This window comes from Methylocystis sp. H62 (assembly GCF_015709515.1).
Classification (GTDB): Bacteria; Pseudomonadota; Alphaproteobacteria; order Rhizobiales; family Beijerinckiaceae; genus Methylocystis.
Map to the genome: position 1 here is coordinate 1 of NZ_JADNQZ010000046.1, position 57,671 is coordinate 57,671.

The 57,671-nt window shown below is 59.4% G+C and carries 49 protein-coding genes, 10 pseudogenes and 1 riboswitch (1 of these 60 running past the window's edge); of the genes and pseudogenes, 29 read left to right on the forward strand and 30 right to left on the reverse strand.

Annotated features, from left to right (window positions below; translation table 11 throughout):
- The first annotated feature begins 119 nt into the window (after window positions 1–119).
- On the forward strand, window positions 120–1,619 hold the full coding sequence (gene istA / locus IYY11_RS05475) for an IS21 family transposase (protein ID WP_196402996.1): 1,500 nt from the start codon (window positions 120–122) through the stop codon (window positions 1,617–1,619).
- Window positions 1,616–2,455, forward strand: a complete 840-nt coding sequence (gene istB / locus IYY11_RS05480; RefSeq protein ID WP_196402997.1) for an IS21-like element helper ATPase IstB — start codon at window positions 1,616–1,618, stop codon at window positions 2,453–2,455. The genes istA and istB overlap by 4 nt, the downstream gene beginning before the upstream one ends.
- Before the next feature lie 495 nt (window positions 2,456–2,950).
- On the opposite strand, the gene IYY11_RS05485 is transcribed toward istB, so the two are convergent.
- Window positions 2,951–3,472: a hypothetical protein gene (locus tag IYY11_RS05485; protein WP_196402998.1), complete on the reverse strand. Its 522-nt coding sequence runs from the start codon at window positions 3,470–3,472 to the stop codon at window positions 2,951–2,953.
- Here IYY11_RS05485 and IYY11_RS05490 point away from each other — a divergent pair, their 5' ends adjacent.
- Both IYY11_RS05490 and IYY11_RS22885 read left to right on the forward strand, forming a co-directional pair.
- Window positions 3,473–4,009 (forward strand): hypothetical protein, encoded by a 537-nt coding sequence (locus IYY11_RS05490; protein ID WP_196402999.1) that lies wholly within the window; start codon window positions 3,473–3,475, stop codon window positions 4,007–4,009.
- A 21-nt stretch (window positions 4,010–4,030) separates the two neighbouring features.
- Window positions 4,031–4,237, forward strand: a pseudogene (locus IYY11_RS22885) (hypothetical protein); the annotation flags it as partial.
- Here the strand turns inward: IYY11_RS22885 and IYY11_RS05495 are convergent.
- From IYY11_RS05495 to IYY11_RS22890, 3 genes and pseudogenes are all read right to left on the reverse strand, one after another.
- Window positions 4,148–4,951: a transposase gene (locus IYY11_RS05495; RefSeq protein ID WP_409455228.1), complete on the reverse strand. Its 804-nt coding sequence runs from the start codon at window positions 4,949–4,951 to the stop codon at window positions 4,148–4,150. The pseudogene IYY11_RS22885 and the gene IYY11_RS05495 overlap by 90 nt on opposite strands.
- Before the next feature lie 24 nt (window positions 4,952–4,975).
- Window positions 4,976–5,284, reverse strand: a complete 309-nt coding sequence (locus tag IYY11_RS05500; protein WP_196403001.1) for a hypothetical protein — start codon at window positions 5,282–5,284, stop codon at window positions 4,976–4,978.
- 506 nt (window positions 5,285–5,790) lie between these two features.
- A pseudogene (locus IYY11_RS22890) lies at window positions 5,791–5,987 on the reverse strand (hypothetical protein); the annotation flags it as partial.
- Here IYY11_RS22890 and IYY11_RS05505 point away from each other — a divergent pair.
- Window positions 5,935–6,162 (forward strand): PepSY domain-containing protein, encoded by a 228-nt coding sequence (locus IYY11_RS05505; protein WP_196403002.1) that lies wholly within the window; start codon window positions 5,935–5,937, stop codon window positions 6,160–6,162. The pseudogene IYY11_RS22890 and the gene IYY11_RS05505 overlap by 53 nt on opposite strands.
- A 39-nt stretch (window positions 6,163–6,201) precedes the next feature.
- Here the strand turns inward: IYY11_RS05505 and IYY11_RS05510 are convergent, their stop codons facing one another.
- The 6 genes and pseudogenes from IYY11_RS05510 to IYY11_RS23255 form a co-directional block, all read right to left on the reverse strand.
- Window positions 6,202–6,762 carry a hypothetical protein gene (locus tag IYY11_RS05510; protein ID WP_196403003.1) on the reverse strand — a complete coding sequence of 187 codons (561 nt, stop codon included), beginning with the start codon at window positions 6,760–6,762 and terminating at the stop codon, window positions 6,202–6,204.
- A 131-nt stretch (window positions 6,763–6,893) separates the two neighbouring features.
- A complete protein-coding gene (locus IYY11_RS05515; protein WP_196403004.1) occupies window positions 6,894–7,481 on the reverse strand; it encodes a hypothetical protein in 588 nt (195 codons plus the stop codon).
- Between the two features lie 45 nt (window positions 7,482–7,526).
- Window positions 7,527–8,828 (reverse strand): PepSY-associated TM helix domain-containing protein, encoded by a 1,302-nt coding sequence (locus tag IYY11_RS05520; RefSeq protein WP_196403005.1) that lies wholly within the window; start codon window positions 8,826–8,828, stop codon window positions 7,527–7,529.
- A gap of 85 nt (window positions 8,829–8,913) precedes the next feature.
- Window positions 8,914–10,701 carry a TonB-dependent receptor gene (locus IYY11_RS22895; protein ID WP_312029703.1) on the reverse strand — a complete coding sequence of 596 codons (1,788 nt, stop codon included), beginning with the start codon at window positions 10,699–10,701 and terminating at the stop codon, window positions 8,914–8,916.
- Between the two features lie 12 nt (window positions 10,702–10,713).
- A pseudogene (locus IYY11_RS23755) lies at window positions 10,714–11,292 on the reverse strand (TonB-dependent receptor plug domain-containing protein); the annotation flags it as partial.
- A 31-nt stretch (window positions 11,293–11,323) separates the two neighbouring features.
- Window positions 11,324–11,458: a hypothetical protein gene (locus IYY11_RS23255; RefSeq protein WP_281431679.1), complete on the reverse strand. Its 135-nt coding sequence runs from the start codon at window positions 11,456–11,458 to the stop codon at window positions 11,324–11,326.
- A riboswitch (cobalamin riboswitch) is annotated at window positions 11,415–11,620 on the reverse strand. It overlaps the preceding gene by 44 nt.
- Before the next feature lie 29 nt (window positions 11,621–11,649).
- Here IYY11_RS23255 and IYY11_RS05530 point away from each other — a divergent pair.
- Complete coding sequence (locus IYY11_RS05530) at window positions 11,650–12,027, forward strand: hypothetical protein (RefSeq protein ID WP_196403007.1); 378 nt, start codon at window positions 11,650–11,652, stop codon at window positions 12,025–12,027.
- Here the strand turns inward: IYY11_RS05530 and IYY11_RS05535 are convergent.
- The 3 genes from IYY11_RS05535 to IYY11_RS05545 all read right to left on the reverse strand — a co-directional run bounded on the left by IYY11_RS05535 (window position 12,002) and on the right by IYY11_RS05545 (window position 14,160).
- A complete protein-coding gene (locus IYY11_RS05535; protein WP_196403008.1) occupies window positions 12,002–12,409 on the reverse strand; it encodes a hypothetical protein in 408 nt (135 codons plus the stop codon). The two genes, IYY11_RS05530 and IYY11_RS05535, sit on opposite strands and share 26 nt — an antisense overlap.
- 356 nt (window positions 12,410–12,765) lie before the next feature.
- Window positions 12,766–13,338 carry a superoxide dismutase gene (locus IYY11_RS05540; RefSeq protein ID WP_246719661.1) on the reverse strand — a complete coding sequence of 191 codons (573 nt, stop codon included), beginning with the start codon at window positions 13,336–13,338 and terminating at the stop codon, window positions 12,766–12,768.
- A 282-nt stretch (window positions 13,339–13,620) separates the two neighbouring features.
- On the reverse strand, window positions 13,621–14,160 hold the full coding sequence (locus tag IYY11_RS05545; protein ID WP_196403009.1) for a c-type cytochrome: 540 nt from the start codon (window positions 14,158–14,160) through the stop codon (window positions 13,621–13,623).
- Between the two features lie 70 nt (window positions 14,161–14,230).
- Here IYY11_RS05545 and IYY11_RS05550 point away from each other — a divergent pair, with 70 nt between their 5' ends.
- The 6 genes from IYY11_RS05550 to IYY11_RS05575 all read left to right on the forward strand — a co-directional run bounded on the left by IYY11_RS05550 (window position 14,231) and on the right by IYY11_RS05575 (window position 24,606).
- The gene (locus tag IYY11_RS05550) at window positions 14,231–14,965 is read left to right on the forward strand and encodes a PepSY-associated TM helix domain-containing protein (protein ID WP_196403039.1); all 735 of its coding nucleotides are present in this window, start codon (window positions 14,231–14,233) and stop codon (window positions 14,963–14,965) included.
- A 1,710-nt stretch (window positions 14,966–16,675) separates the two neighbouring features.
- Entirely contained in the window at window positions 16,676–17,017 is a 342-nt protein-coding gene (locus IYY11_RS05555; RefSeq protein ID WP_246719663.1) for an STAS domain-containing protein, read from the forward strand.
- Between the two features lies 1 nt (window position 17,018).
- Window positions 17,019–17,441, forward strand: a complete 423-nt coding sequence (locus tag IYY11_RS05560; protein WP_196403010.1) for an ATP-binding protein — start codon at window positions 17,019–17,021, stop codon at window positions 17,439–17,441.
- A gap of 77 nt (window positions 17,442–17,518) precedes the next feature.
- Window positions 17,519–20,854, forward strand: a complete 3,336-nt coding sequence (locus IYY11_RS05565) for an NAD-glutamate dehydrogenase domain-containing protein (RefSeq protein WP_196403011.1) — start codon at window positions 17,519–17,521, stop codon at window positions 20,852–20,854.
- A gap of 59 nt (window positions 20,855–20,913) precedes the next feature.
- Entirely contained in the window at window positions 20,914–23,529 is a 2,616-nt protein-coding gene (locus tag IYY11_RS05570; protein WP_312029704.1) for a PAS domain S-box protein, read from the forward strand.
- Window positions 23,530–23,634: 105 nt separating this feature from the next.
- Entirely contained in the window at window positions 23,635–24,606 is a 972-nt protein-coding gene (locus IYY11_RS05575; protein WP_196403012.1) for a patatin-like phospholipase family protein, read from the forward strand.
- A gap of 144 nt (window positions 24,607–24,750) precedes the next feature.
- On the opposite strand, the pseudogene IYY11_RS05580 reads toward IYY11_RS05575, so the two are convergent.
- Window positions 24,751–25,058 (reverse strand): annotated as a pseudogene (locus tag IYY11_RS05580) (PLP-dependent transferase); the annotation flags it as partial.
- Window positions 25,059–25,078: 20 nt separating this feature from the next.
- On the opposite strand from IYY11_RS05580, the gene IYY11_RS05585 reads away from it, so the two are divergent.
- A complete protein-coding gene (locus IYY11_RS05585) occupies window positions 25,079–25,225 on the forward strand; it encodes a hypothetical protein (protein WP_196403013.1) in 147 nt (48 codons plus the stop codon).
- Window positions 25,226–25,513: 288 nt separating this feature from the next.
- On the opposite strand, the gene IYY11_RS05590 is transcribed toward IYY11_RS05585, so the two are convergent.
- Window positions 25,514–27,514: an aconitate hydratase gene (locus tag IYY11_RS05590; protein WP_196403014.1), complete on the reverse strand. Its 2,001-nt coding sequence runs from the start codon at window positions 27,512–27,514 to the stop codon at window positions 25,514–25,516.
- A 412-nt stretch (window positions 27,515–27,926) separates the two neighbouring features.
- On the opposite strand from IYY11_RS05590, the gene IYY11_RS05595 reads away from it, so the two are divergent.
- On the forward strand, window positions 27,927–28,427 hold the full coding sequence (locus IYY11_RS05595; protein ID WP_196403015.1) for a DUF892 family protein: 501 nt from the start codon (window positions 27,927–27,929) through the stop codon (window positions 28,425–28,427).
- Window positions 28,428–28,605: 178 nt separating this feature from the next.
- Here IYY11_RS05595 and IYY11_RS05600 read toward each other — a convergent pair whose 3' ends face one another.
- Together IYY11_RS05600 and IYY11_RS05605 are read right to left on the reverse strand one after the other, a co-directional pair.
- Window positions 28,606–28,947, reverse strand: a complete 342-nt coding sequence (locus tag IYY11_RS05600) for a DUF6522 family protein (protein WP_196403016.1) — start codon at window positions 28,945–28,947, stop codon at window positions 28,606–28,608.
- Between the two features lie 243 nt (window positions 28,948–29,190).
- Window positions 29,191–29,568 (reverse strand): PRC-barrel domain-containing protein, encoded by a 378-nt coding sequence (locus tag IYY11_RS05605; protein ID WP_196403017.1) that lies wholly within the window; start codon window positions 29,566–29,568, stop codon window positions 29,191–29,193.
- Window positions 29,569–29,913: 345 nt separating this feature from the next.
- Here IYY11_RS05605 and IYY11_RS05610 point away from each other — a divergent pair, with 345 nt between their 5' ends.
- Window positions 29,914–31,104 (forward strand): NADH-quinone oxidoreductase subunit D, encoded by a 1,191-nt coding sequence (locus IYY11_RS05610; RefSeq protein ID WP_196403018.1) that lies wholly within the window; start codon window positions 29,914–29,916, stop codon window positions 31,102–31,104.
- Between the two features lie 226 nt (window positions 31,105–31,330).
- A complete protein-coding gene (locus IYY11_RS05615) occupies window positions 31,331–31,984 on the forward strand; it encodes an HAD hydrolase-like protein (protein WP_196403019.1) in 654 nt (217 codons plus the stop codon).
- A gap of 834 nt (window positions 31,985–32,818) precedes the next feature.
- Here the strand turns inward: IYY11_RS05615 and IYY11_RS05620 are convergent.
- Complete coding sequence (locus IYY11_RS05620) at window positions 32,819–33,187, reverse strand: VOC family protein (protein ID WP_196403020.1); 369 nt, start codon at window positions 33,185–33,187, stop codon at window positions 32,819–32,821.
- Window positions 33,188–33,760: 573 nt separating this feature from the next.
- Here IYY11_RS05620 and IYY11_RS05625 point away from each other — a divergent pair.
- The 8 genes and pseudogenes from IYY11_RS05625 to IYY11_RS23260 all read left to right on the forward strand — a co-directional run.
- Window positions 33,761–34,462, forward strand: coding sequence for a cytochrome c oxidase assembly protein (locus tag IYY11_RS05625; protein WP_312029705.1), 702 nt, complete (start codon window positions 33,761–33,763; stop codon window positions 34,460–34,462).
- Window positions 34,463–34,469: 7 nt separating this feature from the next.
- A complete protein-coding gene (locus IYY11_RS05630) occupies window positions 34,470–35,630 on the forward strand; it encodes a c-type cytochrome (RefSeq protein WP_196403022.1) in 1,161 nt (386 codons plus the stop codon).
- A 10-nt stretch (window positions 35,631–35,640) separates the two neighbouring features.
- Entirely contained in the window at window positions 35,641–36,645 is a 1,005-nt protein-coding gene (locus IYY11_RS05635) for a c-type cytochrome (RefSeq protein WP_196403023.1), read from the forward strand.
- A 9-nt stretch (window positions 36,646–36,654) separates the two neighbouring features.
- Entirely contained in the window at window positions 36,655–39,201 is a 2,547-nt protein-coding gene (gene ctaD / locus IYY11_RS05640; RefSeq protein WP_196403024.1) for a cytochrome c oxidase subunit I, read from the forward strand.
- A gap of 31 nt (window positions 39,202–39,232) precedes the next feature.
- Window positions 39,233–39,595, forward strand: coding sequence for a hypothetical protein (locus tag IYY11_RS05645; protein WP_196403025.1), 363 nt, complete (start codon window positions 39,233–39,235; stop codon window positions 39,593–39,595).
- Window positions 39,596–39,864: 269 nt separating this feature from the next.
- The gene (locus tag IYY11_RS05650) at window positions 39,865–40,842 is read left to right on the forward strand and encodes a complex I NDUFA9 subunit family protein (RefSeq protein ID WP_409455229.1); all 978 of its coding nucleotides are present in this window, start codon (window positions 39,865–39,867) and stop codon (window positions 40,840–40,842) included.
- Window positions 40,843–41,028: 186 nt separating this feature from the next.
- Complete coding sequence (locus tag IYY11_RS05655) at window positions 41,029–42,705, forward strand: ABC1 kinase family protein (protein ID WP_196403026.1); 1,677 nt, start codon at window positions 41,029–41,031, stop codon at window positions 42,703–42,705.
- A gap of 222 nt (window positions 42,706–42,927) precedes the next feature.
- Window positions 42,928–43,140: pseudogene (locus IYY11_RS23260) on the forward strand (transposase family protein); the annotation flags it as partial.
- Here IYY11_RS23260 and IYY11_RS23265 read toward each other — a convergent pair.
- The 4 genes and pseudogenes from IYY11_RS23265 to IYY11_RS05680 form a co-directional block, all read right to left on the reverse strand.
- Window positions 43,133–43,600 (reverse strand): acyl carrier protein, encoded by a 468-nt coding sequence (locus tag IYY11_RS23265; protein ID WP_312029706.1) that lies wholly within the window; start codon window positions 43,598–43,600, stop codon window positions 43,133–43,135. The pseudogene IYY11_RS23260 and the gene IYY11_RS23265 overlap by 8 nt on opposite strands.
- Window positions 43,545–43,793, reverse strand: a complete 249-nt coding sequence (locus IYY11_RS05670) for a hypothetical protein (protein WP_196403027.1) — start codon at window positions 43,791–43,793, stop codon at window positions 43,545–43,547. The genes IYY11_RS23265 and IYY11_RS05670 overlap by 56 nt, the downstream gene beginning before the upstream one ends.
- Window positions 43,794–43,883: 90 nt before the next feature.
- A complete protein-coding gene (locus IYY11_RS05675) occupies window positions 43,884–45,086 on the reverse strand; it encodes an NAD-dependent formate dehydrogenase (protein WP_196403028.1) in 1,203 nt (400 codons plus the stop codon).
- A 649-nt stretch (window positions 45,087–45,735) separates the two neighbouring features.
- Window positions 45,736–46,146 (reverse strand): annotated as a pseudogene (locus IYY11_RS05680) (recombinase family protein); the annotation flags it as partial.
- Between IYY11_RS05680 and IYY11_RS05685 the strand changes: the two are divergent.
- A pseudogene (locus IYY11_RS05685) lies at window positions 46,143–46,631 on the forward strand (TSUP family transporter); the annotation flags it as partial. The pseudogenes IYY11_RS05680 and IYY11_RS05685 sit on opposite strands and share 4 nt — an antisense overlap.
- Before the next feature lie 79 nt (window positions 46,632–46,710).
- Here the strand turns inward: IYY11_RS05685 and IYY11_RS05690 are convergent.
- Together IYY11_RS05690 and katG are read right to left on the reverse strand one after the other, a co-directional pair.
- Window positions 46,711–47,349 carry a DUF3280 domain-containing protein gene (locus IYY11_RS05690; protein WP_196403030.1) on the reverse strand — a complete coding sequence of 213 codons (639 nt, stop codon included), beginning with the start codon at window positions 47,347–47,349 and terminating at the stop codon, window positions 46,711–46,713.
- Between the two features lie 913 nt (window positions 47,350–48,262).
- Entirely contained in the window at window positions 48,263–50,470 is a 2,208-nt protein-coding gene (gene katG / locus IYY11_RS05695) for a catalase/peroxidase HPI (protein ID WP_196403031.1), read from the reverse strand.
- Window positions 50,471–51,149: 679 nt separating this feature from the next.
- On the opposite strand from katG, the gene IYY11_RS05700 reads away from it, so the two are divergent.
- Both IYY11_RS05700 and IYY11_RS05705 read left to right on the forward strand, forming a co-directional pair.
- Complete coding sequence (locus IYY11_RS05700) at window positions 51,150–51,410, forward strand: hypothetical protein (protein WP_246719669.1); 261 nt, start codon at window positions 51,150–51,152, stop codon at window positions 51,408–51,410.
- Window positions 51,389–51,544, forward strand: a pseudogene (locus IYY11_RS05705) (NAD-dependent formate dehydrogenase); the annotation flags it as partial. The gene IYY11_RS05700 and the pseudogene IYY11_RS05705, both read left to right, overlap by 22 nt.
- Before the next feature lie 74 nt (window positions 51,545–51,618).
- On the opposite strand, the pseudogene IYY11_RS05710 reads toward IYY11_RS05705, so the two are convergent.
- A pseudogene (locus IYY11_RS05710) lies at window positions 51,619–52,787 on the reverse strand (IS4 family transposase).
- Between the two features lie 336 nt (window positions 52,788–53,123).
- Window positions 53,124–53,303 (reverse strand): hypothetical protein, encoded by a 180-nt coding sequence (locus IYY11_RS05715; protein ID WP_196403032.1) that lies wholly within the window; start codon window positions 53,301–53,303, stop codon window positions 53,124–53,126.
- Window positions 53,304–53,355: 52 nt separating this feature from the next.
- Between IYY11_RS05715 and IYY11_RS05720 the strand changes: the two genes are divergently transcribed.
- Window positions 53,356–53,898, forward strand: a complete 543-nt coding sequence (locus tag IYY11_RS05720; RefSeq protein WP_246719671.1) for a hypothetical protein — start codon at window positions 53,356–53,358, stop codon at window positions 53,896–53,898.
- A gap of 303 nt (window positions 53,899–54,201) precedes the next feature.
- On the opposite strand, the gene IYY11_RS05725 is transcribed toward IYY11_RS05720, so the two are convergent.
- The 3 genes and pseudogenes from IYY11_RS05725 to opgC form a co-directional block, all read right to left on the reverse strand.
- Entirely contained in the window at window positions 54,202–54,684 is a 483-nt protein-coding gene (locus IYY11_RS05725) for a bacterioferritin (RefSeq protein WP_196403034.1), read from the reverse strand.
- A 137-nt stretch (window positions 54,685–54,821) separates the two neighbouring features.
- A complete protein-coding gene (locus IYY11_RS05730; protein WP_196403035.1) occupies window positions 54,822–55,661 on the reverse strand; it encodes a uroporphyrinogen-III synthase in 840 nt (279 codons plus the stop codon).
- A gap of 380 nt (window positions 55,662–56,041) precedes the next feature.
- Window positions 56,042–56,140 (reverse strand): annotated as a pseudogene (gene opgC / locus IYY11_RS05735) (OpgC domain-containing protein); the annotation flags it as partial.
- Window positions 56,141–56,324: 184 nt separating this feature from the next.
- Between opgC and IYY11_RS05740 the strand changes: the two are divergent.
- Window positions 56,325–57,125 (forward strand): sulfite exporter TauE/SafE family protein, encoded by an 801-nt coding sequence (locus IYY11_RS05740; RefSeq protein ID WP_196403043.1) that lies wholly within the window; start codon window positions 56,325–56,327, stop codon window positions 57,123–57,125.
- Between the two features lie 31 nt (window positions 57,126–57,156).
- Here IYY11_RS05740 and IYY11_RS05745 read toward each other — a convergent pair whose 3' ends face one another.
- Window positions 57,157–57,671 carry the final stretch of a hypothetical protein gene (locus IYY11_RS05745; RefSeq protein WP_312029707.1) on the reverse strand. Its footprint extends 562 nt past the window's final position, so 515 of the gene's 1,077 nt are visible here — the last part of the coding sequence; its start codon lies off the right edge, out of view — the gene reads right to left on this strand; the stop codon is at window positions 57,157–57,159.

Here is a 57,671-nt window from a genome sequence, read left to right on the forward strand (position 1 = left end):
TGTACGCGGCGGCGCAATAATCGGCCATTGAGCGGCGCATATTGCGGCCGCGTGGCGGCGTAAAACCCGGCCAGTTTTAGGCTGACTTCCCGAACATTGATTCGGGAGGGCGGCCGGGGATGTTTGCGATGGAGATTTACGCGGCGGTTCGACGCTTTGTTTTCATTGAGGGCAATGGCCGGCGTGAAGCGGCGCGCGTGTTTGGACTGAGCCGGGACACGATCGCGAAGATGTGCCGCTATTCGGCGCCGCCGGGTTACGTGCGCACAAAGGCGCCGAAGCGGCCGAAGCTGGGGCCGCTGCTCCCGGTGATTGACTCGATCCTGGAGACGGACAAGACGGCGCCGCCGAAGCAGCGGCATACGGCGAAGCGGATTTTCGAACGGCTGCGGGATGAGCACGGCTTTGCCGGCGGCTACACAGTGGTGAAGGATTATGTGCGGCTGGCGCGCACGCGCTCGCGCGAGGTCTTCGTGCCGCTCGCTCATCCGCCGGGTCACGCGCAGGTGGATTTTGGCGAATGCGTCGGCGTCATCGGCGGCGTGCGGATGAAGCTGCATGTGTTCTGCTTCGACCTGCCGCATTCGGACGCCTGCTTCATCAAGGCTTACGCGGCGGAGACGACGGAGGCCTTTCTTGATGGCCATGTCTCGGCCTTCGCGTTCTTTGGCGGCGTTCCGCTGTCGATTCTCTACGACAATCTCAAGATCGCCGTGGCGAAGATACTGGGCGGCGGCGAACGGCGGCGCACGCAAGCCTTTACCGAACTCGTCAGCCACTTTTTGTTCGACGATCGCTTTGGTCGTCCGGGCAAGGGCAACGACAAGGGGAAAGTAGAAGGGCTGGTAAAATATTCGCGGGCCAATTTTCTGACGCCCGTTCCGCATGCGCCGTCCATCGAAGCGCTCAACGCCAGGCTCGCGGAGCGCTGCCGCGCTCGCCAGAACGAGCGCGCCGGCCGGCATGAGCAGACGATCGGCGAGAGGCTCGTCGCCGACATGGCCGCCTTTCGAGAACTTCCCGCCACGCCGTTCGAGGCTTGCCACAAGGTCGCGACAAAGGTCTCGTCCCTGTCGCTCGTCCGCTATCGCACGAACGATTATTCGGTTCCCACAAAGTATGGCTTTCGCGACGTGCTGGCGAAAGGCTTCGTCGACGAGGTCGCCATTTTCTGCGACGGCGCCCTGATCGCCCGTCATGCGCGCAGCTACGCCCGCGACGATTTTATTTTTGAGCCGCGTCATTATCTGGCGCTGCTCGAACAAAAGCCCGGCGCGCTCGATCAGGCGGCGCCCTTGCAGGGCTGGACGCTGCCGGAGACGCTCGCGCATCTGCGCCGACTTCTGGAAACGCGCATGGGCAAGCGCGGCAAACGCGAGTTCATTCAGGTGCTGCGGCTGACGGAAGTGTTTCCCGAAGCCGTCGTCATAGGCGCGGCGCTCGACGCCATAAGGCTGGGCGCCATCGGTTTCGACGCAGTCAAACAACTCGTCATCGCAAGAACTGAGAACAGGCCCGCGCGTCTCGATCTTTCCGCCTATCCCTACCTGCCGTCACTGAACGTCAAGACGACATCGCCCGCCGATTATCTCGCGCTCGTTTCCAGGGAGGCGGCATGACCACGTCCGCCTCTGCCGATATCCCTGCGCCGCCGCGGGTTTTGCTCGGCCATCATCTGCGGCAGCTCAAATTGCCGACGATCCTGCGGGAATACGAGAAGGTCGCCGCCGAGGCGGCGCGCGAAGGTCAGGATCACGTCCGATACCTTCTACGCCTCGTCGAACTTGAACTCATCGACCGCGAACGACGCATGGTCGAGCGGCGTATCCGCGCCGCGCGCTTCCCGGCGGTGAAAAGCTTCGACACATTCGACTTTACCGCCATCCCCTCGCTCAACAAACCGCTCGTGCTGGATCTCGCCCGTTGCGAATATGTCGTCGCCCGCGACAACATCATCGCCCTCGGCAACAGCGGCACGGGCAAGACGCATGTCTGCCTGGCGCTCGGCCTCGCCGCTTGCCAGCGCGGGCTGTCCGTCGCCTTCACAACGGCGGCGGGGCTCGTGCATCAATTGATGGAGGCGCGCGACGAAAAGCGTCTGCTCAGGCTCCAGGCGCAACTCGCCGCCGTCAAGCTGCTCGTCGTCGACGAACTCGGCTATGTGCCACTGTCGCAAACCGGCGCCGAACTGCTCTTCGAGGTGTTCAGCCAGCGTCACGAACGTGGATCGACGATCGTCACATCCAATCTGCCATTCGACGAATGGACCGGCGTCTTCGGCAATCAGCGGCTCACCGGCGCGCTGCTCGATCGCCTGACCCACCACGTCCACATCCTAGAAATGAACGGCGAGAGCTATCGCCTCAAGCAATCGAGGGCCCGGCGTCGTAAGCAGCCGCAGCCCACCGCCGAGCAGACCATAGATCCCGATACCGGCGAAATCTCGCGGACGTAGCCCGAAATCTTTTTCCGCCGCCGACATGCAAAGGGGCCCGATCGGGCCCCTTTGCATGTCGGCAATCGCGGCCAACTGGCCTGGTTTTACTCCGCCCCAATGGCAGGAAATCTTTCCGCCGTTGACACCCATCTGCCCCGCCCCCTGAAACCGCGCGGCCGACGAGCCCGCGAATTCCCCTTGAATTCGAGCGTCGGCCCACATCGCGCGCACGTCAACGTCTCGCGGGCTTAAGTGCTGACATAAGCCGCAAATTTTCGTCGTGTGTATCGCAAAAGACACGATCGCGTACCATGGCGCGCTCCGCTGCCCTGCGAATTTCGAGAAAACTCGTCTGCTCGGTTTCGGCACCCCGCTCAATACCCTTGAGACCGGAAAGAAGTTGGGGGGTCGATTAAGAAAGGATGAATATCGTTCGGGGAATTCCTGCCGGAGGGGTTCTCAATGATATGGACGGTGAAGCTCGAGCGCATTGACGAGGCTGGCATTTTGCATTCAACAACAGTCGGCTACATCGAGCGGCCCGAGCTGACGTCTGAAGCCGACCTTGGACTCTCCCATGATGATGGCAAGTACTTGATCCGGCGGATACAGGCGGAAATTGCCCAAGATCAGGTTCGCGCCCTCATCTCGAAAGTTCGTCCCTGTCCTTGCTGTGGGCGTCTCCGTTCCATCAAAGAACATCGGTGCCGGCGGCTCGACACGGTGTTTGGACATCTGCGCATTCATGCGCCTCGCTTCGAGGCCTGCGTTTGCGGGCGGCCTGCCGGCTCGTCTCCCATGGCCGTCGGCTTTCCGCGTCGCGCCACTCCCGAATTGAGGCATTTGCAGGTGAAGCTCGGGTGCAAGTTTTCCTACCAGCAAGCCGCCGACATCTTGAACGAATTTCTCCCCGATCTCTCTTGTTTCAACCACGCAACGACACGCAATCGCGTCCTGGCCGTGGGAAAGGCGATCGAAGCGGAAACGAGGGCCGAGATCGCTGAGAAGCCAAGCGTCGAGAAGCCCGTCGACCACATGATCGTCGGCATCGATGGGGCGTTTGTCAATGCCACGCGCTCAAAAAATCAACGCAAAAATTTCGAGATCGGGATCGGCGGCGAGCGTAGCGTGCGATGGAATGTCTGGCATTATGGCAAATCGCATCATGCGCGATGGATGATAGCGTTGTCGCGCTTGGGCGCGCAGCTTCTTTCTCATCGCAAGGAAATTGACGCGGCTGGCGGCGACCTTTCGAAAATCGAAGCCGCTTACAAGCGCTTCGACGAACTCCAACGCTATCTCTATTCGAACATCGGCTCGCTGACGGACTATGGAAGGGCTCGGCGCCAAGGCGAACGGATCGCAACCGCCAATATCGAATCCACGGTGAACCAATTGATCAATCAATGCATGTGCAAAAAGCGTCAGATGCGATGGTCTCGGCTTGGCGCTCAGCTGATGCTCCATGTCCGGACGGCTCATCTCAATGGAATCCTGGCACGCTACTGCGGTCTGCTACAGCCAGTTGAATGGACATGGCCCAACGATACCGCGTTGAGGCAAGCCGCCTGACCCCCAACTTCTTTCTGGTCTCTCGTCTACACCACGTTCCATCACCCGACCACTCAGGCCAACGTGGTTACGACCGATAATTCGGACTGGGCCACCAATTGTCCCGAATACAAGGTGACGGCGGTGCAGGTGTCGACCTCAAACGGCCCGAGCAAATGGCAGGAGCAATATCGCGAATTGTCGGAGCAAAGCCGACGTATCGCGACGCCCATCGACGCAGCGGAATGAACGTCGAGCTGCATCGTACTCGACTCTGATTTCTACAGCCAATGATTTCAGTTGGTTAACAGGAAGTTTCGGCGATATGAGCTGTTGGAGGAAGACCATTATTTGAGCGTGATTTTTGGAGGCGGCGATTTTTCTTAGCGCGGCGAGGCCGAGCGCGAAGAGTGACCATGCGCGGTGCCCATGCTTTTTGATTGGGATGGGACGCAGCCGAGCGAGCGCGACGCCGGTCTTCACGCACAGTGTCACGGTCAACGCCAGCACGGCCAACAAGGTCGATAGCTTGCCTGGATCGGTGATGTGCGTGTCCTCCAAATTGAAGCCCTTGGTCTTCAAATTTGCGAAGAGGGTTTCGATCGTCCACCTTTGGCGGTAGCCGGCCAGAGCGCGACGCGGATTGCCACTACAGGACAACGCCAGAAGTTCATTCGTTGGCAAACGCATCACCACGATCCGCACAAGCGGCGAGCGAGATCCGGCGCCTTGCCCCAATCGACACCAGCCCTTGAGGATCATTTTATCTCCCTTGCCGAGGCATCGCGCAATGTCGGCGATCGTCCACGTATCATAGCCCTCGCGCACGACATGCTGGTTCTCGCGAAGCCGAAGAATGAAAGGGATTTTTCTGTCCCGCAAATAGGCCATCCAGGCGTCGCCGATGAACTCGCGATCGCCTGTCGACGAAGCGATTTTTAGATCGGGAAACGCCGCATGCAAACGATCGAGGGGGTCGGTCCGCGCTTACGTGTTGGAGTTCCCCGCCGATGGCAGCAGCGTCCAAATCAACGGAACGCCAACGCCGTTCCAGATCACGGCGATCATCAAGATGTTGATGGTGGACTTGCCTAACTCCCAGTTAGTGCGATCCATCGCCAAAACCCATGGTTTCCCGTGTATCCCCAGCAGGTCGACGACAACGCGCGCCGTCATGGCGCCGTCTAATGGCACGTGTTGGAAGAAGCGATAAAACCGCCGCCGAACCGAATCCGTCGTTGCCGACGTGACGACATGGGCGGCGAGCCGCCACAAACAAATCGTGCCTTGCTGCATGATCAGCAACGCCAGCCACCATTCGCCATCTTATGACACAGTAAAACTAGAGGCACATTGAGTATGTGCGCTGCACAAAAAAATCAAGAAACATATTGCCTTGCAGCATGGCCGAGCCGAGCGCCGTCTCGTTCGACGTGCCCAAAAACGCGTCTTTTGGCCGAGCGGTCGCGACTGAATTTTCCTCGACACAGATCAAGCAGGCGGCGATATTGCTTAAGCGCTGCAATATTAATGGCCGTGGGCTCGGCTTTCGGGCGTCCAGCCAGGTAGGTAGCTTCCCGACAGCCGTCGACGTAAACTCTGTCGCGCGGTCGCCCCTCCTCTGAGTTGCTTCACGAACAGCGCCGCCAGCGGCCTCGCCGCGACGCTGAGCGGGACGCCACGCAGCGTTAGCAAGCCCAACGTCATGGGAGGCGGCAAGGGTTGGACCAGGAATGTATGCAACCCAACGCAGTACAGCGGGTCCTCGAACATGACGCGCGGGCCGAACCTTCGCGCGCGGCGATGAGATCAAGCAGGTCGCCGTCGTATTCTCCGGTCGCGCCATCCGCCCATTTCCCGCGCGCGCCTTGCCGGAGAGCGGGCCTTTGAGCCGCACGTAAAGGCTGCGGCCGGCGTGATTGTTCACATCGCCGACGATCCAGTAATTGCCGGACCTGCTGCCGTTGGAGAGGTGGCTTGGGCTGACCGCCGGCACCATCCTCACGCTGATTGGTCTCACTGGTAGCTTCAACATGTTCTATCGTGTGTTCGACGCTGCTTTGAACCCGGCTCTCTACGCGCCAACGGGTCTGCAGCGCAGAGTCACTGACGTCGATGCGATGCAGGCTGTCAAATCGCGCCACCTGGACCGGCGCAATGGGCGCCGGTCCTAGTCAACCCGGCGCTCAACGCCGTGTGTGTCGCTCTCAGATTCAAACGTGACGCGGAACGAGCGCAACCGCTTCTTCATTGCGGCGCCCTGCGGACCCCAACGCGTACAGCGCCCCGAGGCCGGCAAAAACGCAGGCGTTTATGAGGAAGATTCGCGGGAGCGTCGCAAGTAGCGAGTCGAAATGGCCAACGCTCGAGCCCATCGCCACGCCAAAGCCGAAGATCAAGCCCTTATAGACGACGAAGGCGGCCACGAAGGCCGCGGCCACGCTCACAAGCCCCTTCATGCGGCGCGCGGTTAGCCCGGCGGCTTCGCAAGAAAGCAAAGCGATGACGCCCGTCGCGACGCTCCAAGCCAGGGCGACGTCGGTCATGTGGTGATGCAGGGACGCGAAGGCGATGGTCTGGCTCGCCAGCCAAACGCTGCCACTCAGAAGGAGGGCGTCACGCCGACCGAGGGTCAAAGCGGCAACGGCCGCGAACGCCGCCAACGGAAAGCCGCAATGGAACGCAGGACTCAAGAGGACGCTGGCGACGATCAGCGAGCCAATCCATAGCGAACGAGGCCAGGGCGATGAAGCGAAGAAAGATGCGGTTGTCATGACAAGTCTCCTCTATGTGAAGCCAGCGAGAAGCGGCGCTTGCCTGCTGGTTTTTTCGCCTTCGTGTTGCGCACGAAGACGAAAGGGGATTGGCGATCGTCTCCGCGACCGCCGGGTTGAACGTGCGGCGGTCAGGACGGACGGCCCCAGTCCGCTGAGCGATCGACGGGATCGGGGTCGTGGAGATCGAGCCATCGCGCTCGCAATTTGTCCCACAACGCGAGACGCGACCAGTCCGGCTCCTTGACGCGCCTGTCGCTTTCGGGATGGAGGAAGGGATTGGGCAGCAGCACGGTGATCTGCTGATCGCCCGCGCCATTGAACAAGCGCAGCCCCCAGGACATCGGAACGCATGTGCGGCCGAAGCGGCGGTAAAGTTCGGCCCGCGCGGTGCGCCGATGGCGGACGAGTTCCAGCGGCGTCGGCGCGCGCGGCGGACCCTTGTGCTCGCCGATGCAGATATGAAAATGCGGAACGCCGAAAGCGATCGTCAGATAACCGTCGAACATGGAAATACGCGTCGGCGGCCCGTCGGCCTTGAATTCGAAGGCGGCCCCCTGGATGAGAGGGCCGAAAGTAATTTCCCGCCAGTGATTTTCGAACAGATGGCGGAAAAGCTCCTCAAGGCTCCTCTCGTCCACCGGCAAGGGAAATGTGTCGAGCGGCGCTCCGTCTGCGTCCAGGATTCGTCGTGGCCGCGTTTCAGTGATGACTGACATATTTTTCTCCATTGCAGGCCTCGCGTCTTTCACCTTGTGACCTTCTTACGCCGAGCGCGGTCGGCGCGTCGTTGTGCAGTTCGGCGAAGAACGTTCGTCACGAAAAAGGAGCGAAGAGCTGCTGGTTGTGACGGCCGCGCCGATCCGATTTTCTTCAATCGTCGCCCGCGATGACGTAGCGCGGCACCGCGTCGCGTGTTTCTTCCACCAGATATAGACGCCAGTGATTGACAGCATCACGATGACGAGGCCGAGCGCGCAAACGAAAATGCGATAGGGCAGGCCGAACACATTGGCCATGCGCAGTTCCACGAGCCAGGTCGTGATCGTATTGCCGGCGTGCCGGCCAGTTGGCAGACGAACCGCGCGCAATTCGCCGGAATAGGCGTCGAATGCGATCGACGTGCGGTCAGAATTGTCGCCGATGTCGCGGCTCGAGCGTACGCCGTAGAAATAGAGATCGCTTTTTCGCTGGATGCTAAGCCTCATCGGTCGCTCGACCGAAAAGCCATGTGCGAGCGCTTGCTCCCCCATGAGTCTTTCGCCAATGGCCTGCGCTTCCTCCCAACCAACCGGCGCTCGACCCCCGGCTGGGTTGCCGCCCTTTGTGGTCCCAGAGTGAGGCGGCTCATAATCGAAGACGAGCTGCATCGTGCGCGTGTAGAAGCCGTTCAAATTAAAATGGACGCTGGACCAGGCGAAGAGCAGCAATATTGCAAAGAGCCAAAGTCCGAAGGCGCGATGCAGATCGAAGTTGACGCGATAGAATGAGCTCCAAAACTTGATCAGCCAAGCGGGTCGCCATCGCGAAAAATAGCCGCGCCTATTCGGCGGACTGGGAAGAGGCAGCGTGAGATAGAAGCCAACGAAGCAATCGATCGTCCATACGAGCGCGACGATTCCAAGAATCCACGCGCCTACTTCGCCCATGGCGAGGGAATAATGCAGGCGGTCGATAAAGGGCATAACATTCGCCAGCGTCGTCGGCAGCCCGTCTCGATCAAAGCGCCCCAATTCCTGGCCGGTGACGGGGTCGAGCAGGAGTCGATTGAAATCGAACGCGGGCGCGCCGGGTCGCGCCTCCATGCGGATTATCGCCGTGCCGTCAACGCTCAGATCGACAGAGGTGGCGAGGGCATCTGGAACCAGAGCCTCGGCGCTCCGCAGGAGTGCCGCAGGGGCGATTTGTATCCCTGCATGTGGACCCGGGTAGAGATTTGGCGTCAGCCAATGATTCAACTCGTGACCAAAAGCGAGCAGGCTACCGGTTAGTCCGACGAGGATCAGAAACCCCGCCATGCTCAGACCAGCCCACCGATGCAGCGACACCCAGAAGCTTCGGGTCATCGTGTTCTCTCCATACTCTTCAGCATCGAAGAAGGACCTTCCGGGGATTTCCCGTTATGGAGGCCGCGTCGGGCATCTACTGCGCTCAATAGTCGTACCGCAGCTCGGCGAAGAAGGTCCGCTGCGGATAAGGGGAAAAGAGCCATTGTTTGTAACGGCCGATGTTGTTGATGCCGACGACTCCGGTCCAATTCGGCGCGAATTTGTAGGTGACTCGGGCGTCGAGGATGAGATATCGGCTCGCACCGCCCCAGGTTTCATGATTGACGTCGAAATTATCGAGCTGAAAATAGGATGACGATCGGTACCTCAGCCCTGCCGATAAGGTCAGCGTGTCGGTCGGATGATAGGTTCCGACGATCTTGGCCCGCCATCTCGGCATCAGCGGAACATCTTTGTTTACAGACAAAGGGAACTTGGAATTCGCCACGATCTGCGTATCGATGTATGTCGCGTTTGCGTCGATGTCGAAGCCATCGAACAGCACGTCCTTCAAACCGATAGCGCCTTCGACGCCATTGAAGCGCATTTTCTGTACGTTCTGAGAGCTGGAGACATTGGGCACAACTGTGACATCGGTCTGGAAAGTGATCGCGTCCCACCTGTCCTCGTGGAACAAGGCGAGATGCGCAGCGTGCTTGCCAAAGTTGTATTCGGCCGAGAGTTCGTAGGAATCGACTTGCTCGAGCTTTAGGTCTGGATTGTTGATGAGAATGCCAGTCGGGCTGGTGATCCGCTGAAACAGTTCGGTCACGCCCGGAAAACGATGGGCCTTGCCGTAGGAGGCGCGCAAAAGTAATTCGCGCGTTGCCTGATAGGCCAGTGAGGCCTTGGGTGAAAAGGCGGAAGCCACCCGTTCGTCATAATTCTTGGTTGTGCCGAGCTTGTTTTCGTTGGCGCCCTCGAAGGCGCGCCAAAACTCCTGGCGCCCCCCGACGGTGAGTTTCCAATCTGGAAACAATGACCAGACATCCTGAACATAGAGGCCCTCGGTTTGTGTCTTGCCGACTGATCTTGAGGCCTGCTCGTATGACCATGACGACCACCACACGGGAGTATTTTGCTGATATTGCTTTAAAGCATACTGATCGAAGTGCCCCCCGAACGAGATTTCATGGAGACCAAGGACATTCTGTTCCGGACGCCAAATCGCCCGCATATCCATTGTTTTCCAGCCGGTCCCACTGATCTCCCGCGTCTGGCCTGACGTGTTGACCCCGAACCTCTGCGCGGTGACGCCCACGTCTCTGAGAATGTCATAAGAGCTTCCGACAATATCGAAGTCGAAAACGCCGCCGGTCTCGGTCTTCAGCTCGGCTCCTTGCATCAGGTGCAAATACTCAACGCTGCCTGGATTGAGGCCTGAAAGAGGGTAGTTGATCCCATGAAAATTGATCACGCCATTGCGCGAATTGAAGACGGGCACTCCCGCAACGTTGTTGATATAGCTCTGCGCGGTAAAATCGTCCGCAAGATGCAGCAGGCCGAGGGTGTACGATGCGCGGGCGCGCGGCCCGAAATCATAAGCGAGTTTCAGTTTGCCGGTGTTTTGCTCGGTGACCTGAATTGGCCCAGCGCCGAACACCCCGCGCAGTAAGCCTTGGCGGTCGCGGTCGAAGAACCCGCCGAAAACCGGCGTTCCCGCTGTGGCGCGCGGCGTGACGGCGCTCGAAAAGAAAATCGGCTGAGCGTGCGTAAGCAGACGATCGTAACCGGCGCGCCAGGAAAAATCGTTGATTCGATCGCCGATCGAAATGCTACCCGTATAGCCCGGATTGGTTTGATGAGTGTCGTACTGATCGTAGGGCGAAAGAAGCCCTTGCAGCTTGGCGTGGAGTTCAAATTTTTCGGGCGTCTTGGTGGTGAAGGTCACGACGCCGCCGATCGCATTGCCGGGATAGAGCGCGGAGTAAGGACCGTAGATGACGTCGACTCGGCTAATCTCTTCCGGCATGACCATCTGAAATCGCGGCGTAAACGAACTGATGCCGAGCAAAGCCGACAGCAGGATTCCGTCCGCGTAAACCAGATTGTGCATGGGCTGGAAGGGCCCGGTCGTGCGGCCTTGGATGTCCTGAAAACGATCGCCGGGGAATTTTTCGACGATTTCGATGCTGGGAAGATATCGAAGCGTTTCCACGGCGTTGGAGGCGTTGACCTGCTCGGTGATTTGCTTCGCGGTGATGGTCTGGACGACGGCTGGAATATTGTCGGGAATGGCCTTCGCGAACGGCTTCTCGGGCGGGCGCGCCTGCTGGACGAGCGCCGGCGCGGCCGCGACGGGCGAAAGGGCTGGCGCGGGATTCACGGGGCGAGGCGCGGAGGCGCGAACTGCGTCGCGCCTGGCGCCCGCGCCAACATCGATCGTAGGCAAGGCCTGTTGCGCCAGAGCAGATGTGGAGGAGACAAAAAGAGTGAACGCGCCGGCGGACACGCCGCGTTTAAAAGCGGAAGGACGGGACATATTTGCGTGGACTCGCAGCGAACGTGGGCCGTCACTGCGAAGGGTCTCCGCCTGTCACACGGCGCACAATGCGCCAGACGACAGGTTTCGTCCACATCAGCGCACCCCGGCCGACGTTCTCGCGGGTGACCACGAATGACGGCAGGTCTCCTGGCTCGCGGGTCATCGCCTTGGACCGCCTTCCCAGGGAGCACTTGTTCCCCAGTGGCTTTTTGGTCCTAAGGCTCTCCGCTTACAGTTGCGGGGGCAGCTGCGGAATCGTACGCCTGCGCGCACTCACCGCATTCCCTTTTGATCCCTAAGGGGAACCATCATCTTTTATTGATACGGAGATTGGGTAATGAGTCAAGCCAATGCGTGAGTCGCCTCAATTTTGGGCTCGCTCCCGACATCGACATGAACGCCGCCGAGGGACGGCGGCATTCGAAAGTTCCCGAAGCGGCCTCTCAGCACCCAGCCAAGATGGCTCCCGACAACGGGATCCTACACGCTTACAAACAATTTCGGGATGAATCTCTACATGTAATCATGATGGGAGCGGCGTCGATCGGCACGGACATTCGCAACGCGCGCAGCGGCTTGCAGCTTCTGCCCGGCCCCAACGCCATCGCCTATGGCGTCGATCCTACCATCGGTCCGCCGCGCGCAGCTTACGTTCCGGCCGGTGGCCGCGTCGCCGGCACGCTCGTTCGTACGAAGACAACGGCCTTTACCTCGCCGGCTGGACGACCATGAATGGATCAGCGTCGGGCGACCTGATGCGCCACTGAAACGCGCCGACGATGCCAGGCGCCGCTGGCTTACTCTGGGCGTTATGCTTGAGAACGTTGACGCCATTGTCCAGCGTCACAATTAGAGTGCCGTCGATGTTGGCGTCCGTCCCGATCAGTTGACAAGGGGCGGTCGCGTCCGGTCGGGAACCGCCGATTACGATGGTGCCGTCGGGTTGCGGCCTAATGCTGAACACCTTCATCTCGCGAGACGGGAAATACGATGGCTGCCCTCTCGCGCTGGAGCGTTCCAGGACTACCGCGTAGCGCCCCCTGCCGAGATACTCGGCGCTTCGAAAGCCTTCTTGACGCAACTGCGAGGCAGCCTCCTTGAGCTGCGCGTCCACGTGCGCGTCCAAGCGGCCTGCGCGGGAAGTCTGTATCAGGGCGGGCACGAATATGAGAACGCCGTCGTACGAATAAGTGTAGCTCCCGTCGGCGCGGATCGTGACCTTCGCGTCGAATTGCTCTGGAGCGAGCGTTCGAAAGAAGTTGTGCATTTCCAGCCTCGTACGAAGGCAACCTTATTAGGGAGGTATTCAGTAAATGGGCGCGCCGCCACGCGGACGAATTCACCGATCTGACCAACCTCAGACAAAGGCGAACGCGCCCGTCAGATGACAGTTACCCCGGCCCTTGCAGGCGGCGGGCGGCTTCTTATGTTCGGCGGGTGACGCTGCTCGGTTCTTCCCACATACGTCTGCTATCCCCTGCTATATTTCTCGTAGAGACCGTCGGCATTTGTCCAGTTGATCGCAGCCATCACCGTCTTGACGTAGTCGGCGGCCTTCGCGCCGAAATCCATCTGATAGGCATGTTCGAACATGTCGAGGACGAGTAATGGATCACCGCCCGCGATGGATTGTGTGTGATCATTCGCCCACGAATTGACCAGTCGCTTGCCGTGCTTGTCGAAAGCCAGAATGACCCAGCCGGAGCCTCCGCCGAGCGCTTTGCCCATGCCGACGAATTCCGAGCGCCAACGATCGAAGGAGCCAAAGTCGCGCTCGATCGCTTCGTTGAGCGCCGCGTTCGGTTTATTGCCCTCGCCCAGGCCCGCGAAATAGACTTCGTGCAGGATCATCGAATTGGTGGCGATGAGTTCCTCGCGCTTAAGGCCGTTAACTTGGAATCCCGGCGCTTTTTCAAAATCGAGACCCGCCAATTGCTCGGCGATTGAGTTCAAACGTTTGACCGCCCCGACGTAATTGTTCTCATAATGCGAGACGAGAATTTTCTCTGACAGGCCTCTGATGCTCTTGGGATCGAACGGCAAGGGCTTGGCGGTATGGACGACGCTTTTTCGGGTCGTGGCGGGCTTGTCCTCGGCTTTCGCTGCGTTCGCGCCGAACGCCGCGCTCGCTGTGGCAGCGGCCGCGATGAAATGTCTGCGAGGTCCCGGCGCGGGTTGTGTTGGGTTCGTTGACGCATCTCCGGTCGTGCCAAGAATTAGCGCCGAACTTCCCCCTTTCAAGCTCGCTGGACTATGACAGCCCCTGTGTCGAATTCGTTTCGACTTGCGGTTTCGTCTTTCTTCGAGTCCATTTTCCTGACTCGCCTATTGGTGATGGTGATCTTGGTCGTTCTCTGAGGATTTTCTGATCTCTCTCTCCATCGCTTTGAATTGTTCAGCGGAGAGTCGAGGCAATCGCCGAACGAAGGCGACAATATTCCATATTTGCTCGTCCTGATGCGTGAGCCCAAATGCAGGCATTGCGGTCATTTTGACGCCATTCTTGATGATCCAAAACAGCTCCGCGCTGCTCCATCGCTCGGAAGTTTCGGCGAGATTCGGAGGCTCCGGTCGCAGGCCCTTGCTAACGTAACTGCGCTCTTTCCCCGGTGCGCTGTGACAAATGATGCACATGTCGTCATAATCCTTAAATCCCTTTTCCACCTGATCCTCGCTCCATGTTTCCCGCAACTCCGTCCCCGCACGGGCCCGCACCGAATTACGCATGGTCCAATTCAAAATGACGCGCGCCAACGCCGTGTGAGGCGTGGTTGCGGCGACGTTGTAGACGCCGCTAACGATGACAAGAAAAACGCCGAGCGCGATGACGATGAACGCTGTCACGAAACCGGCAAGAAACTTCATGGCGCGCCTCCCCGACAGTCATTTTTGAAAGGCATATCCTACAAATCTAGTGCACTGACGCCGATATAGGATTCACAAGAGCTGCTGTCGGCTCGGGCTTCTCGGTTCGGCCCTGTCGGTCTTGTATTTGTGGTGGCCGCGGCCAGGGCGCCTCTGGCGCTCGATGTCGCTCCGCAAGGGCGTTTCGCCCCAGCGCTTCATAATCGACCTTCACAATATGGCCGGCTCTTGGGCGTTGCTCGCACTCATCGTGATCGCAGCAACGGGGGTCGGGATCGTATTTCCGAACGCGGTGCGTCCCATCGTGAGCCTTTTCTCTGTGGCGACGCCCTACCCTTCTCCCACCGTCGCGGCGCCGCCCGTTAAGGGAGCGCCGACGCTCACGGCCGACCAAATCCTCCGGTTGGCGCGAGTAGCTAAGCCGGGCCTAGATATCGCGCTGCTCAACCCTCCGGTCGAAGCGCGCAATACGTGGCGCGTGCTGTTCCGCCCTCGGGGGGCCGATCCCGCCCTGCGCTCGCGCGGAGCGATCTGGCTCGACCGGTGGACGGGCGCGCTCATGCATGACCGCACGTCCAACGTGATGTCGATGGGCGATCTCTACGTCACCGAACAGCTCTGGTTACACAACGGTGCGACACTCGGCTTCGCCGGCCGTCTGCTCGTATTCGCATCCGGCTCGGCGCCGCTCGCTCTGTTCGTCACCGGATTTGTGATGTGGCGAAACAAAAGGCTGGCGCGGGGAATCATGCAGCCGATACCGGCAATTCCCGAGAGCCGCAGGAGCACCCGTCGGTGGGCCTGAGCTCGCCGAGGCGAAGTAGGCCGACGGAAACACGCAATCTCGCGCTCATGCGGGAGCAAGCTTTCTCCGCCAGCATAAAGGTTGGCCAGGCTGATTACCAGCTAAACCCGAGGCGGAGCCTCGAGAAGCTCGGCGAGCGGAATAGCGGTCGATTCGAATGGTGGAAATACATGACGCGTGGATCCGGGAGGAAACAGCGCTCCTGACATTGCGCGAGCAATCAGCTCCTCCGCTTCGACCTCCATCCCCGCCCGGCGACTTCCGACTCGAACCTCGTCATAGGTGAAGCCGACCACTGGAACGGCGGCAAGCCCTAGATGAATTGTGGCAAGCCGGCGATGGTGGCCATCCATGATGCAGAGGCTTTTCTCCTCTACGCGACCCCTTTCGGTGTGCTCATGAGCCTTTAGATCGAATGGGGAGAGAAGGCGAATACAGCGAATACGTCGCTTGTTCATGTATTGATCCTTTCGTTTTCCCCCGTAAGAAACCGGATCCTATGCTGCCGGATTGGCAGGAATATCCTTTCCGGACGCGCATTGCTCAGGAAGTCATGATGCGAAATGTCCCAGCCATAAGCGCCTGCCAGAAGGAAGCAAACGAGGTCTCCGATCCTCAGACTCGAGAAGGGCTCTGAACTGAATTCAGCAGCACGTCTTTCGGTGGTCTTCCCAAAGCTTCCGCATCGCCATCCTCACTGCGGTGGCTGTTCCCGCTGTCGAAGTCATGTGTGACGGCGCCGCTTGTATCGGGACAGCTAGCGCAGCAACACGTGAAGCCAAGCGCGTCGCTTCGAAGACCCCAGTTGCATCTACGGTCGGGGCGTTTGCAAAACCCAATTAGATATTAAGCAAGAACTCCAGCTTGCTCTGCGGCGACGTCTGGTTTGACAGGAAGCTTGGTACGGATCTGGTCGACGATTTTTTGCATAGCAGCATCGGCGTCGTCCGCTCGCTGTTCGGCACCCTTCGCGGGGCCAGACTGACTGGCTGTCCACGTAATTGGCAGCAGGCCAAAATAGCGAACGCTGGCCAAGGTCACCTTTCTGTCCGCTAACTTGATTTCGCACACATAGCTTGCACGTCGGCCTCCGACACGGGTGTCGACCAAGCGCAAGACCATTTATTATTTGAAGCATCGTGCCAAATCATCTGGAGCACAGCGCTAGTTCCCGCTCGAACAACGCAAGTGCGGGAGATCACAGTCGTTCCGGTAGGGCAACTTGCATCCCATACTGTGCTGTTCGTGTTGGCCCGGGGGCCGGTCGCTTTCGGCCCGAGCGCAAAATGATCAGCGAGCGCCGGGCTTATGATCCCAACCACAATTAGTGCTGTCAATATCTTCATCACAGCCTCCTCGGCTTGCTCATGAACTAAGACCGCTGCTCACCTCTATGAAGGCGCCAAACAATCAAATAGAGCTGGACCGCTTGATTTGAACAGTGTGACAAGTGGGTTTTCTGGCGGCGAGCATGGCGAACGCCCACTGCACTTACTTGGCCCTGCCTTGGCCGGCCCCGCGGAGCGATGTCAGGCTCTATGTTAAAATCCGGCCGTGTGCCAGTTGAAGGCCAGCTTGCCACAGGTATGAGCCGTGACTCGGGCCGCGCGCCTGACCGTGGACCAGACCTGTTCCCATTGCTTGGCGGGCTTATTTATAGAGGCGGAACATCGCTATCGACTTCCAAGCCGAGGCTGAACTATCAAGCTCATGACTGATATGCAGAACGGCAGAACCGTTGTCAGCGTCAGGGAAGAGCGTCTCGAAGCACACAACTCCAACGAGTTGAAGGACCTAATTCATAAGATTCTCGAAGACGGCGCTCATAATCTCATCGTCGATCTCGGTCAGGTCCAGTTCATCGACAGCTCGGGTTTAGGAGCGCTGTTGTCCGGTTATAAGAACGCCAACCTGCGTGCGCATTTGCGCTGGCGGGTCTGCAGCCTCGCGTTAAGTCGATGTTCGAACTCACCAGGCTGCACCGCGTATTCGATATCTACCCTGGCCTGCAGGACGCGCTGGGCAGTTAAGGCGGAGGGGCCGGCTGGCTGATATGTCCGAGACAATCCTGAACTTGGATATCGTTGTCCCCAACCAAACGCGCTACCTGCGAGTGGTTGGAAACATCGCCGAACAGATCGCCAAGGAGCTGGACACACGAAATTGCGACCAGGACACTTTGGCGTACCACCTTAATCTCGTTCTCACCGAAGCGGTGGCCAACGCCATTCAATATAGCGGCGGCGGCGCAAAGGAGACCGTCAGAATATGCCTATCGATCGAAAACAACGATCTTTGGGTTCGAGTCTATGACCACGGACAAGGTTTCGATCTCGCGGCCGTCCCGACGCCCGACTTCGATGACGTGAGCGAACGTGGGCGCGGGATCTTCTTTATTCGCTCCCTAATGGATTCTGTTGAGTACCACAGGACGGACTCCGGCAACGTTCTCGAGATGCGCAAGAAGCTGACATAACCAGAACCGGTTACGGCTTAGGGCCTTGCTCGACGCCGACAACGGATGGAAGGCGACGCCGCAACCGCAATTCGACCATGGACTGGGAAACGAATCTTTCAAATTTCCTCAAGCGCGCGGCCCGGAGATTGCAGCGGGAGCCGCCACCCTATTCGATCGAGCGCGCATTCCCCGCGAACTATCGTCCTTTCAACTCTGCGCAACGCGCCGGTCGCGACTTGCTGTTGCTGAGCGCAGCGGCGAATCGTAGGCGCGACGCCGTCGATGTGCGTCGGCTGACCGACGGCGCCGTCGCACGCCACGAGATCCGAATTTTCAGCATGAGGGAGCGCCCTCTCGACGAGCTGTTGCCGATCTTGCAAAATTTGGGACTTCGTGTCGTCGATCAGGTCCAATTCAAAATAGCGCTCGACGCCGAACGAGGATTCATTCGCAGCTTCCTCGTCGAGCCAGGGATTGAAGGCGTCGGCGTCCTCCAAGCCTCCGCCAAACAACTCCTGCGCGCGCTGGACGTCCTGCTCGCCGGCCAGGCGGAGGACGACGCTCTGAACAGGCTGACCTTGCTGGCGGGATTCGATTGGCGGGAGATTGAGCTGTTTCGGACCTATTGCAATTATTACCTCCAGCTCGGGGGTCGGCTTGGACGAGGCCGCGTTTACCAGGCGCTCCTGGACAATGTCGAGGTCGCGCGACTGCTGCATCGCTATTTCGAGGCCCGCTTCGAACCAGCCGGCGCCGCGCAGAACTCCTATCAGCTTGAATTGGACCAGCTGACATCGATCCGACTGCAACTCATCGCCGGCTTCGATAAAGTCGCGGACGTAAACGACGATCACATCTTGCGCGATCTTTTCAATCTTATCGACGCCACCTTGCGCACGAATTTTTATTTCCGTGGCGATCGCGCCGATCGGGGCATCGCCATAAAGATCGATAGCCTTGGCGTGATCAACATGCCGAATCCAAGACCGATGTCGGAAATCTACGTCCACTCGCGCTTGATGGAAGGCGTGCATTTACGCGGCGCGAAGGTGGCGCGCGGGGGCATCCGCTGGTCGGATCGCCCGGACGATCTGCGCGCAGAGATTCTCGATCTGATGCAAACGCAGATGGTCAAGAACGCCTTGATCGTTCCTCAGGGCGCCAAAGGCGGGTTTGTCCTCAAGCGCCCTTGCGCCGACCCCAAACAGCGCGAGAGCCGGGCCAAGGCCGCCTACGCCGATTTCATTCGAGGATTGCTGGATCTGACCGACAATTTGGAGAATTCACGGACGACGCATTCGCCCGAACTCGTTTGCTATGACGACGCCGATCCCTATCTTGTCGTCGCCGCCGACAAGGGGACCGCGACATGGTCAGATCACGCCAACGAAATCGCGCAGTCGTATGGCTTCTGGCTTGGAGACGCCTTCGCGACCGGCGGATCGAATGGTTTTCACCATAAGAGACTCGGCATCACCGCCCGCGGCGCCTGGGTCTGCGTGAAACGGCATTTCCGCGAATTGGCGCGCGACATCGACGAGCAAGCGTTCACCGTCGTCGGCGTCGGCTCGATGGATGGCGATGTTTTCGGCAACGGAATGTTGCAAACGAACAATATTCGCCTGCTCGCGGCATTCAGTTCGCGGCATATATTTATCGATCCCAGTCCCGACCCGCTGCCTTCCTTAGCGGAGCGCCGCCGCTTGTTTGACACGCCGAATTCCACCTGGCTGGATTACAATCCGGAGCTCATTTCCAGGGGCGGAGGGGTGTTTCGGCGAGACGACAAGGACATTCCACTGAGCGCCGAGGTGCGAGCGTGGCTTGGCGTGCGACATCCCTCGATCGACGGGGAAGGCCTCATCCGCCTCCTGTTAACCGCGCCCGTGGACCTGTTATGGATGGGCGGCGTCGGCTCCTATGTCAAGGCGAGCTCCGAAACCAACGAAAGCGTCGGCGACCGCGCCAACGACGGCGCGCGCGTTGACGCGATCCAGCTTCGCGCCAAGGTCGTTGGGGAGGGCGCGAACCTTGCCTTCACTCAACGCGCGCGCGTTGAATATGCCCTGAACGGCGGCCGCATCAACACCGACGCGGTGGACAATTCCGCCGGGGTCGACCTCTCGGATCACGAGGTCAATCTCAAGATTCTCTTGCGCTCGCCTCTTGTCGGCCGACCCGATGGCCTTGGCGACAAGGATCGAAATCAACTCCTCAATGCGCTCGCCGACGATGTCTGCGCGTCCGTGCTGAACGACAATTATCGGCAGAGTCTGTGCCTGTCCCTGGACAGCGAGCGTTGCCTCGAAGAGGTCGGGCCGTTCATGGATCTTGCCGATCAACTCGAGAACGCGGGGTTACTGGATAAAGCCGTCCACGCTTTCCCGTCGCGCAAGGATGTCTTGGCGCGCGCCGGAAAGCGACTGACCAGGCCGGAGCTCGCCGTGCTGATGGCTTATTCCAAATTGGCGCTGAAGCGAGCGCTGCTCGAGGCCGCGAGCTTCCTGCAAGGGGAATGGGCCAATGATCTTCTCGCCGGCTATTTTCCCGAAGGCGTACGCGCGCGCTACGCGGATCGCTCGAGGGATCATTCGCTCGCGCGAGAGATCGCCGCAACGATGATCTGCAACAAGGTGATCGATCAGGCCGGCGGCTGTTTCCCCCTCTTCGGCGAAGGACTGGTTCCAGACCTGCCCATTGACGCGGTTGGGCTTTATTTGGCCTTCGACCAGATTTTAGAGGGCGATCGATGGCGCGACGCCGTGCGCGCTCTAGATGGAAAAATGACGACCAGCCGTCAATATGAATACCTTCTGCAGCTCGAAAACGCCCTGGCTTACCTGTGCCGCTGGGCGTTACAGCGTGGCCGACGCCTCCAACCGCGTGCGGAAGAAACCGCCGAATGGCGCGCATATCTGCGAGACTATCTCGATCACTTCAGCGAAAGCGCGGAGTTCGCCATTCTGGGTTCGGCGGCTCCTGAGGTCTCGCGGCAATTGTTCTTGAACAGGCTGCGCGACTTTCCGATTCTGGTGGAGCTGTCTCAGTCCGCGGGGCAGGACATCCGGGTTGCGGCCGAGCTTTACGACGACGCGGTCGTTCTGTTTGGACTGCGTCAGATCGCAACGCTTCTGGCCGAAGTTAAGGCGCGGGACGCCTGGGAGCGACGATTGCAGACCGCGCTCGACGACCGGTTTCGCGCGGCGCCGGCGCGCGTAGCGTCGTTCGAGTTGCGAATGGGCTTGCGAGAACCGACGGCGTTCTTCCGACGTCTTGGGTTCGAGCCTCATTTGGCCAAGCTTCAGCGATCGCGCGCCGAATTGGTCGAGGCGGCCATGCCGACGCTCGCGGCCTTCGCGGCCTTCGGCGCCGAACTCGACACGCTGATCGATGCGAGCAGCGCGGCGTGCGACGCCCGCGCGGCAGCCTAGGCGATGGAGACAGAGCCGACAACGCGCTCAGCGTTGCGCGATGCAGAGGAGTTGGCGCCGTGATCAAAAACCCGCCTGCGCGCTTGATCCTCGACGCCTTTGACGAAGGCCTTTGCTTGCTGGACGAGGCCGGTGAGTTGTGCGCGATGAATGGCGCGGTTGAGCGGCTGACCGGCTACTTAGAAGAAGAACTGATCAGCCATCCGCTCCTCACAAAGCTGGAAATCTCGAGCCGCAACGGCGGCGCCGACCCGGCCGCGTGGTCGCACGATCCGCCAACGCCACCATCGGGGTGGTTGGACGTTCGACTTCGTCGAAAGGATGGAAGCAAGATTGACGCCGTGTGTGCGATTTGCCCGGTTGGAAGCAGCGCCGCGTGGACTTTGTTGAAGCTTCGTCCCCGTGAACCTGCACTGATCGAAGGCGTCGCACTGCGCGGTACCAAGGTCATACTCGAGACCATCTTCGGCGGGATGGCCGATGGCCTTGTCGTCATCGACGAAGGCGGCAAAATTCAATGGTTCAGCGCGGGAGCCGAGACGCTCTTCGGCTATCGCACGGAGGAGGCGCTCGGCGCCAACGTCAAGTTGCTGATGCCTGCGCCATATCGCGACGTTCACGACGGCTACCTTTCAACGTATCGCGAAACCGGCGTCAAGAAGATCATCGGCATAGGCCGGGAGGTCTCCGGACGGCGCAAGGACGGCTCGACCTTCCCAATGTATTTATCCATTGGCGAGATCTGGTTAGAGGGACAGCGATACTTCGTGGGCGTCACTCACGATCTGACCAGGCTAAAGCGCGCCGAGGAGCGGCTCATAACGCTGTCGGCGGCGATGGATCAGAGCCCGGTTGCTGTAATGATTTCGAACAAGGACGGGCGCATTGAATATGTGAACAACCGTTTCGTCCATTTGACGGGGTACGAAGCCGACAAACTGATCGGCCAGAATCCACGTCTGCTGCAATCCAATCATACGGCGAGAGAGCTATATCGCCGCCTCTGGGAAACTATTTCCAGCGGCAGCGAATGGCGCGGAGAAATCCAGGATCGGAAGAAGAGCGGCGAACTCTATTGGGCGCAGGAAACGATTACGCCCTTGCGCGACGCTCGGGGCGAAATCACCCACTTCTTGGCGATTCAGGAGGACGTCACGCAACAAAAGCGGGATAAGGAGGCGCTCGCCGAAAGCGAACAACGTTTCCGAAATGTCGCGGAGATGGCCGGCGAATGGCTTTGGGAACAGGACCCGTGGGGCCGTTACATCTATAGCAGCGTCGCGGTGCGAGACATTCTCGGGTTGGCGCCGGAGGACATACTGGGAAAAAGCTATCTTGACTTGTTCGCGGGGGAGCCCCCCGCACATTGGATGGCGGAGCTTCCTTCCTCTTCGTCCGAAAATTGCCGTCCGTTTCACCGGCTCGTCAATCATTACCGGCACAAGGACGGACATGACGTCTACACCGAGTCGACCGGCGCGCCGATATTTGACCCCAGTGGCTGGTTGATCAAATGGCGTGGCGTGGACCATGACATTACAGCGCGAAAGCAGTACGAAGACGCTCTGCGCGTTCGTAATCGCGCGATCGAATCCGTGCGCATCGGCATTGTGATCTGTGATGCGCGAATTCCTGGAAACCCCAATATTTACGTCAATCCGGCGCTTTCTCGCATCACCGGCTATACGCGCGAGGAGCTGCTCGGACGCGGCATGGATTTGTTGCAAGGCCCCGAAACCGATCCAGCGGCGCTCGATGAAATTCGTCGCTCCATCTCCAAAGGACAAAGCTGTGAAGTCACGCTGAAGAACTACCGAAAGGACGGCTCCCCCTTTTGGAACGAGTTGCTGATCTCGCCGGTCGCGGACGACGCCGGGGCAATCACGCATTATATCGGCGTCCAGACGGACGTCACCGAACGACGCAAGGCGGAGGAGAGTCGCCATGAATTGGAGATCGCGAAGCATATTCAGCTTTCGCTGCTGCCGGACGCGCCGCTTCGCCTGCCCCGCGTCGAACTGGCCGGCGTCTGCCTACCAGCAACCCACGTCGGCGGAGACTATTTCGACTATTTTGACAATTCCAGCGGCGTCGATGTCGTGATCGCCGACGTGTCCGGTCACAGCGTCGGGGCAGCGCTCATCATGACCGAAGTGCGCAGCACGTTACGAGCCGAAACCCGCAGATCAATTGGCGCGCCAACTGGCCCGGCGCAGGTTTTGTGCGATTTGAATGAGCTTCTTCATCACGACCTCACTCGGGCCGAATTGTTCATCACGATGTTCTATTTCCGTTTTCTGTCCGAGACCCGAACCTTGAAATACGCCAACGCCGGCCACAATTCTCCGTTGTTGCTGCGGTCGTCCCAAAGCGGCTGCGCCTTATTGGATGCGGATGGCTTGGTGCTTGGCGTGAAGCGCGCCGTCGATTTCGAGGAGCGTAGCATCGAACTTTCCGCCGGCGACAAGCTCCTATTCTACACCGACGGAGTCACGGAGGCCCAAAATCGCCGTGGCGATTTCTTTGGCGTCGATCGCCTATGCGAGGCGTTCAGGGCGCACCGTGATCTTGCGCCAGAAACGCTGATCACCGAAGTGCTGGCCGATATGCGCGAGTTTTGCGGCGACGCGCCTCGAAGCGACGATATCGCGATGGTGATCATGGAGATTTCGTGAACAATAGATTCCGCCAAATTCGCCCCTATATTGAACGGATTCTGGGCTCCGGCAAACGCGGTACGAGGAGACGCCTGGGGTTCCGCGTTCCAGGGGGACGGTTCCGTGGCGGTCGCTGATTCCATAAACCCGTCCCAACGCCGCAAGGTCGGACTTGCCTTAAGCAGCGGCGTAGCGAGAGGCTGGGCGCATATTGGGGCGATACGCGCCTTGTCGCGCCTTGGAATCGGATTCGACATCATGGCGGGCTGTTCGGCGGGCGCGCTTGTCGGCGCATGCTATCTTACGCGACAACTCGACGAATTGGAAAGCTGGGCGCTGTCGCTCAACAAGCGGAAAATCTTGAGCTACCTCGATTTGCACTTAGGCCGCGGCGGACTGCTCAGCGGAAACAGAATCGTCACCGAAATACGACGATTTCTCGGCTCGCGCCGCATTGAAGATTTGCGGATTCCCTTTGTCGCTGTCGCAACCGATTTGGTGACCGGACATGAAATATGGTTGCGGCAGGGCGACCTCGCCGACGCGGTGCACGCGTCCTTAGCCTTGCCCGGATTGTTGCCGCCCACGGAAATCGAGAGCCGCTTGCTCGCAGACGGCGCACTGGTCGATCCCTTGCCTGTTGCGGCTTGTCGCGCGTTGGGCGCGGATATGGTCATTGCAATCAATCTCAACACCGACATCATCGGCAAATCGCGCCGCGCCGCGACGACTGTTCGGACCGCATTTGGGTTCGATCCGCTAACGCTTACGCAAGGCATCACCAATATCTCGAACGCCGCGCTTCCGACCGGGCTGACGCGTGGGATTTTTCAGCAGGAGGGAGACCGACCGAGCTTGTTCGGCGTAATGTCGACGTCTCTAAGCATCATGCAGGATCGCCTGACGCGTTCACGCTTGGCGGGAGACCCGCCCGATGTCCATATCACCCCGCGCGTCGGCCATATCGGACTGCTGGAGTTCGATCGCGCGAAGGAGGCGATCCGGGAAGGTGAGGATGCAGTCGAACGCAAACGGATCGAATTGGCCGACGCATTGCAGGCCATGAGCATGGGAGCCGGAAAAAGCTGGGAGTAGCAAATTTTGCGCGTTCGCCGCACAGAATGCTAATCTACGACGATCGTCCATTCGATCGACAATGACGATGGTAAGGCGCGCAAATTAGCATTCAGGCGCCAAGCAATCACGCCCATACGGTTATCCAAAGGCCTGCGCAATATCGGCGATGAGATCGCTGCGGCCGCCGGCGTATTTCGTCAGCGAATAAAGCGATAGATCGGCCCCATGCCGGAGCGGCGACTGGAAAACCGGCCCAAGGAGCGTGTTGTCGCAACAAACGTCGGTCTGAAGCCCTGTTTGCGCCCAATGTCCTCGGATATGCGCCTCACAAGCACGATATCGACTAGGCTGCTCATGGGGTTGGACTGCGTTTCGATGAAGATCAAGGCGATACGCCCGCTGGTCATGGCGCGCTCGACCGCGGCGCGAATGTTTGCCTCGTCCAATCCATCCGTAAAGCCGACGCCCTTTGTCCAGCGCCACCCATCAAATGGTCGTTCGCTTTTTGCCGCCTCTCATCATTGCGCGCGAGGATCTCGATTGGGCTTTGGATCGTTTCGAGGAGATCATGGCCGAATTTACCGAGATGCGGCGTCAGCCAAGCGCCGCCCAAGGCGACTTTCTCGTCGAGACGTGAACGCCAAAAGCGTTCTGGATGATCACGCGATATCAGACACGGCTCGACGATCAACGTACTCGCGCCCCCCAACGCAACGCCAAAGCCGGACAAGAGAACCAAAGTCATCATTGCGTTGTGCCGAAGGTAGGTCGATTCCGCTCCACAATCGTCGAGCGCGCGCCGGCTATGCAGAAACTGGTTTGGCGCGTGGAGCTTACGGCATGGAGCTGAGGAGACGATCAAATCCGGCGCAACCGCAAGACAGCATAGAATAGCCATGTGTCGCGGTCCGCGATCATCGGATCGTCAGATATCGTGTTCGACGTCGATCGACGATCTCGGCGTCAGCGCGTCGTACCCTGTTCCCTTGCGCCTGTCGTTTCGACGGCGATTGACGACGCCGCCCGCCAGGATGATCTCGATTTGATCGGACGTCATACCATGGTGCGTTTCGATCGTGGCGCTCGCGGATTCCAACACGATTTTCCCGCCGCCATCCAGTTTGTGGGACAAATCCCGCACCCGGAGCGTATCGTTCTCTTTCAGCCTGTCATAGTCCTGCGGCTCGACGAAAAGGAGCGGAAGGATTCCGTAGTTGAGTAGGTTTTGCCTATGTATCCGCGCGAAGCTCTTCGCAATCACGATCCTGAGGCCAAGATAGCGCGGCGCCGCGGCGGCATGCTCGCGGGAGGAGCCCTGACCGTAGTTCTCGCCGGCGATGACGGCATGTCCCGCCTCCCGACCGATCGCCCTCGCGCGATCGACATAGGTCGGGTCGACGCGTTCGAACGAAAAATCTGCTATCTTCTGGAGATTGGAACGGTAAGGCAGCGCCTTTGCACCCGCGGGCATAATTTCGTCGGTCGAGACATCGTCTCCCATCTTGAGAAGCACAGGCAGCTCCAATTCGTCGGGAAGCGGGTCAAATTCGGGTAGCGACATGATGTTCGATCCCTTCACCAACATAACTTCTCGCGCCTGCTCGATCGGAAGCGGCGGCTCGAGCAGTGAGGAAGGCAAATGCGGGATCGCTGGTTGCGAGAGTTTCGGATAGGCAATGCCCAGCGTCCTCGGATCGATGATCTTGCCGACGAGAGCGGATGCAGCCGCCGTTTCGGGAGAACACAGGAACACCGAATCTTCTTCGGTTCCCGAACGTCCCGGGAAATTGCGCGGCGTCGTGCGAAGCGAATTCCGTCCGATCGCCGGAGCTTGCCCCATGCCGATGCAGCCATTGCATCCGGTCTGGTGAATTCGGGCGCCGGCGGCGACAAGCGCGCCAAGCCGCCCATCATTGATCAGCATCTGCAGCACTTGCCGCGACGTCGGATTCACATCGAAGGAGATGCCGGGCGGGACCGTTTTACCCCGGACGATTTCCGCGGCGATGGCAAAGTCCCGCCATCCCGGATTGGCGGAAGAGCCGACGTAGGATTGAGCGATCTCTTCGCCCTGGACTTCTCGCACGGCCACGACCTTGCCAGGACTCGACGGCTTGGCGATGAGCGGTTCGAGTTTCGAGAGATCGATATGATCATGCTGGTCATAGCCGCAGCCGGGGTCCGCGGAGATTTCACGCCAGTCCTGCTCCCTTCCTTGCGACGCCAGAAACGCCAGCGTCATTTCGTCGGAAGGAAAGACAGAGGTGGTGGCGCCGAGCTCCGCGCCCATATTGGCGATCACATGCCTGTCCATCGCCGTAAGATTTCGCAACCCAGAGCCATGGTATTCGATGATCTTCCCGACGCCGCCGGCAACGCCGTGACGTCGCAGCATTTCGAGGATGACATCCTTGGCGCTGACCCAATCCGGCAGCGAGCCAGTCAACTCCACCCCGAATATCGCCGGCATTGTCGTCGAATAGGATTCGCCCGCCATTGCGAGCGCAACGTCGAGTCCGCCGGCGCCGATCGCCAGCATGCAGAGCGAACCCGCGGCCGGCGTATGACTGTCGGAGCCGAGCAGCGACTTACCGGGACGCCCGAAACGCTCCATGTGAACGACATGGCTGATGCCATTGCCGGGCCTCGAATACCATATCCCGTACCTCCGGCATGCACTTTCGAGGAAGAGGTGATCCTCTGCGTTCAGATTGTCGAGCTGCAAGAGGTTGTGATCAACATATTGAACGCTCACTTCCGTCTTCACACGATCCAGCTTCATCGCTTCGAGCGATAGCATCGCGAGCGTGCCGGTCGCATCCTGTGTGAGAGTCTGATCGATTCGCAGCGCAAGCGGCGCGCCAGCTGGCCCGCCCCCGTTCACACGGTGGGATTCGATCAGCTTCTGAGCTACGCTCAAGGCCATTGCGGACGCCGACACGGCTAATTGGGGGCTTCGTCCTCTTTTCGCAAAAAATAGAGCTGCAACGTTCGATTGGCATAGGCGATTTCCAAAATTGTAACACACGCACAAGCCGCCCGCGCAGTGCGACTTTAGTAAGACACTCATGCTTTTGCGCAAACGGCGGCGATCGCGCTATGCGCTGCACCGATCGTTTGCAGTGCGCATTCGCGACACCTCGACCGTTGCCGGGTAGATTGGTTCTAGCGGGCGCTATTGCGTCAAATCCGCGATCTCTCCGTGGTCCCGCCCGGGCAACGCACTAATTCTGGCTATCGAGGAACGCCTTAAGATGTCGAGGCCGCGATTGATCGTCGATGGAACGAGGCGATGCGGCGTTCCCTTGCCGCTATCAACGGTTACACGGAAAGAGCACATGGCGACCGCAGAGACACGACTAACGGATTGGCTTCGTGACGCCCAGGCAATGGGGAAGCAAGCCACGACAATGCTCGACGCACTCGCTAAGGGGATCGAAAACTACCCAGATGTCAAAGCGCAATTAGAACGCCATCTCCAAGAAGCACGGGATCAGGCAGCAGCACTGCAGGGGTATGGAGAGCGGCGCGGCGAAGGCGGGCCAAGTTGGAAAGAATCGGCTGGACAATGTGTCGCGATGGGGCAGGGTCTCAGCGGCGCGTTCGTGGGCGATAAGCTCGTCAAACGCGCCATCACGGAGATTTCATGCTATAATATTCTAATTGCTTCAGCCGCAGCTATAGGAGACAAGGAGACGCGTGGAGTTTGTGAGGATATTCTGCTTCGAGAAAAGGCGATGCTGAATTGGCTCATGAATTACCTTGCATCCGCAACCTTCGAGCATCTCGGTCGTGAAGAGACGCCCGACGGAGAAACCTCGACGCTTTCCAAGCCGTAAAGACGACGGGATCGGCCCAGCCTCTCTTCGATCGCGAAGGCTGCGGCGGGCGCATCCGGTTCAACTACTGTCGCCATGGCGACCGGGGTAGAAACCGCTTAGGCGCCGCTGCCGAAGCCTTACTTTTTCCATCACGAATCTCAGGCGCCACCGGCTCTCCCGGGGCACTGGTCACGCCCTAAATTCCGGGCTTGCGCAACGAGGCCGGCAATGCCCGGTCACCGAAATCAATCACTGATCGTTGGAGAATTTTACCCGTCGAGTCGATGACCAACTGAAAGCGCCGACCCTTATGGAAAAATGTCAGCCGATATCGCCCCGCATCCTCATTCTCACCCTTCTCGCAACGGCTCGTCACTTCCCCGCTGCGCATTAGCGATTGAACCGTCGGGGTTTCAAGATCGAGCCCATGTGCGATAATTGCGGCGGGAATCTGAATCGTATCGTCCTCGAACGCGATCATCATAGCGGAGGTAGCCCCCAGGAGCGTCGACGATGGATCTGGTGCATCCGCGCTCATTTGTCGTTGTTCCAGACCAAGTCAAATCTGCCCGCTTTTCAACTCATGTCGTCTTGCCTTCGCTTGGCTAGACCCAAACGCGCCGCAACACGATATGCGTTCCGCGAGTGGGAGCGCTGAAAAAAGGTCGGGAGGTGGGACGGCGCCGATAGATTGCCCCCGCTCGGCGCAACTGCGTCAGCGACGCCCCTCAACTTCCACCGTCGCGTCGCTCGAATTACATCCCAAGCGCGCCGACATGATCTATAGCGCTGCGCTTTCCTCCCAGTAAGGGCGCGCGCTGTAGTGCTGATGCACACGCATCTCCCAATCCCGATCGCTCCAGCTGTCGTCGCTGAATTCAGGGGCGGCCTCGAGCTGCTGCTGGGTGACGTTCGTGATGTAGCCTTCTCGCGATTTTTCGTAGTTTAGTGAGCTCCATGGCAACGGGTGGTGGCCTGGGCGCAGGCACATGAAACCGCAGAAGTTTACTACGGCATAGCGCGCTTGCCCCGAGATCTCATCGATCATCAGGTGGTCGATTTCGCCAATCTCCTTTCCGCTCGAATCATAAACCTTAGCACCCACGACGTGTTCGCTCGAGATCAGATTGAACTTGGGATGGGCAGTGGCGGTAGCCATTTTCCAACTCCTATGAAGGTAAGTGGGGTCGAGCGCCACCTTCGACGTCGCAAAAGAACTGTCGATCCGAGCGCCTTGTTGGGACGACTTCGAACGCGAATTGCGATCGCCAACTTTTGCGCCTCGTCTCGACGGGTTTCAGGATGGACGCGAAGGCCGGCATCATGCTGCACAAGATAACGCACACATCGGGAAAACAAAGTTGCTGGCGGGTCAACGGTCGCCGTCATCAGATATTCGAGCAATCATAAGCGGCGCAGCGTTGTTCGAGTTGTTGAGCCCTGAGATTCGAGGGAACATGCCCGTTTTCAGGGCGTTGTCTCAACGGATCGGTCGGGCGTCATCATGAGTCTCACATCGGAACGCGATTTCACGATAAATTTCGGACCAGTGCACCCAGCGGCTCACGGCGTGCTCCGACTTGTGCTTGAACTGGACGGCGAGGTGGTCGTGCGCGTCGATCCGCATATCGGATTCTTGCATCGGGGAACCGAGAAGCTGATCGAGAACAAAACCTATCTACAAGCGCTGCCCTATTTCGACCGCCTGGATTATGTCGCGCCGATGAATCAAGAACACGCTTTCTGTCTGGCGGCGGAAAAACTGTTCGCGCTCGAGCTTCCGAAACGAGCACAACTCATCCGCGTGCTGTTTTGTGAGATCGGTCGGCTTCTTTCTCATCTCCTCAATGTAACCACGCAGGCGTCGGACATCGGCGCCCTCACTCCGAATTTGTGGGGTTTCGAAGAGCGCGAAAAGCTGATGGTGTTCTATGAGCGCGCCTCCGGTGCGCGCATGCACGCCAATTATTTTCGTATCGGGGGCGTGCATCAGGATCTGCCCGAAAAGCTTATCGACGACATTTATGCCTTCTGCGATCCTTTCTTGAAGGTCTGCAACGATCTCGAAGGCCTGCTTACGGATAATCGCATCTTCAAGCAGCGCAACGTCGACATCGGCATCGTGACGCTCGAAGACGCATGGGCCTTGGGTTTTTCTGGCGTGTTTGTCAGGAGCTGCGGCGCCGCGTGGGATTTGCGCAAGGCGCAACCTTATGAATGTTACGAGGAATTCGACTTCGGCATTCCGGTCGCCAAGCATGGCGATTGCTACGACCGTTACTGCGTTCGCATGGAGGAAATGCGGCAGTCGACACACATCATGACGCAATGCCTGGACAGACTGGCGTCGAGTGGAGGCAGGGGACCGATTTCGGTGGATGATCATAAAATAACGCCGCCGAAACGCGCCGAAATGAAGCGCTCAATGGAGGCGATGATCGAGCAGTTCAAGCTCTACACCGAAGGGTTTCATGTGCCGGCTGGCGAAGTCTATGCGGCAGTCGAAGCGCCGAAAGGAGAGTTTGGCGTCTATCTCGTCTCCGATGGCTCCAACAGACCCTACAGGTGCAAGATCAGAGCGCCGTCATTTGCGCATCTGGCCGCAGCGGATTATCTCATGCGCGGTCATATGCTGGCCGACGTGTCGGCGATCGTCGGCTCGCTCGACATCGTCTTCGGCGAAATCGATCGATGATAACGGCTCTGGCAAATAAGGCTCGCACGCCCTGCTGCGGCGGCGTTCCGCCGCTTAAGCGTGAAGAAGCCGAGGCGCTTCGAGCAAATGCCAAAGATTGGGAATTGCTCGACGATGCGCATCGCATCGAGTGCAAATTTCGCTTCGTCTTGAACGTCACGGCCGCAGGACGAAGGCGCTAAACGGAGGCGCACCCTCGCCCTGCGCAGACGCTTGCCGGAAAGGGTTGGCTTTAGACAACAGCAGTGGGAAACGATTTCCATGCCTCATCCTCTTCGTATCGAAGGTTACGCAAATTCGGGCGGCGGGCCTTCCGCTGAAATTCGTCACCAACACGACGCGTCGTCCGCTCCAGCGCATCGTCAATGACCTTGCTCGGCTCGGATTGCGAGTCGAACCGGGAGACGTCTATACACCCGCAGCGATAGCGCGCGATTATTGCATCGGCCGTCGCCTCGCGCCGTTTCTGGTCGTCCACCCCGATCTCTACGAGGATTTCGCCGGGCTTCCGCAGGATGGCGAAGGCGCTGTCATCGTCGGCGATGCGGGCGAATTTTTCACTTACGATCTGTTGAACCGCGCCTATCGAAAAATTCTCTGCGGCGCGGCGTTTCTGGCGTTGGCGAAGAATCGCAATTTTCTCGATCGCGACGGCGAATTGAGCCTCGACGCAGGTCCATTTATCGCGGGATTGGAATACGCCTGCGGCCGAGAGGCGACTGTGCTCGGGAAGCCGTCGTCCGCCTTCTTCGAACTCGCCGACAAAGGCCTAGGCATCAACGCCGAGGACGTTGCGATGATCGGCGACGACGCCGAAGCCGACGTCGGCGGAGCCATGGCCGCCGGTCTGATGGGCGTCCTCGTCCAGACGGGAAAATAGCGTCCCGGCCAAGAGGCGCGCCTGACCAAGCCGCCGACGCTGATCGCCCAAAACTTAAAAGTCGCGGTCGATCTATTCCTGGGCTCCGGCGTCAGCGCTCTTGAGTCAAAACGGTCAAGTTGAGGAAGGAGGATTTCTGGCTCATCGTAACCACTGGAAGTGGAGATGCGCCAAAAATCCGAATGTCCGACGCCGTTATTTGAGCGGAGCGTGAAGGACATTGGCCGAGCTCCGTGTCGGGGCTGCTCTTCGGACCGCCATGTCATTTCATATGTTGAGGACTCACCTCGCGCGGCGCCTTGCAGCCACGGAGAGGCGGCTGGATGCGCGCCACCATGATTATAGCTTCGGCTGTCCGTCGTGTTTCCGAATGCCTTCAGCTTGGCGAGAAACAACGCAAGCGCCTCGCTTAGGGCAGATTGTGAAGACCTTTTTACAATGCGCACTCCGCAGCTTCCGGATTGTTGGAGTCATCCTCGGTCGCTTTCGGTGACGATGAGGCCTGATGTCTCTTGTCTTCCGCCCCTTGTCGGCCGCATTGAAAGGAGCGGCGCTGTCGCTAATTTGCGACGGCATCGAACTCAATGGATGGCTGCACGAAAAGAACATGATGTCGCTCATGAAACTAGTTGTCGCGACGAACGCGGTCACTTACTGCCAGCGATCAGCGGACAACATCAGGGCCCGCGGGGCGTCAACACCCGCATCGACAGGCCGAAGACATGACCACACCCACGATCATCGCGCTGCACCAAAATAACCCTTGATCAGCAGGCGCCATCCAGACATGTCAACGCCAGGTGGAGCGTTCAGGCCGCCATGAACTTGCACGAATCATTGCGCCACTGTCATCAACTCGAGCAAATGGCCGTCGACGTTCTCGAAATACACTCCACGGCCGCCGTTCCAATCGTTGAGCTTGCTATCCCCTTGGCTCCAAGGTGCGCTTCCGAACGCCAGCCCCCTCTCCTTGACGCGGTGTAGGATAGCGTCAAATTCGGTCTCGCTTACGTGGAAAGCGTAGTGGTGCCGCTCAAAGGAGGCCTCATCGGCGAACGAGAACGTAAGAGTCTCGTTTAAGCGCACAGGCGCGAAATGGCCTGCCGCGTCCTCAAAGCTTAGGCCGAACACCTGTGCAAACCAGGCCGCCGCCTCCTTCTTATTTCGCGAAGGCACAATCGTGTGATTGAGGATTATTGACATGGCTCCCGCTCCTAGCTCGAAGCCGTTTACTAAATGGGCCCCCTTTGGGCGCAGTCACGAGGGTAAATCGGCGTCCCTACCGTTCGTAAGCACCCCAAACGGTCTGCGGTTTCTCGATCCGTCCCTCGCCGCTGACGAGAGGGCGGCAACCCTCTCCCAGCGGTTTCTTTTTGCTTCGACGGCGTAAAAAGTCATAAGACAAGCGAGTTCGTCGTTTTCCGATTCTGCAAGGGATTCCGAAATCGGCTGAACAGCGATTACTTCATGGCGACAGCGATAGAGGCGGATCATGGCGCGGGCCTACGCGCTCTTGAATTTGCGCGCGCCGATCAAATCGGGAGCGGCGGTGCGGTGGACCGCTCTTTTTTCCGTAACGGTTCGAGTCGCGCGACAGCGTCGAGCCTCGGGGAACCAGAATGTCGCCAAAGAGTTATGTAAGATGTAAAGCGCGCTCCCGTCATTCCTCCGCTTCCCCATACGGGCCGAGGCAACTGGTTGGAGAAAAGTGTGATAGGAGCCGGGCCATCGGGCATCGAGGTTACGACGCCGCGATCCAGTCGGAGCGCCGGCGGAGTGACGCCGAGTACGCGAGTTCGAAGGCCGCTATCGTTGGTGGCGGGCGTTCTCGCGAGCATCGCGCTCGGACAAATCGCGCTTTCGGCTTTGCCGCTCGGTCCGCGCGCGACGCATATGGCCTCGCACATTCTTCTGATGAACGCGGCGGCCCCCGCGCTGGCTCTCGTGACGATTGCGGTTTATGGTGCGCAGGTGCCCGTTTTCTTGTCGGCAAAGCTCCTGGCGGCCGCCACTTTCCTGCAACTTGCGCTGCTTTGGACATGGCACGCGCCCATCGTATTGGCGTTGGCCGCAAGGCAGCCCATCGCGCATGCCTTCATGCAGGCGTCGCTACTCGCGGCGTCGCTGGGTTTCTGGCTTGCCGTTCTTTCCGAAGAAGGCGTGTTTCGATGGCGCGGCGTCATCGCGATTTTGCTGACCGGCAAACTGTCCTGCCTGCTCGGCATGCTGCTCCTCCTCGCTCCGCGCCTCCTGTATGCGGACGTCGCCTCGGATCACGGCCACGGCGCGGCGGACTTCGATGGGTTGCTTTCGGATCAGCGTCTCGCCGGCCTGCTGATGTTGGCGGCCTGCCCGCTGTGCTATGTCCTGACAGGCGTTGCGATCGCCTCGAAATCGCTGCGAGATTTGGAGAGGATTGGCGCCGAACAGCGCCCGACGTTCTCGATTTCCTCCGACGTTTCCATGGCGCCGAGGTGATGGCGGGATGGCGCTTGCCACAACGCGAACGATTGCGATCCTCGGTTCGGTCGTTATCGCGCTCGGGGTCGGGGCGTTTCTGTTCGCCTGGTCGGGAATTTACAACATCGCCGCTAGCGAACCGCATTTCGCCATTACCTACTGGCTGCTCGACTTCGGGAAGCGCCGCGCGGTGGAGACCCACAGTCTGCTGGCGCCCACGGCGGTCCTCGATGATCCGAACTTGGTGGCGTTGGGAGCGGGACATTTCCATGGCGGATGCGCGCCGTGTCATGGCGCGCCAGGAGAACCAAGCAATCCGATCATTCAGCGGATGTTGCCCCGGCCGCCGGATCTTGCGCGTGTCGCGCCGACGTGGACGCCCAAGCAGTTATTCTGGATCGCCAAGCATGGTCTCAAGTTCACGGGCATGCCGGCTTGGGTCGCGCCGGAACGAGAGGATGAGTTGTGGGCGATCGTCGCGTTCTTGCGCGCTTTACCCAAGATGGACGCGGCGGAATACCGGCGTCTCGCCAAGGGAGACGCCGGACGGCCTAGTCGCGGCATACGCGAATTGGCGACACTAGGGAGCGTGGCGGATGCTCTATCCAGGTGCCATCGTTGTCACGAGACCCAGGCGGCGCCCTCGCCGAACCGCCTAATTCCGAAACTCGCTGGCCAATCCCAGGCTTATCTCGAGATGTCGTTGCGCAATTACGCTAACGGCCTGCGGCCGAGCGGAATCATGCAACCGATGGCCGCCGGGCTCGACGAGCGGACCCTTATCGAACTTGCAAAGCACTACGCCGAGCACCCGGTCATCTGGGCTGAGGCGGGCATTGTCCAGTCCGCCGCATCCAATCAGATCGAACGAGGAAAACGGATCGCATCGACCGGCGTTCCAGAGAAGGGCGTTCCGCCGTGTCTGGCCTGCCACGCGGGCAAGAGCGCCGCAACCTTCCCCAAGCTCGACGGTCAGCATGCCCCCTATATCGCAGGTCAGCTCCGGCTGTGGCGCCGGGGACTGCGCAGCCGCACCGTGCACGGCGCGATCATGGCGGCCATCGCCCCGCGCTTGAGCGAAGAGCAAGTCGAGGATGTCGCCGCCTATTTCGAGAGTGTCGCGTCGACCGCGGCAGCGCCTGAACCGCCGCCTGCGCCGCCGCTTCCGCCGCGCCGCCGAAGATGAGCGTTCCGCCATGGCAAGATGGTACGCATTGGCAAATCGGATTTGGGGAGCCTCAGCGGCTCTGCCGTTGGCGGCGTGTGGCGGCGGCGCCCAATCCGCGCTTGCGCCAAACGGCGTCCAAGCCGAGCGCGTCGCTCTGTTGTTTTGGGTGATGACGATCGGAAGCGGCATCATCCTCCTGGCGGTGACGCTCGTCACGGCGTTGGCAATATGCGGGCCGGCGCGTTGGCGGCGATGGCTCGGCCGCGACGGAATCGTGATCGGCGGTGGAATCGTGTTCCCGGTCATCACGCTCACAGCGCTGCTCGGATATGGGTTCGTCTTGACGAGCATCAACGATCCACCATCAGCCAGCGGCGAGCCGGTCAAAATCGCTGTCGTCGGGGAGCGCTGGTGGTGGCGCGTCATTTACCGGGACGTCGCCGGGCGGCGAATCGAGAGCGCCAACGAATTGCGTATGCCCGTCGGCCGCCCGATAGAAATCGAATTGACGAGCGCCGACGTGATCCACAGCTTCTGGGCGCCGAAGCTCGCGGGCAAGCTCGACATGATTCCGGGCCGCAAGAACGTCCTGACGCTGACGGCCAAGGAAACCGGCTTGAGCCGCGGACAGTGCGCGGAATACTGCGGCGGGGCGCATGCGCTCATGTCCTTCTATGTGCTGGTCATGACGCAGCCGGAGTTCGAGCAATGGCTTGCTCGCGAAGCGGGGTCGGCGAAGGCGCCGACCGAACCCGAAGCACAACAGGGGATGACTCTGTTCGCGGCGAGCGGCTGCGGCGCCTGCCACACGATTCGCGGCACTTCAGCCAATGGCGTGATCGGCCCCGATCTCACCCATGTCGGCGGCCGCCTTTCGCTCGGTGCCGCCTCGCTGCCCAATGACGAAGCGGCGTACGCGCGCTGGATCAAGGACAACCAGCGGATAAAGCCAGGAAATCTGATGCCGCCGTACGGCATTTTCAGCGAAAGCGAACTCGCGGCCTTGTCGCGCTATTTGGCTAATCTGAGGTGACTACTCGCGATGCCTGACGTCGACGACGCCCCGAATAGCCTTCCCAGCGAAGCGCCCCGCCCGGCCGGCGAGCTCGAGGAACTCAAACGCATCTGGGCGAAGCCCGAGGGCTGGCGGATATTTACGGCGGTCAACAATACCGACATTGGCCTCTTTTACATGGGGGCCGCCTTTCTCTTTTTCCTGCTCGCCGGCGTGCTGGCGCTGCTCATGCGCGTGCAGCTCGCGACGAGCGACAACGACTTCATCGGCCAGGACCTCTACAACCAGATATTCACCGTCCACGGCACCACCATGATGTTTCTGTTCGCGGTGCCAGCGGTCGAAGCTTTGGGGGTGGTCCTTTTGCCGCAGATGCTGGCGGCGCGCGATCTGCCATTTCCACGACTCAGCGCCTTCGCCATCTGGGCCTATGTGATCGGCGGCCTGGTTTTCTTCTCCACGGTCTTTTACGACCTTGCGCCGTATGGCGGTTGGTTCATGTATCCGCCGCTGACGCTGACCGAATATTCGCCCGGCGACAATGCGGATTTCTGGCTGCTCGGCATCGGCTTCATCGAAATTTCCGCCATCGCCGGGGCGATTGAAATCATCGTCGGAACCTTGCGCACACGTCCGCCCGGCATGTCGCTCGACAAAATGCCGCTTTTCGCCTGGGCGATGCTGATTTTCGCGGCGATGATCGTTTTCGCTTTTCCCGCAGTGATCTTGGCGACCATGCTGCTCGAGATCGAGCGCTCCTTTGGCTGGCCGTTCTTCACCGCCGCCAAGGGCGGCGACTCACTGCTCTGGCAGCACTTGTTCTGGTTCTTCGGGCACCCGGAGGTCTATATCATTTTCCTGCCCGCAGCCGCCCTTGTCTCGATGATTGTGCCGACGATGGCTCGCACGCCCTTGGTCGGATATCGGCTTAATGTTGTGGCGCTCATCGCGACTGGATTTTTCAGCTTCGGCCTATGGGTCCATCACATGTTCAGTACGGGGATTCCGGCGTTGAGCCTGAGTTTCTTCTCCGCCGTCAGCATGACGATCGCAATTCCGTCGGGGATTCAGGTGTTTTCCTGGATCGCGACCATCGCCGCGGGACGCGACCGCTTCCAGATCACGACCCCCTCACTGTTCGTCCTCGGCTTTCTCTTCATTTTCACCATCGGGGGCCTCACAGGAGTGATGGTCGCTGTGGCGCCGTTCGATTTCCAGGTGCACGACACCTATTTCGTCGTCGCGCATTTCCATTATGTGCTTGTCGGCGGGATGGTGTTCCCGCTTTTCGCGACCTACTACTATTGGACGCCGATGGTCAGCCGCAACATGCTGTCGGAAAAGCGCGGACGGTGGGTGTTCTGGCTCATGTTTGCCGGCTTCAACATCGCCTTCTTCCCCATGCACGCCACTGGCCTCTTGGGCATGCCGCGCAGGGTGTGGACTTATTCGAACGCCATGGGCTGGGACACGCTCAACATGGTTTCGACCGTCGGGGCGTTCATCATCGCCGCTGGCGTGCTGGTATTCGTGATCGATTTATTTCTGCGCTTTAGACCTGGCGAGCAAGGTCCGGAAAATCCTTGGCGCGCCGGCACGCTCGAATGGCTTCCAACCGATGTCTATTCGACTCGCAGCATTCCGCATGTCACCAGCCGCGAACCGCTGTGGGACCAACCGAACCTCGCCGCCGACGTCGAGGCCGGCGCTTACTATCTGCCAAACGCCCCAACAGGGGGCCGCGAGACGATCGTCACCTCGCCAATCGAGGGCGAGCCGCAATATGTGATCCGGATGGTCGGCCCGAGTTGGTCGCATTTCTTTGCGGCCGTGTTCACCGCCGCTTTCTTCCTCCTCCTCACCATCAAGGTCGTGATTCCGGCCCTTGTCTGCGCCGCGCTTGCGCTCCTCTCGTGCTTTGTCTGGGTTTGGGAGCTTGACCGCGGTCCGGGCAAGGAGCCCGTCGACATCGGCGGCGGATTCAAGCTGCCGACTTACGTATCGGGGCCGATATCGCATTCCTGGTGGGCCATGGTCGTGCTGATGCTAGTCGCCGCCTCACTGTATCTCACTTATGTTTTTTCCTACCTTTACCTCTGGACAGTCAGCCCGCAAGTTTGGCCGCCGACCGGCTCTCCCGCTCCGCCGCCCCTCGAATGGGCGGCGGCCTCCGCCGCGCTCCTGATCGTGAGCGTTGCCGCATTCGCCGCCGCCGACCGCTTGCTGCCGGCGCCGCGGTCGATAAATATCTGGACGCCCATTTTCATGCTGCTCGGCGCCGGCTGTTTGGTCGCTGGCGTCGCCGTCGAGATCTCTGGACATTGGCTGACGGGTCTGAACGCCACTAAGACGTCCTACGCGGCGATGGTCTACATGGAGAGCGTGTTAACAGGCCAGCTCGCCTTCGCCGTCGCCATCATGACCTTCTATGCGCTGGCGCGTTATTTCACCGGCAAGCTAGACTCCGAGCGCCGCCTCACTTTCGAGAACGTCGCGTTGCTGACTTATTACACCGCCGGTCAAGGCTTATTTGGCCTGTTGCTCGTGCATGGATTTCCGCGGGTCTCTGGGTGACGCCATGGGCGACGCGGAGGAACGAAGCGGAGTGCGCGAGCCATTGGGGGGCGCGCTGCTTTACGTCCTATTTGGTCCGGTCCTATGGGCGATTCATCTGACACTCATTTACGGCGGCCATACATTGCTTTGCGCCCTGGGCGTCTCGTCAGATGCGCTGAGCCCCAGCATCATTTCGTTCAGCGTCGCCATTGTGACTATCGTTACGCTCGTCGTGCTGCTTGCCGCGGTCGTTGCCACAATTTTCAAAGGGGGCGCCCGCGGTGATCGGGGATCGGCGGCGACGTTTTTCCTGGACAAGCTAATGATGGCTTTGGCTCTCCTGTCCGGCTTTGGCGTTGCGTTGGGGGGCGCGAGCGCGCTGATCGTCGAACCATGTCTGATGTTGCGTTGATTGTCCGGAACGCTTTTGGCGCTCACGTTTCGACGAACAGGTCGCCCTTCTGCGGGGTTCGGCTGACGTCGCATCCCGGTGAATTCGGCGATCGGATTCCACCGCGAACGGCTTTTCCGGCCGCGCACAGGGGACGCCCGCCGCCGCTCCTCTATCTGACATTGTGACGGCGGCGCAGGCGAATAAGAGTTTCGCTATCGGGCGCAATCGCCTCGAGCAGCGACTTGGGTTCTCACACGACGCCTGCTTCCATCGCAATCGCGAGGCTCATGATGAATGATAATCAAACGCGAAACGGACTGGTGACTGTGTTTGGCGGATCCGGCTTTATCGGACGACATGTCGTCCGAGCGCTGATCCACAACGATTGGCGCGTCAAGATCGCGTGCCGGCGGCCCGAACTCGCCGTCCATCTGCAGTCGGACGGGAAGCCGGGCCAGATCGAGCTAATTCAGGCTAATTTGCGTGATGCGCAAACAATCGCCGCCGCGCTCGAGGGCGCCGACGCCGCAGTCAATCTCGTCGGAATCCTGACCGAAAGTGACGATCAGACATTCGCCGATATTCAGTCGCGGGGGGCGCGCGATGTCGCCAAAGCAGTCAAAGAAGCAGGCATAACGCGCTTCGTTCACATATCGGCTATCGGCGCACTTAAGAACTCTCCTTCCGGTTACGCGCGCAGCAAGGCCGAGGGTGAGGCGGCGGTGCATGAACTCGTGCCGCAAGCCATTATCTTTCGTCCATCGATCGTATTCGGCCCGGAGGACGATTTCTTCAACCGTTTCGCGGCCATGGCGCGCCTTATGCCAATCCTGCCTTTGGTCGGCGCAAGCACGCGATTCCAACCTGTTTTCGTAGACGACATCGCGCAGGCGATAGCTCTCGCCTTGGATGGGAAGGCGACGCCTGGAGCAACCTACGAACTGGGTGGACCCGAGGTGAAGACGTTTCGCGAACTGGTTCAGTATGTCTGTGATGTTACAAGGCGCCGCCGATATATCGTCTCGCTCGGCTTCGAGACCGGGAAGCTCATGGCGAGCGTCACGCAAATCGCGGGCAAGCTGTCCCTCGGACTGTTCCCGAAATTGCTCTCCATGACGACCGATCAGGTTGAATTGCTCCGTCATGACAACGTCGTTTCGGAGGAAGCGAAAGCGGCGGGAATGACGCTGGAAGGACTTGGAGTCGCGCCGCAGCCAATCGCAGCGATCGTTCCCGCCTATCTCGTCGATGGTTCCAGGGGTTGAAATTGACTCCGCGAAACGAACATCTTGAGGGCTTGTCGGCGGCGCGCAAAATGGTCGCCGCAGACACTTGCGCTTCGCTTGATCTTGGCGTGTCGCCAGTGAGCGCAGGGACAGCCCGCGAACACTTCATCTCAAGGTCAGCCCCCCGACGCATGTCCGCCCCGACCAGGCAAGTAGCCGACGGCTATGTTTAAGTCGCTGCAGGAGCGCTCGCGATTAGCCATGCGCCTGCGGCAGATCATAGCGGTGTTTGCACGGCATGGCTTTTACGGCGTCGTGAAACGCCTTTCTCTCCATGGCCAGCTTTCTCCTTTGGATCGGTATCGCTATGCCCGGCTCCATTTGGAAGAAGACAAGCGCACGGCGGTCCGCCTGCGGCAAGCCTTCGAAGAGCTGGGCCCTACCTTTATCAAATTCGGCCAGCTATTGAGCGCTCGGCATGACTTGATTCCCGACATATTCGCCAGAGAGCTGCGTCAGCTCTTTTGGCGCACCCGGCCAGTGCCCTGGGAGGAGATCAAGGAGTCGCTGCCGGACTATTACATGACACCCGATTCGCCTTTCAGCATGATCCATCCGGAGCCCCTGGCGTCCGCCAGCGTCGCTCAGATCCACCGAGCGACGCTTAAGTCGGGCGACGAGGTCGTAATCAAGGTCCAGCGTCAAGGGATCACTAAGGTGATTGCCTCGGACGTTGCTGTGTTGCGCATGCTCGCATCGCTGATCGAAAAATACCTCCCCGAAAGCCGACCCCTGAATCCTGTGCAAATGGTGGAGGAGTTCGCCAACGCCATCGACCAGGAGCTCGATTTCATCACGGAGGCGACCAACATGGCCCGCTTCTCGCAACTCTTTGCGAATGATCCTTATCTCTTCGTGCCAAAGGTCTACTGGGACCTCACTCATTCGCACATCCTGGTCATGGAATACATCGACGGCATCCCCCTCGATGAAATGGATCGCCTGCTCGCGGCGAATGTGGACTTGAAGGGAACCGCCGAGCGGCTTCTTGGCGCCTTTCTCAAACAAATCTTTGAATTCGGCTTCTATCAAGCCGATCCCCACGCAGGCAATTTCCTTTTGCTGCCTGACAACCGCGTTGCCTTCATCGATCTTGGCCTCGTAGGCTACCTTACCGAGGCGGAACGCAACGCATTGGCCGAGCTATTTCAAGCGACGATGGCGGAAGACTTCGAGCGTGTGGGCGCCATTTGGCTGAAGCTCGCTCGCGCGGGCCCTGAGGCCAACCGGAACGCGTTTGTCAGAGGACTGAAACCGATCTTGCTAAAGCAGATCAATCAACCGCATGAACGCGTTCAGGTTGGAGAAATGTTCATCGGGATGATTTACAACAGCGCTAAACATGACCTCAAGTTGCCGAGCGAACTCTTCCTCGTGTTCCGTACTATTGCCGAAATAGAAGGCTTGTTGCGGTGGCTTTGTGTCGAGTTCGATGTCATTGACCAGTGCAAGGCGTTCGCCGAGGAACAAGTGGCTGCGGCGCGGCAGCCACGTCGTATTGCGCAGGCGGCCGGTCACGAGGTTCGGCAATGGGCCGGCGTCGCCCAGCGCTTGCCTCGCGAAGTGGAGGAACTTGTCAACGCAATGACTACAGGTCGATTCTCCATCGACTTGGGACGCCAGGGATTTGATTTTGTCCTTGGCGAGCTGAATCGCTCTAGCAATCGGATTGCGGTTGGTCTGGTGATCGCAGCGCTGATTATCGGCTCCAGTTTCTTGCTCCTTGCAGACAAGGGGCCAGTGATGTGGGGAATGACCGTCATCGGGCTCGGCGTCTTTGCGGTCGGTTGCAGCCTCGGGTTGATACTGATTTGGCTCGTGATCAAGTCCGGGAAATACTGAGCTTAGACCGAGTTTCAGCGGATGTTGAAAGGGCGGCGCTTCAAGGGCGTCTTCGATCAAACAGCTGATCAATCTTAACGGCCATGATACAGTCGCTTTCGTGAAGCCCTTAATCTTCTTGGTTTGCAAGGCACCCCATTTTCGCGTTGAAGGTTGGGCCTGACTCACTGTTGATGCAGTTGCGGCGCCGATTTCGGTGATTTCGCTGAGGGAATCACCGCCATGGCCTCATTTCGCGCATCCTCTCTCGTGCCGCCCGGGTTCGTTGTTCAAGACATAGTTTGCGATCAGACGAGCATCCTCATCCACCACGAGCGCTCTTTCAGCAATTGCCCATCCTGCGGAACGCCGTCGCAACGCGTTCATAGCCGATACCGACGATCGGCGATGGACTTGCCTTTGTACGGCCGCCGGGCTCGGCTGACGGTTATGGCGCGACGCTTTCGGTACACCGCGCCGCTGTGCGCCAGGCGGATGTTCGCGGAGTGCTTTCCCGACGAGGCCCTGGCCCCATGGGCGCGGCGTACGGCGCGGCTCGAAGCGCTGGTTCATCATCTCGGGCTGACGCTTGGCGCGCTTCGAGGAGATCTGCGACCGTCTCAACTTGACCAACAAGGCCAATCGGCAGGCGCAAACGGAAAGCGTGCTCGACCCGCAAAATCAATTCCGTTCGCGCGAGACTGTCGATCCCAAGATCTTGTTCGAGCCGACTCGATAAAGCAATAGCGTAGCTCTTCGTCCGTTGGGGATGAAGTTCGCGCACCAATTTTCCGACGATTGCAATGAGGTCGCGCTCACGCGAACCGCGATCGGATAACGGATCGTTCGAGCCGTGCTTGTCAAGGTATGGTTGCATGAAGGCGCTCGAGTGAGGCGATGCCGAACCTGAGATCATGCGGCGCTTCCAGACCAAGATAGCGCAAGCCTTCCATTCGGCTTCGCTTCGACCCTCGCGCCAAAGCTTTTACCTCCTCATTGAAAGTTTTTTGCAGCCACTCCACTCGGCGCTGCCTGGCCGGTTCTGTTGAAAATGTCGAATTATCTTCTTCCGACATTTGCACCAGAACCATCAGGAGAAGTAGGCGCAACAGGTCTTCGTCATACTCTCATCCGATGTCGGAACCGGCGCTGAATGGAAGCGCCGGCTCCTGCCAATGATCCAATTTCGTTATGTGAGCTCAGTATTTCTTGAATCGGGCCGCTTCTTCCGAACCGCCGGTCGCGTCGCCCGCGCTGTAAGAGTGGGCGCCTGCGCCAGCGAGTTTGCCTGCGTTGACGATGAGATATTCATCGCGGATCGCACGATTGTCGAACCAGCATTCGAGAATCTCCCTCACTCCGGCTGCATAGCGCGTCTGCGCCGTCAGGCTGGTGCCAGAAATATGCGGCGTCATGCCATGATGAGGCATCGTTCTCCATGGGTGATCGACTGGCGCAGGTTGAGGAAACCAGACATCGCCCGCGTAGCCGGCCAATTGTCCGCTTTCGAGCGCACGCACGATGGCGTCGCGATCGCAGATCTTGCCTCGCGCCGTATTGACGATATAAGAGCCGCGCTTCATCTTCGCTATCAGTGCGTCATTGAACAGATGTTCGGTTTCCGGGTGCAGCGGGCAATTTATGGTGACGACGTCACAAACCGCGACCATGCTTTCCACGCTCGGGTGGTACGTCAGATTCAGTTCTCGTTCAACCGATTCCGGAAGACGATGACGATCGAAATAGTGAAGTCCGACGTCGAAAGGCTTCAACCGCCGGAGTACGGCCGATCCGATGCGACCGGCGGCGACGGTGCCGACCTGCATGGCTTCCAGATCGTAGGACCGCGCAACGCAATCCGCGATGTTCCAGCCGCCTTTCACGACCCATTGGTATGAAGGGATGTAATTACGCACCAGCGCGAGGATCATCATCACCACATGTTCGGATACGCTGATGCTATTGCAGTAGGTGACCTCGGCAACGGTAATGTTGCGATCGATCGCCGCTTGCAGATCAGTGTGGTCTGATCCAATGCCGGCGGTGATAATGAGTCTAAGCTTTGGCGCCTTCGCAATTCGCTCGCGCGTCATATAAGCCGGCCAAAATGGCTGCGAAATGACGATGTCGGCGTCATGAAGCTCTCGATCGAGCACGCTGTCCGCGCCGTCCTTGCTGGATGTCACGACCAGTTGATGACCGTTCGATTCGAGGAATTTGCGCAGCCCTAGCTCCCCAGAGACGCTGCCGAGCAACGTGCCCGGCTTAAAGTCCGTCGCTTTGGGGGAGGGCAGCGTTTGTCCGTCAGGATAGCGTTTGGGCTGAGCCACGTCGTCGCGCGCATAGGTGTTCGGATCACCTTCGACCGGATCGTCGTACAGCACGCACAAGATTTTGGCCATGTCGTTCCTTTCCTTTCGAAGCGCCACCTTTATTGGCGGAAGGCGCCTTGTGATTTGTTCGCGGCGACCATCGGCAGCGCGACATCCGAAAGTTGCCGCCGCTGCCGCCGCTCGGCCGTACGCACATCGTTATCGACGTAGATAGCGCGCTTCATTTCAGCGGCGACGGCAAGTCTGCAATTCAAGGCCAAACGGCGTTGGCGGCTATTATGGGAGGTAGCGCAGAATGATGGTTGGAAGTTCGGCGCAGATCGAGGACGAGTGCCCGCCTTTTTCCGGTGACCTCATGGCCTTCAACTCGAACGAGGCGATCGCTAGAACGGATGTCACGCTGCTGTTAATTGGAGACCAGCAAAAAGCTGGGGGTCAGGCGGCTTGCCAAAACTCGTTATCGTTGGGCCATGTCCGTTCAACTGGCTGTGGCAGACCGCAGTAGCGTTCGAGGATGCCATTGAGATGAGCAATCCGGACATGGAGCATCAGCTGAGCGCCTAGCAGAGACCATCGCATCTGGCGCTTCTTGCACATGCGTTCATTCATCAATTGGTTGTAACGAGTGATGACACCGCTATCTCTACTGGGAACTCGCTTCCATCCTTCCTGCGCCCTCGCAGATCGCGCCCTGCACCCATTGGTCGGGTCTCCGGCGACCCGCCATGGTCCGTTCACGTATGAGATCGCGCTCAAATTCCGCTAGAGTGGCGAAGATCCCGAAGATCATGCGGCCGGAGGAAGTGGTCGTATCGATTTGCGTCCCTTTTCCGGTGAGCACTCTCAGACCGACGTCCCGATCGGACAGATCCCGAACGGTGTTGACCAGATGGGTCAGCGTCCGCCCGAGCCGGTCAAGCTTCCAAACGACAAGCACATCGCCCGCCCGCAACGCGCGCAGGCAAGCCTCGAGGCCGGGCCGATCATCGCGGCTCCCCGAAGCGCGATCCTCGTAAATCTGGTCTTGAAGAACGCCGGCGACACGCAGGGCGTCGTGCTGCAGGTCGAGCGACTGCGAGCCGTCGGCTTTCGAGACGCGGGCATACTCACAGCTTTTGGGAGCTGACACGCCTCGCCTCGAAGACGCTCTATCGCGTAATAGCTGCGCTGCTCGTCCTCATCGCGGGCGTGCTCCTCTTTGGTCACGACGCGGCGGCGGCCGAGCCCCTGCTGAAAGGCGCCGCCCAAGCCGTCGCTGGCGTCGTCTGCGGCTTCACCATTGGCGTCGTGGCGTCGCTTCTGGGCGTCGCGGGAGGGGAATTGCTGATCCCGACGCTGACGCTCTTGTTCGGCGCGGACATAAAGCTCGCCGGCAGCCTGTCATTGGCGGTGAGTCTGCCCACAATGCTCGCGGGCTTTGCCCGTTACAGCCGTGACCGCAGCTTCTTGACCCTTGGGCGGAACCGAACCTTCGCGCTCGTGATGGCGGCCGGGTCGATCGTCGGGACTTTTGTTGGCGGCCAGTTGCTCGCCATCATCCCGAGCGCCCTTTTGCTTCCCGCCCTCGCCGCGATCCTGCTCGTCTCCGCCGTGAAGGTCTGGCATCATGCATAGTCTTGCACGACAAGACACCAGACAGAGACACCAGTATTTTCTTACAATGTAAGCGTCTATCCCGTGCTCATTTGCCCGTTCAGCGTTTCTCAAGCAGGTTGTAACGTAGGAGATAACGCATTCCGCGCACCCATGATTCGTCGGTGTTGCCCCGGATATCGACACTCTGGCTGAAATATGCGGTCCCGCTCCTCGCATCGTCCATATAGGCGTTTTCGTTCAGGATGAGATTGCTGACTTTCTGCACCGTGCCCCAGGCCGCCAGATCGGCCCCTGCCTCGCGCGCCCATTCGATTTGGCAGCCGTTGCATCCCGTGATCCTGGCGCTTCGATCGATCTTTTGTCTTAGCGAATCCGAAAGCGGCACAACTTCATAACGGCCAGAGTCGACCAACATTTTCGTCAACGTGTCGCCGATCATGACAAGTCGCTGTTTTTCAATGTCGCTCGTCGGCTCAGGCGACGTGTTGATTATCTCGAAGCCGAAAAAGGCGACTTTCAGCTTTTTGCCCGCGTCCGCCTGCGCGCACGCGATCCCCGTTCCGATGACCATGAACGCCACGGCCTGAGTGGCGCGGCGAGCAATCTTTCTCGCGCATTTCGAGACCGCGATCCGAGGATGCTTCATGGTTTCACCTGTAGTTTCAGCGTCATGTATGTTGGTTGACGCCGCGCGGTATTGGAGCCGTTTTGTTGGGCGTCGCCGGTTGGTCGACAAGCAAGGCCGTCTTGAGGCCGCAAGGCTCGCCCGCGTCACAAGCGTTCGGCCAAATGGCTTAGCCGCCGGCAAATTAGCTCCACTTCGCCAGCCTTTGCAAAGGAAACAGCGCCCCCGGCTCTCCCGTCACGAAGCCGCTCGGCGTCGCCCCCTCAATGGCCGTGCAGGTAGATCACATAAGAGGCCAGGAAATAGACCGTCGAGAGCTGTCGATTTCGGTTTCAATATGACATTGGTACCCTATGATTTTTCAAAACGTTACGATCAATCAGTCTCAACTCAATTTCTGTTTCATTTGAAACTGGAGCCAAAATTTTTCGGTTTCAACTGAGATTGATCGACCGGTCGATCGACCGCACGATGTCGGCATGCTGATGGTTTCAATCACGACCACAACGATCCGCTTACAGCACGGGAAATCCGGGATTCAACGAAAATTCCTCTCCGCCTGGTATCGTCAAAAATGCTGTTTCATTTGAGACTGGAATCGAAAGCGGAGTTTCAGATGAAACGGAAAAAGCGACACCAAATACCCCCGGTCTCACATTGAAACCGAAATCGACAGCCTTGGTAATTAAAAACTCTTAGCAATCAGAGTTAGATGCTAGCGATGCGGCGGAAGCCCAGAAGAGTGACGCTCTTCTCAGATACAAGAATCAAGCGCTTACGATCTCTGGATGTGCAAGAAGCGGCAGATGCGATGGACTCGGTTAGGCGCTCAGTTGATGCTCCATGTGCGGGCGGCTCATCTCAATGGCATCCTCGAACGTTACTGCAGTCTGCCGCAGCCGGTTCGATGGAAACGGCCCAACGAAAACGAATTTCGGCAAGCCGCCTGACCCCCAGCTTTTTGCTGGTCTCTATTGAAACCACCAAAGCCATGTCGGGTCTGCGACCTTCCTATCGCTCTGGATCAGGGGAGATCGAAGCGATCGGCGTTCATCACCTTGGTCCATGCCGCCACGAATTCGGCTACGAACTTTGCTTGCGCGTCGGCGGAGCCATAGACTTCGGCAAGCGCGCGCAGCTGGGAGCTAGAACCGAAGATCAGGTCGACACGGGTGCCGGTCCACTTCAGTTTCCCGCTCTCGCGGTCGTGTCCCTCGAACACATTTTCGTCCGCGGTCGCTTTCCACTCAGTGCTCATGTCCAAGAGGTTCACGAAGAAGTCGTTGGTCAGCGTCTCTGGCCGCTTCGTGAAGACGCCGTGCTGCGACTTGCCGTGGTTCGCGCCCAAGACGCGCAGGCCGCCAACGAGGATCGTCATCTCCGGCGCGGTCAGCGTCAGGAGTTGCGCCTTGTCGATCAGAAGCTCCTCCGCCGGCACGGCGTATTTGGCCTTGAGGTAGTTGCGGAAGCCGTCTGTGACCGGCTCGAGATAGGCGAAGGACGCCACGTCGGTCTGCTCCTGCGACGCGTCCGTGCGTCCGGGCGCGAAGGGAACGGTCACGTCGTGGCCGGCCTTTTTCGCGGCCTGCTCGACGGCGGCCGAGCCGCCGAGGACGATGAGATCGGCGAGCGACACTTTCTTGCCGTCGCTTGCGGCGCCGTTGAACGCTTTCTGGACGCCCGCAAGCGTCTCGAGAATCCGCGCCAATTGGGCGGGCTGGTTGACGTCCCAATCCTTCTGCGGCGCAAGACGGATGCGCGCCCCGTTTGCCCCGCCGCGCTTGTCGGAGCCGCGGAAGGTCGCCGCCGAAGCCCAGGCGGTCCCGACGAGCTCGGAGATCGAAAGTCCCGTGGCGAGGATCCTGGCCTTGAGATCCGCGATGTCTTTTGCGTCGATCAGCGCGTGATCGACGGCGGGAACCGGATCCTGCCAGATCAGCTCCTCCGCCGGGACTTCCGGTCCCAAATAGCGGGCGCGCGGACCCATGTCGCGGTGCGTGAGCTTGAACCACGCCCGGGCGAAGGCGTCCGCAAACTGATCCGGATGCGCCATGAAGCGCCGGGAGATCGTCTCGAAGACCGGATCCATCCGCAGCGAAAGGTCCGTGACCAGCATCGTTGGCGCGTGCTGCTTCGAAGGGTCGAACGCGTCCGGAATTGGCGTTTCGCCGCCGCCTTTCGCCCTGAACTGATTAGCGCCGGCCGGGCTCTTGGTCAGCTCCCATTCGTATTTGAACAGGTTCTCGAAGAAGTGGTTGCTCCACTTCGTCGGCGTCTGCGACCAGGTAACTTCCGGGCCGCCGGTGATCGCGTCTTTACCTTTGCCGGTGCCGAACTTGCTCTTCCAGCCAAGTCCTTGCTCCTCGATGGGCGCGGCTTCTGGCTCGGGGCCGACAAGCGCCGCATCGCCGGCACCGTGGGTCTTGCCGAAGCTGTGTCCGCCGGCGATGAGCGCAACCGTCTCCTCGTCGTTCATTGCCATGCGCTTGAAGCTCTCGCGAATGTCGATGGCGGCGGCGACCGGATCTGGCTTGCCGTTCGGCCCATTCGGGTTCACGTAGATGAGTCCCATCTGCACCGCGGCAAGCGGATTCTCGAGCTGGCGGTCACCGGTATAGCGCTCATCGCTACGAGGATCAGGGAACCAAACCTTCTCCTTGCCCCAGTAGACGGCTTCGTCGGGCTCCCACACATCGGCGCGGCCGCCGCCGAAGCCGAAGGTCTTGAAGCCCATCGTCTCGAGCGCGACATTGCCGGCGAGGATCATGAGGTCGGCCCAAGAGATTTTCCGGCCGTATTTCTGCTTGATCGGCCACAGGAGCCGGCGCGCCTTGTCGAGACTCGCATTGTCCGGCCAAGAGTTGAGCGGCGCGAAGCGCTGCTGGCCAGCGCCGGCGCCGCCGCGGCCGTCGCCGACGCGGTAGGTGCCGGCGGCGTGCCACGCCATGCGAATGAAAAGCCCGCCGTAGTGGCCGAAGTCCGCCGGCCACCAGTCCTGGCTGTCCGTCATCAGCGCGGCGAGGTCCTTCTTCAGAGCCTCGAAGTCGAGCTTCTTGAACTCCTCCGCATAGTCGAAAGCCTCGCCCATCGGATTGGACTGGGGCGAGTTCTGGCGGAGAATCCTGAGGTTCAGCTGGTTCGGCCACCAGTCGCTGTTCGACCACATGCCGATGCTCGTCGCTCCGTGCACGACCGGGCACTTGCCCGTTTTCATCTCAGTCTTCGCTTCCATCTTTCTCCCCGACCGTGTTCCAGTTTTCTTCGAACTGTTCGTATGAACCCTGGCCAGCCGCTTCCTTCACTCGCTCGATCGCTCATTGCCAAATATTCCAGGAACAATCGGCTCGCGAGCACGCCCGCTGGAGCGCGTCCTAAGCTAAGCGCGAGCACTGCGACACGGACTCGCCTGTGACATAGGGCGATGCCAAAGGTCCGGCAATATCGCCCAATCTGAATGCACGGAACCAAGCGTCTGACTTGGTCTGCTAACTGGTCCCGTTCTCCGATATCGTCGAAGGCTACAAAATGGAGCCCAGCTGCCGCCTGAGGATGCGTCTGTAGCGGCGGCAATTTGGGGTTCAGCAGACCTATCGGAACGAAGCGCCCGTAACGCAGGTTGACCCTAAGAGTCCTCTCTGATTGCGGTCGTTGCAGTCAAGCGAAAGGCAAGGCTGCTCGTCTACAACGCGGCGGCGGATTACTTTGACCATCCCGTTTTCGCTGTTCAAATCGTGGTTGAGCGACGTGCCGTCGCGATCTACGCTAACGGCATTCGCATGAGTCCGAGGGCGTGCCAGCCCCACTTCCGACGCAGCCGGCCCCGTCTCAGCGGGTAAGCCGACGCAACGCTAAATTGTCCAACGACGCTAACGCGATCGTCGCGATTAATACCAAGGTTTTGGGGGCGTGCCGTGCTGACTTGTCTTCGTGGAGCCCATGTTATTGATCTCGTCCACGAGACCGACAGCGTGGGCGATGTTTGGTTCGAAGATGGCCACATCGTCGCGCAGCCAGAGGGTCCCAGGCTCGACGCCGAATATGATGTGTCCGGCCAAATCGTAATGGCAGGCGCGATCGACATCCATTCGCATATTGCCGGTGGCGGCGTGAACGCGGCACGCCTATTAATGCCGGAGGCGCATCGCGCTCATCATCCGCCGAGCACGTCGTGATGATGATCCTCGGCCTCGTGCGCAACTACATTCCCTCCTATAACTGGGTCATCAACGGCGGTTGGAACATCGCCGACTGCGTCTCGCGCTCTTACGATGTGGAGGGCATGCATATCGGCACCGTAGCCGCCGGTCACCATTTTCGCCTGCTCGCACTTTCATGCGCAGACCTTCGATTTCGAACCCATCCTTCTTCACTGCTGTCCGGTTAGGTATCGAACAAATTCAACTGGTTATATGGTGATCCCTCGTCATTGTCGTCGTCAGCGTCTTGAAAGGCGCGGAAAAGCTGGATTTTTTCGAAAGAGTGGACGGATAAGATCTGTAGAAAAGTGTAGAGCGACACATCGAGCGCCAGTTCCTTCTTGATGATCGCCGCCAGCACATAGACGCAAACCGCCGTCCAGATTTGCGTCTTCACCGCATTCTCGGATGTGCCGAAAAAATGACGAATGCGCAAATGCTGCTTGATCCATTTGAAAAACAGCTCGACTTGCCAGCGCTGTTTATAGAGCGCGGCGATGATCAGCGCGGGCAGCGTGAAATTGTTTGTCAGGAAGACCAGTCTCTTGCCCGTGTCCGGATCGCAAAAATGCACACGGCGCAAATGTTCCGGGTAGCTGCGGCACGTGTAGAAACCATCGAGCGCGATGCTTTGATCCGAGCCAAGGCCGGTCGATTTGTCGACAGGTCGCGAATAGACGCGATGATAATTCATGTTGATTTTCGCACGGGTGACGAAGAATGCGCAGGCCTGATACAGCGCATGAAGCCTCGCGAAATCGACATAGCCGCGATCCATCAGTAAATGGCTCCAGCTTCCGGCGTGATCAAATCCAGTGCGAGCGCATCGCCCATTTTGCCATCGGAAACATGGATGAAGCTTGGGATGGAGCCGCGCAAGTCGAGCAGCGTGTGCATCTTGACGGCGGCTTTCGTCGAACGAAAATCGGCCCATGGAAACAGCGACAGGCACAGATCGATGGTCGTGCTGTCGAGCGCGTAAACGGTGCTCGCAAGATCAAGGCCGGTGTCGTCATCGACGTAAAGTTTGCGTGCGCGGCGGACCAAGACGGCGGCGATGTCCGACCATATGCGCCAGTCTCGCCGTTCGTTCGCGTCGGCCAAGGTCGACTTTGCGACGGGCTGGCGCAGCCCCATGCCATAAAGCTTCGAGGGTTGCGCTCCGAGACACGCCTCGATATCGCGCAAACTCTCGCGATACGTCATCGGCGCGAACGCCATGATGCGAAATTGTTCGCCGCAACGAAGGCTGCGGACGCGAACATCACCGCGATGACGTGTGACGATTCGCTCGAAACTCGTCCACGGAACGAAGTCCATGACTTGCGAAAACAGCGTCCGGCCAAAGTTCACGGCAGGGCTCCCCGATCAGGAAAATCGGGAAAACTAGCGCAAAATCACCGAGGCGAGTTCAAATCGACACCAAACCAAATCAGGCCTAACGTATTAGCCATGAAGGCTTATTCCAGCTGCGTCGTTCGCTTAACCGGACAGTAGTGATCCTTCTTACGAAGAAATTGAACAATAGGTGTGCAAATTCGCACTGCAGGAGGCGACCTTGGTCGGCATCTATCGGCGGTGACAAGGGAACATGTTCAAACCCGCGGCAAATTGTTTCGATTCCTGTCGTGGAATCAGTTTAGGCGCCGAGCAACATCGTCAGGCACGACCTCGGTGGAGACTTCAAGATCAATCGACGCGCCGCGATTGATATTGGCTGACCTTGCGGTCGCGGTCGAGATAGGCGGGGACGACCGCTGCAATTGGCTGCGGCACGATTCCCAGTCCTTCCAGCGTCACTCCGCTCGCTTTCGCTTCATCCGAAACGACGTTGTCACGGCGGAGCAATTTAACCTGATCGGTCGTCATGGACAGCAATTTCGGGAAAAGTCCGAAGGACAGCTTGCTAGCAATTTGCGTGATGCTTGCGAAGGCCCTGCCTTACCGGTCCAACCTCCAGAAAATCGCTGACTTTTCGTTTGAGCGCATCGATCCGACCTATGTCGCTCGCGCTCACGCGCTCGGTCCGAATTCAATGCATGCCGTGGTCGCCGGCAAGAACTACGGCCAGGGATCCTCCCGAGAGCACGCCGCCGCGGCTTCCCGATATCTCGGCCTCAGAGTCGTCGTCGCGAAGAGCTTCGCCCGAATCCACCGGCAAAACCTCATCAACTACGGAATTCTTCCACTCCTGTTCGTCGAGTCGACGGACTATGATCGGCTGGAAAAGAACGACACGCTTCGGATCCGTGACTTCCGCCACAAGCTCGCAGGCGGCGGGAAAATCGTCTTGGAATCAGCGAACGTGACAATAGAGACGCAACATGGTCTGACGTCCGACCAGATCGAGATCGTCCTCGCTGGCGGCGTCGTAAATCACCGTCGAAACAACAGGCGCATGGGAAGCGGGCGCGACGCGCTTACGCCGAGATCACCGGTCGATCTCGCCGAACACGATATCTAACGAACGAATAATTTCGGAGGACGACAAACGGCGGTTCTTTGCTGTCTTGCGCTCGCGCCGGATTCGATCGCCGCAGGACGCGGTATGAGCGCCAATCATAGCGGAGCGAAGAGACACAAAATGACTGAGACAGAGAAATTGCAGAGCGCCTGCCAACGGCGATCGATCGCCGGGCCGTTCGTCCGGCCGGGCCCGTAGTCAATTGCTGACGCGACACCGCGACCACCGGCACCGTCGCGATCATCAAGAGCGAAACTCTCTCCTTTTCCCGCACAACGACCGCGTCGTGCCGCGGCCCGGGCTCTATTTGTGTGCCGATGCCGAAAAAACGGACACATCCCCCGGCTTGCGTAGCATCTTGTTGACCTCGCCCTGGTGCAGTTCCTCGGTGTAGATCATGTTGCGCGCGTATTCCTCCAGCATCACGGACTTGCCCTCTACTTCCTTGAACAGCTCGCGGTAAAGCTCCAACGCCGCCGCTTCATGCTCCAGCGACTCGCGCAGGATATCGCCGATATCGTGTTTGTGGGTTTCCAGCAGCGGACCGATGCCAAGTGATGGATGACCGCCGAGATGAGTGATCATTTCACCCGCCTTGTGCGCATGGGCGAGCGATTCGTCCGCCTGCCCGCTCAGCCAGGAAATGATGGGGAGGCGATTGTAGCCGAAAACCATTAGGGAATAGTGCGTATAGCGCACCACCCCGGCCAATTCATATTCCATGATGCGGTTGAGCAGAGCTATAATTCTCTCGTTGCCCCCGACTGCCTTTTCTTCCTTGGACATGTCCGTCTCCTGGTTAAAACATCGAAGTTTTCAGCTTAACAGGCGCTCGAATACGTGCGGCGACGCTGAAAGCGACAGAACAAGCATTGCCGGCAGAAGGCTGCGTAGCCTTCCATCGTTCATGCGTCCTACGGCTCTCACCGCACATGCGGCGCATCACGCGCGCCATTGCGCTGTGGGTCGGACAGCGCCGCGTTGATCGCGTCAATAAACGGCCCGAGCTTCGGTGGATGTGCTTCGATATCGACCCTCACGGCGAGCTTGCGGAGCGCGTTGCTGCACACCGGTCCGATCGAAGCGACGAGCGTTCGGACAAGGCTCTGTTTGAGCGACGTCTCTTTGCCGTGGTATTGCGCGACAGCGAAAAGGTTGCTCGCCTGCGATGCGCTGGTGAACGCCACAAGATCGATCTCATCGCGGCCAAGCGCGTCGATCAGCCTTTGCAACGGCGCCGTGTCCTCTGGCAAGGCCCAGCGATAGGTCACAATTTCGATTACTTCCGCGCCTTCGCTTTCGAGCGCGGCCTGTAATTCACGATTGGTCTCGCCGTAACGCTGTACCACGATGCGTTTGCCGCGTAACGGGGTCTCATGCATTTCGGCAAGCACCTCGTGCGTCGTGAAGGGGTCGCTGGCGGCGCGATCGATGCGCACCTTGCGCGAGCGCAGTACCGTGGCCGGCTTGGGGCCGCGTACAATCACCTGCGCTGCGTCCAGCAGCCTCAGCAGAGCGCCAGTTAGCCCCAGCGAATCGGTCGCGGCGAACAATTCGCGAGTCCCGACGCCCGTCTGGAAAATGAATATCTCGGGCGGCGTGGAATTCCAGCCATGGATCAACTCGTGAATATGTGCAGGATCGACATCCGGGATTTCGCTCAGTGCGGGCGCCAAAAACGGCGTGCCTCCATACTTGCGGACCAAACTGGCAATGTGATCCCCCTTGCGGCTTTCAAGAATGGCGACGGTTTTGTCTTTCATCGACGCACGACGCAAGAGTTTCCTGCCTAGCCAGTCATTATGCGAGCGGGTCCCGCAGGTGTCACTTTCCACCGAACACCTGTCGAGGGACCGATAAATTAACTGGGTTTCATGCGGCTTTTAGCAATGGCGGTGTCGGCTCGAAGATCCAGGCCAAGCGATATCGATCGCGTCGGCTTTGGTGGTTGCCAAGTCAAGGCGGCGGCGATGCGGATGTGGTCGTCCTCTTCGCGATTTATGGCGACAATGATCCTGTGTATGAATTGCTTGACGATAATCAGAACATCGTCGGCGCGCTGTGTTTCGAGGATTTCATCGCGCTACGTGGATAAATGAGACGCGAAAGCGGAGGAAAGAATGTCCAACTATTAATTGCGTGGCGTGAAGTTGCCCAGGATGTTGCCGGGGATGTGATTGATGAAAATCGTCGCCAGCGCGATCCCGCGCCAGAAGTCGATCGCGTCGATTCGTTCGCGCATCTCGGCCGTTGAGTTCGAAGAGTGTTCGCATCAGTCGGACGGCGCGTGAAATCTCGCTCGACCGGCCCAACAGTTGCTTCGCCGCGAAGCGAAACCCTACCATTCCGCCCATGTCGCGATCAACGGCTCTGTCGGCTATCCCGCCGCTGCATTAGGCAGGAAATGCGCTCTCACGACGCTCGAATTGACTCGGATCAAGAACCTAAGCCGGAGCAATGGCGGCGCTTTCGTTGGAGGGGCCGTCATTGGCGCGCTCGGCGGGCTGATCGGCCTCGGCGGGGCGGAGTTTCGCCTGCCTCTGCTGATCGGGGCGTTCCGATTCGCGGCCCTCGAAGCCGTCATTCTCAATAAGGCCATGAGCCTCGTCGTCGTGGCCTCGGCATTGCCGTTCCGGGCGCGGACCGTGCTGTTCGACATCATCGCCGCCAATTGGAGCGTTATCGCCAATCTGTTGGCCGGGAGTCTTGTCGGCGCCTGGCTCGGCGCGGGCTGGGCGACACGCCTCGCCTCGAAGACGCTCTATCGCGTAATAGCTGCGCTGCTCGTCCTCATCGCGGGCGTGCTCCTCTTTGGTCACGACGCGGCGGCGGCCGAGCCCCTGCTGAAAGGCGCCGCCCAAGCCGTCGCTGGCGTCGTCTGCGGCTTCACCATTGGCGTCGTGGCGTCGCTTCTGGGCGTCGCGGGAGGGGAATTGCTGATCCCGACGCTGACGCTCTTGTTCGGCGCGGACATAAAGCTCGCCGGCAGCCTGTCATTGGCGGTGAGTCTGCCCACAATGCTCGCGGGCTTTGCCCGTTACAGCCGTGACCGCAGCTTCTTGACCCTTGGGCGGAACCGAACCTTCGCGCTCGTGATGGCGGCCGGGTCGATCGTCGGGACTTTTGTTGGCGGCCAGTTGCTCGCCATCATCCCGAGCGCCCTTTTGCTTCCCGCCCTCGCCGCGATCCTGCTCGTCTCCGCCGTGAAGGTCTGGCGGCAGGCCTGACCTCCGCGCCGCGCAAGACGGCGACGCCACGTCAATGGCCGTGCAGATAGATCACATAGGAGGCCAGGAAGTAGACCGTCGACAGCGACAGGCTGGTCCAGCCGACGACACCGAAGAAGCGCGTCGAGGGCCGGTAGAGCAGCGCGACGATCACGATTCCCGACATAATGACGGCCGCGATGGCCGTCACCGCGTGCGCCGGCGACGCCGCCGCGAACAACGATCCTGGCTGATAGGCGATGTCGTCGATCGCAAGCACGAGCATGTTGAAAAGATTGCTGCCCAGCAGGTTTGCGATCCCCATATCCAGGGCACCGAGCCGCACGGCGGCCAGGGTGACAATCAGTTCGGGCGCCGATGTCGCGGCGGCCACGAACAAGGTGCCGACGAAGGTCGCTCGCCAACCCATGGCGTGGGAGATGTCCAGGCCGACGAAGGGAAGCCAGACGCCTGCTCCAGCTACGACCGCCGCCGCCATGAGGTATCCCACGATCGCCCTGCCAAGCCCGATTTCGGGTTCGATGCCGGACACCGCGCCCGCGATGG

Coding starts and splice junctions, on each gene's coding strand:
- istA (WP_196402996.1), top strand. CDS start 120: ATGTTTGCGATGGAGATTTACGCGGCGGTTCGACGCTTTGTTTTCATT.
- istB (WP_196402997.1), top strand. CDS start 1,616: ATGACCACGTCCGCCTCTGCCGATATCCCTGCGCCGCCGCGGGTTTTG.
- IYY11_RS05490 (WP_196402999.1), top strand. CDS start 3,473: ATGATCGTCGGCATCGATGGGGCGTTTGTCAATGCCACGCGCTCAAAA.
- IYY11_RS05500 (WP_196403001.1), bottom strand. CDS start 5,284: ATGCAGCAAGGCACGATTTGTTTGTGGCGGCTCGCCGCCCATGTCGTC.
- IYY11_RS05510 (WP_196403003.1), bottom strand. CDS start 6,762: ATGACAACCGCATCTTTCTTCGCTTCATCGCCCTGGCCTCGTTCGCTA.
- IYY11_RS05515 (WP_196403004.1), bottom strand. CDS start 7,481: ATGTCAGTCATCACTGAAACGCGGCCACGACGAATCCTGGACGCAGAC.
- IYY11_RS05520 (WP_196403005.1), bottom strand. CDS start 8,828: ATGACCCGAAGCTTCTGGGTGTCGCTGCATCGGTGGGCTGGTCTGAGC.
- IYY11_RS23255 (WP_281431679.1), bottom strand. CDS start 11,458: ATGACCCGCGAGCCAGGAGACCTGCCGTCATTCGTGGTCACCCGCGAG.
- IYY11_RS05545 (WP_196403009.1), bottom strand. CDS start 14,160: ATGAAGTTTCTTGCCGGTTTCGTGACAGCGTTCATCGTCATCGCGCTC.
- IYY11_RS05555 (WP_246719663.1), top strand. CDS start 16,676: ATGACTGATATGCAGAACGGCAGAACCGTTGTCAGCGTCAGGGAAGAG.
- IYY11_RS05560 (WP_196403010.1), top strand. CDS start 17,019: ATGTCCGAGACAATCCTGAACTTGGATATCGTTGTCCCCAACCAAACG.
- IYY11_RS05565 (WP_196403011.1), top strand. CDS start 17,519: ATGGACTGGGAAACGAATCTTTCAAATTTCCTCAAGCGCGCGGCCCGG.
- IYY11_RS05585 (WP_196403013.1), top strand. CDS start 25,079: ATGGTCGTTCGCTTTTTGCCGCCTCTCATCATTGCGCGCGAGGATCTC.
- IYY11_RS05590 (WP_196403014.1), bottom strand. CDS start 27,514: ATGGCCTTGAGCGTAGCTCAGAAGCTGATCGAATCCCACCGTGTGAAC.
- IYY11_RS05595 (WP_196403015.1), top strand. CDS start 27,927: ATGGCGACCGCAGAGACACGACTAACGGATTGGCTTCGTGACGCCCAG.
- IYY11_RS05600 (WP_196403016.1), bottom strand. CDS start 28,947: ATGAGCGCGGATGCACCAGATCCATCGTCGACGCTCCTGGGGGCTACC.
- IYY11_RS05605 (WP_196403017.1), bottom strand. CDS start 29,568: ATGGCTACCGCCACTGCCCATCCCAAGTTCAATCTGATCTCGAGCGAA.
- IYY11_RS05610 (WP_196403018.1), top strand. CDS start 29,914: ATGAGTCTCACATCGGAACGCGATTTCACGATAAATTTCGGACCAGTG.
- IYY11_RS05620 (WP_196403020.1), bottom strand. CDS start 33,187: ATGTCAATAATCCTCAATCACACGATTGTGCCTTCGCGAAATAAGAAG.
- IYY11_RS05630 (WP_196403022.1), top strand. CDS start 34,470: ATGGCGCTTGCCACAACGCGAACGATTGCGATCCTCGGTTCGGTCGTT.
- IYY11_RS05635 (WP_196403023.1), top strand. CDS start 35,641: ATGGCAAGATGGTACGCATTGGCAAATCGGATTTGGGGAGCCTCAGCG.
- ctaD (WP_196403024.1), top strand. CDS start 36,655: ATGCCTGACGTCGACGACGCCCCGAATAGCCTTCCCAGCGAAGCGCCC.
- IYY11_RS05650 (WP_409455229.1), top strand. CDS start 39,865: ATGATGAATGATAATCAAACGCGAAACGGACTGGTGACTGTGTTTGGC.
- IYY11_RS05655 (WP_196403026.1), top strand. CDS start 41,029: ATGTTTAAGTCGCTGCAGGAGCGCTCGCGATTAGCCATGCGCCTGCGG.
- IYY11_RS23265 (WP_312029706.1), bottom strand. CDS start 43,600: ATGATCTCAGGTTCGGCATCGCCTCACTCGAGCGCCTTCATGCAACCA.
- IYY11_RS05675 (WP_196403028.1), bottom strand. CDS start 45,086: ATGGCCAAAATCTTGTGCGTGCTGTACGACGATCCGGTCGAAGGTGAT.
- katG (WP_196403031.1), bottom strand. CDS start 50,470: ATGGAAGCGAAGACTGAGATGAAAACGGGCAAGTGCCCGGTCGTGCAC.
- IYY11_RS05715 (WP_196403032.1), bottom strand. CDS start 53,303: ATGACGACCGATCAGGTTAAATTGCTCCGCCGTGACAACGTCGTTTCG.
- IYY11_RS05720 (WP_246719671.1), top strand. CDS start 53,356: ATGCTTGCGAAGGCCCTGCCTTACCGGTCCAACCTCCAGAAAATCGCT.
- IYY11_RS05725 (WP_196403034.1), bottom strand. CDS start 54,684: ATGTCCAAGGAAGAAAAGGCAGTCGGGGGCAACGAGAGAATTATAGCT.
- IYY11_RS05730 (WP_196403035.1), bottom strand. CDS start 55,661: ATGAAAGACAAAACCGTCGCCATTCTTGAAAGCCGCAAGGGGGATCAC.